The 56,512-nt window shown below is 70.1% G+C and carries 53 protein-coding genes and 1 tRNA gene (1 of these 54 cut by a window edge); 31 read left to right on the top strand and 23 right to left on the bottom strand.

What is annotated here, in order from left to right; genetic code table 11:
* Positions 1-117 precede the first annotated feature (117 nt).
* Together ACWIDW_RS11200 and ACWIDW_RS11205 are read right to left on the bottom strand one after the other, a co-directional pair.
* Positions 118-729 carry a flavodoxin family protein gene (locus ACWIDW_RS11200; RefSeq protein ID WP_454125324.1) on the bottom strand — a complete coding sequence of 204 codons (612 nt, stop codon included), beginning with the start codon at positions 727-729 and terminating at the stop codon, positions 118-120.
* Between the two features lie 63 nt (positions 730-792).
* Complete coding sequence (locus ACWIDW_RS11205; RefSeq protein ID WP_454125326.1) at positions 793-2,424, bottom strand: MFS transporter; 1,632 nt, start codon at positions 2,422-2,424, stop codon at positions 793-795.
* An 81-nt stretch (positions 2,425-2,505) separates the two neighbouring features.
* On the opposite strand from ACWIDW_RS11205, the gene ACWIDW_RS11210 reads away from it, so the two are divergent.
* Complete coding sequence (locus ACWIDW_RS11210) at positions 2,506-3,057, top strand: MarR family winged helix-turn-helix transcriptional regulator (protein ID WP_454125328.1); 552 nt, start codon at positions 2,506-2,508, stop codon at positions 3,055-3,057.
* A gap of 3 nt (positions 3,058-3,060) precedes the next feature.
* On the opposite strand, the gene pgi is transcribed toward ACWIDW_RS11210, so the two are convergent.
* On the bottom strand, positions 3,061-4,743 hold the full coding sequence (pgi, locus tag ACWIDW_RS11215) for a glucose-6-phosphate isomerase (RefSeq protein WP_454125330.1): 1,683 nt from the start codon (positions 4,741-4,743) through the stop codon (positions 3,061-3,063).
* 93 nt (positions 4,744-4,836) lie between these two features.
* Here pgi and ACWIDW_RS11220 point away from each other — a divergent pair, with 93 nt between their 5' ends.
* The 5 genes from ACWIDW_RS11220 to ACWIDW_RS11240 all read left to right on the top strand — a co-directional run bounded on the left by ACWIDW_RS11220 (position 4,837) and on the right by ACWIDW_RS11240 (position 8,967).
* Positions 4,837-5,766: an aldo/keto reductase gene (locus tag ACWIDW_RS11220; protein ID WP_454125332.1), complete on the top strand. Its 930-nt coding sequence runs from the start codon at positions 4,837-4,839 to the stop codon at positions 5,764-5,766.
* Between the two features lie 15 nt (positions 5,767-5,781).
* Positions 5,782-6,606 carry a sulfurtransferase gene (locus ACWIDW_RS11225; protein ID WP_454125334.1) on the top strand — a complete coding sequence of 275 codons (825 nt, stop codon included), beginning with the start codon at positions 5,782-5,784 and terminating at the stop codon, positions 6,604-6,606.
* A 37-nt stretch (positions 6,607-6,643) separates the two neighbouring features.
* Positions 6,644-7,018, top strand: a complete 375-nt coding sequence (locus ACWIDW_RS11230; RefSeq protein ID WP_454125336.1) for a PLD nuclease N-terminal domain-containing protein — start codon at positions 6,644-6,646, stop codon at positions 7,016-7,018.
* Between the two features lie 108 nt (positions 7,019-7,126).
* Positions 7,127-7,732, top strand: coding sequence for a winged helix-turn-helix domain-containing protein (locus ACWIDW_RS11235; protein ID WP_454125338.1), 606 nt, complete (start codon positions 7,127-7,129; stop codon positions 7,730-7,732).
* On the top strand, positions 7,729-8,967 hold the full coding sequence (locus ACWIDW_RS11240) for an MFS transporter (protein ID WP_454125339.1): 1,239 nt from the start codon (positions 7,729-7,731) through the stop codon (positions 8,965-8,967). Before ACWIDW_RS11235 ends, ACWIDW_RS11240 begins: the two co-directional genes overlap by 4 nt.
* Before the next feature lie 13 nt (positions 8,968-8,980).
* Here ACWIDW_RS11240 and ACWIDW_RS11245 read toward each other — a convergent pair whose 3' ends face one another.
* From ACWIDW_RS11245 to hrpA, 7 genes are all read right to left on the bottom strand, one after another.
* Positions 8,981-9,931, bottom strand: a complete 951-nt coding sequence (locus tag ACWIDW_RS11245) for an epimerase (RefSeq protein ID WP_454125340.1) — start codon at positions 9,929-9,931, stop codon at positions 8,981-8,983.
* Positions 9,928-10,548, bottom strand: a complete 621-nt coding sequence (locus ACWIDW_RS11250) for a DUF4166 domain-containing protein (RefSeq protein WP_454125342.1) — start codon at positions 10,546-10,548, stop codon at positions 9,928-9,930. The genes ACWIDW_RS11245 and ACWIDW_RS11250 overlap by 4 nt, the downstream gene beginning before the upstream one ends.
* Before the next feature lie 42 nt (positions 10,549-10,590).
* Complete coding sequence (locus tag ACWIDW_RS11255; protein ID WP_454125343.1) at positions 10,591-11,496, bottom strand: NYN domain-containing protein; 906 nt, start codon at positions 11,494-11,496, stop codon at positions 10,591-10,593.
* Position 11,497: 1 nt separating this feature from the next.
* On the bottom strand, positions 11,498-12,487 hold the full coding sequence (locus ACWIDW_RS11260) for a Gfo/Idh/MocA family protein (protein WP_454125345.1): 990 nt from the start codon (positions 12,485-12,487) through the stop codon (positions 11,498-11,500).
* A 50-nt stretch (positions 12,488-12,537) separates the two neighbouring features.
* Positions 12,538-13,878, bottom strand: coding sequence for an O-acetylhomoserine aminocarboxypropyltransferase/cysteine synthase family protein (locus ACWIDW_RS11265; RefSeq protein ID WP_454125347.1), 1,341 nt, complete (start codon positions 13,876-13,878; stop codon positions 12,538-12,540).
* A gap of 114 nt (positions 13,879-13,992) precedes the next feature.
* Positions 13,993-14,937, bottom strand: a complete 945-nt coding sequence (locus ACWIDW_RS11270) for a quinone oxidoreductase family protein (protein WP_454125349.1) — start codon at positions 14,935-14,937, stop codon at positions 13,993-13,995.
* 23 nt (positions 14,938-14,960) lie between these two features.
* On the bottom strand, positions 14,961-19,109 hold the full coding sequence (gene hrpA, locus ACWIDW_RS11275; RefSeq protein ID WP_454125350.1) for an ATP-dependent RNA helicase HrpA: 4,149 nt from the start codon (positions 19,107-19,109) through the stop codon (positions 14,961-14,963).
* Between the two features lie 61 nt (positions 19,110-19,170).
* Here hrpA and ACWIDW_RS11280 point away from each other — a divergent pair, with 61 nt between their 5' ends.
* From ACWIDW_RS11280 to ACWIDW_RS11300, 5 genes are all read left to right on the top strand, one after another.
* Positions 19,171-20,538 (top strand): heparan-alpha-glucosaminide N-acetyltransferase domain-containing protein, encoded by a 1,368-nt coding sequence (locus ACWIDW_RS11280; RefSeq protein WP_454125351.1) that lies wholly within the window; start codon positions 19,171-19,173, stop codon positions 20,536-20,538.
* 19 nt (positions 20,539-20,557) lie between these two features.
* Positions 20,558-21,394 carry an aldo/keto reductase gene (locus ACWIDW_RS11285; protein ID WP_454125352.1) on the top strand — a complete coding sequence of 279 codons (837 nt, stop codon included), beginning with the start codon at positions 20,558-20,560 and terminating at the stop codon, positions 21,392-21,394.
* Positions 21,395-21,463: 69 nt separating this feature from the next.
* A complete protein-coding gene (locus ACWIDW_RS11290) occupies positions 21,464-23,233 on the top strand; it encodes a thioredoxin domain-containing protein (RefSeq protein WP_454125353.1) in 1,770 nt (589 codons plus the stop codon).
* A gap of 40 nt (positions 23,234-23,273) precedes the next feature.
* Entirely contained in the window at positions 23,274-24,647 is a 1,374-nt protein-coding gene (locus ACWIDW_RS11295) for an amino acid permease (protein WP_454125354.1), read from the top strand.
* Positions 24,648-24,692: 45 nt separating this feature from the next.
* Positions 24,693-25,628, top strand: coding sequence for a DUF808 family protein (locus ACWIDW_RS11300; RefSeq protein ID WP_454125356.1), 936 nt, complete (start codon positions 24,693-24,695; stop codon positions 25,626-25,628).
* 21 nt (positions 25,629-25,649) lie between these two features.
* On the opposite strand, the gene ACWIDW_RS11305 is transcribed toward ACWIDW_RS11300, so the two are convergent.
* A complete protein-coding gene (locus ACWIDW_RS11305; RefSeq protein ID WP_452322966.1) occupies positions 25,650-25,868 on the bottom strand; it encodes a hypothetical protein in 219 nt (72 codons plus the stop codon).
* An 83-nt stretch (positions 25,869-25,951) separates the two neighbouring features.
* The gene (locus ACWIDW_RS11310) at positions 25,952-26,833 is read right to left on the bottom strand and encodes a LysR substrate-binding domain-containing protein (RefSeq protein WP_454125358.1); all 882 of its coding nucleotides are present in this window, start codon (positions 26,831-26,833) and stop codon (positions 25,952-25,954) included.
* Between the two features lie 146 nt (positions 26,834-26,979).
* On the opposite strand from ACWIDW_RS11310, the gene ACWIDW_RS11315 reads away from it, so the two are divergent.
* Complete coding sequence (locus ACWIDW_RS11315) at positions 26,980-27,741, top strand: 5-oxoprolinase subunit PxpA (protein ID WP_454125360.1); 762 nt, start codon at positions 26,980-26,982, stop codon at positions 27,739-27,741.
* Positions 27,742-27,772: 31 nt separating this feature from the next.
* Positions 27,773-29,251 (top strand): amidase, encoded by a 1,479-nt coding sequence (locus tag ACWIDW_RS11320; protein WP_454125362.1) that lies wholly within the window; start codon positions 27,773-27,775, stop codon positions 29,249-29,251.
* 79 nt (positions 29,252-29,330) lie between these two features.
* On the opposite strand, the gene ACWIDW_RS11325 is transcribed toward ACWIDW_RS11320, so the two are convergent.
* Positions 29,331-30,899 carry a dolichyl-phosphate-mannose--protein mannosyltransferase gene (locus tag ACWIDW_RS11325; protein WP_454125363.1) on the bottom strand — a complete coding sequence of 523 codons (1,569 nt, stop codon included), beginning with the start codon at positions 30,897-30,899 and terminating at the stop codon, positions 29,331-29,333.
* A gap of 59 nt (positions 30,900-30,958) precedes the next feature.
* On the opposite strand from ACWIDW_RS11325, the gene rsmI reads away from it, so the two are divergent.
* The 4 genes from rsmI (at position 30,959) to ACWIDW_RS11345 (ending at position 34,982) form a co-directional block, all read left to right on the top strand.
* Complete coding sequence (gene rsmI / locus ACWIDW_RS11330) at positions 30,959-31,780, top strand: 16S rRNA (cytidine(1402)-2'-O)-methyltransferase (RefSeq protein WP_454125365.1); 822 nt, start codon at positions 30,959-30,961, stop codon at positions 31,778-31,780.
* Positions 31,781-31,904: 124 nt separating this feature from the next.
* A complete protein-coding gene (locus ACWIDW_RS11335) occupies positions 31,905-32,285 on the top strand; it encodes a class I SAM-dependent methyltransferase (protein ID WP_454125366.1) in 381 nt (126 codons plus the stop codon).
* 238 nt (positions 32,286-32,523) lie between these two features.
* A complete protein-coding gene (metG, locus tag ACWIDW_RS11340) occupies positions 32,524-34,101 on the top strand; it encodes a methionine--tRNA ligase (RefSeq protein WP_454125367.1) in 1,578 nt (525 codons plus the stop codon).
* A 5-nt stretch (positions 34,102-34,106) separates the two neighbouring features.
* Entirely contained in the window at positions 34,107-34,982 is an 876-nt protein-coding gene (locus ACWIDW_RS11345) for a TatD family hydrolase (protein ID WP_454125368.1), read from the top strand.
* A 38-nt stretch (positions 34,983-35,020) separates the two neighbouring features.
* Here the strand turns inward: ACWIDW_RS11345 and ACWIDW_RS11350 are convergent, their stop codons facing one another.
* Positions 35,021-36,268 carry an MFS transporter gene (locus ACWIDW_RS11350; protein ID WP_454125369.1) on the bottom strand — a complete coding sequence of 416 codons (1,248 nt, stop codon included), beginning with the start codon at positions 36,266-36,268 and terminating at the stop codon, positions 35,021-35,023.
* Between the two features lie 46 nt (positions 36,269-36,314).
* On the opposite strand from ACWIDW_RS11350, the gene rsmA reads away from it, so the two are divergent.
* The 6 genes from rsmA to ACWIDW_RS11380 all read left to right on the top strand — a co-directional run bounded on the left by rsmA (position 36,315) and on the right by ACWIDW_RS11380 (position 43,617).
* Positions 36,315-37,181, top strand: coding sequence for a 16S rRNA (adenine(1518)-N(6)/adenine(1519)-N(6))-dimethyltransferase RsmA (gene rsmA / locus ACWIDW_RS11355; RefSeq protein WP_454125371.1), 867 nt, complete (start codon positions 36,315-36,317; stop codon positions 37,179-37,181).
* Between the two features lie 4 nt (positions 37,182-37,185).
* Positions 37,186-38,250, top strand: coding sequence for an aldo/keto reductase (locus tag ACWIDW_RS11360; RefSeq protein WP_454125373.1), 1,065 nt, complete (start codon positions 37,186-37,188; stop codon positions 38,248-38,250).
* Positions 38,250-39,179, top strand: coding sequence for a 4-(cytidine 5'-diphospho)-2-C-methyl-D-erythritol kinase (locus ACWIDW_RS11365; RefSeq protein ID WP_454125375.1), 930 nt, complete (start codon positions 38,250-38,252; stop codon positions 39,177-39,179). The genes ACWIDW_RS11360 and ACWIDW_RS11365 overlap by 1 nt, the downstream gene beginning before the upstream one ends.
* Before the next feature lie 81 nt (positions 39,180-39,260).
* Positions 39,261-40,652, top strand: a complete 1,392-nt coding sequence (locus ACWIDW_RS11370) for a threonine/serine ThrE exporter family protein (protein ID WP_454125377.1) — start codon at positions 39,261-39,263, stop codon at positions 40,650-40,652.
* Between the two features lie 67 nt (positions 40,653-40,719).
* A complete protein-coding gene (locus tag ACWIDW_RS11375; protein WP_454125379.1) occupies positions 40,720-41,739 on the top strand; it encodes a hypothetical protein in 1,020 nt (339 codons plus the stop codon).
* 60 nt (positions 41,740-41,799) lie between these two features.
* Positions 41,800-43,617 (top strand): ABC-F family ATP-binding cassette domain-containing protein, encoded by a 1,818-nt coding sequence (locus tag ACWIDW_RS11380; RefSeq protein WP_454125381.1) that lies wholly within the window; start codon positions 41,800-41,802, stop codon positions 43,615-43,617.
* Between the two features lie 48 nt (positions 43,618-43,665).
* Here ACWIDW_RS11380 and ACWIDW_RS11385 read toward each other — a convergent pair whose 3' ends face one another.
* From ACWIDW_RS11385 to idi, 7 genes are read right to left on the bottom strand one after another with little or no spacing between them, the layout of a single operon-like run.
* The gene (locus tag ACWIDW_RS11385) at positions 43,666-44,523 is read right to left on the bottom strand and encodes a prenyltransferase (protein WP_454125561.1); all 858 of its coding nucleotides are present in this window, start codon (positions 44,521-44,523) and stop codon (positions 43,666-43,668) included.
* Entirely contained in the window at positions 44,513-44,821 is a 309-nt protein-coding gene (locus ACWIDW_RS11390) for a lycopene cyclase domain-containing protein (RefSeq protein ID WP_454125383.1), read from the bottom strand. Before ACWIDW_RS11390 ends, ACWIDW_RS11385 begins: the two co-directional genes overlap by 11 nt.
* Positions 44,818-45,147 (bottom strand): lycopene cyclase domain-containing protein, encoded by a 330-nt coding sequence (locus ACWIDW_RS11395; protein ID WP_454125385.1) that lies wholly within the window; start codon positions 45,145-45,147, stop codon positions 44,818-44,820. Before ACWIDW_RS11395 ends, ACWIDW_RS11390 begins: the two co-directional genes overlap by 4 nt.
* A complete protein-coding gene (crtI, locus tag ACWIDW_RS11400; RefSeq protein ID WP_454125387.1) occupies positions 45,144-46,709 on the bottom strand; it encodes a phytoene desaturase family protein in 1,566 nt (521 codons plus the stop codon). The genes ACWIDW_RS11395 and crtI overlap by 4 nt, the downstream gene beginning before the upstream one ends.
* Entirely contained in the window at positions 46,706-47,578 is an 873-nt protein-coding gene (locus tag ACWIDW_RS11405) for a phytoene/squalene synthase family protein (protein ID WP_454125389.1), read from the bottom strand. The genes crtI and ACWIDW_RS11405 overlap by 4 nt, the downstream gene beginning before the upstream one ends.
* On the bottom strand, positions 47,575-48,621 hold the full coding sequence (locus ACWIDW_RS11410; protein ID WP_454125391.1) for a polyprenyl synthetase family protein: 1,047 nt from the start codon (positions 48,619-48,621) through the stop codon (positions 47,575-47,577). Before ACWIDW_RS11410 ends, ACWIDW_RS11405 begins: the two co-directional genes overlap by 4 nt.
* Positions 48,618-49,181: an isopentenyl-diphosphate Delta-isomerase gene (gene idi, locus ACWIDW_RS11415; RefSeq protein ID WP_454125393.1), complete on the bottom strand. Its 564-nt coding sequence runs from the start codon at positions 49,179-49,181 to the stop codon at positions 48,618-48,620. Before idi ends, ACWIDW_RS11410 begins: the two co-directional genes overlap by 4 nt.
* Positions 49,182-49,258: 77 nt before the next feature.
* Between idi and ACWIDW_RS11420 the strand changes: the two genes are divergently transcribed.
* The 5 genes from ACWIDW_RS11420 to ACWIDW_RS11440 all read left to right on the top strand — a co-directional run bounded on the left by ACWIDW_RS11420 (position 49,259) and on the right by ACWIDW_RS11440 (position 53,413).
* A complete protein-coding gene (locus ACWIDW_RS11420) occupies positions 49,259-49,810 on the top strand; it encodes a MarR family winged helix-turn-helix transcriptional regulator (RefSeq protein ID WP_454125395.1) in 552 nt (183 codons plus the stop codon).
* Between the two features lie 72 nt (positions 49,811-49,882).
* Positions 49,883-50,776 carry a MetQ/NlpA family ABC transporter substrate-binding protein gene (locus tag ACWIDW_RS11425; protein ID WP_454125397.1) on the top strand — a complete coding sequence of 298 codons (894 nt, stop codon included), beginning with the start codon at positions 49,883-49,885 and terminating at the stop codon, positions 50,774-50,776.
* A 108-nt stretch (positions 50,777-50,884) separates the two neighbouring features.
* Entirely contained in the window at positions 50,885-51,928 is a 1,044-nt protein-coding gene (locus ACWIDW_RS11430; RefSeq protein ID WP_454125399.1) for a methionine ABC transporter ATP-binding protein, read from the top strand.
* Positions 51,928-52,587 (top strand): methionine ABC transporter permease, encoded by a 660-nt coding sequence (locus ACWIDW_RS11435; protein WP_454125401.1) that lies wholly within the window; start codon positions 51,928-51,930, stop codon positions 52,585-52,587. Before ACWIDW_RS11430 ends, ACWIDW_RS11435 begins: the two co-directional genes overlap by 1 nt.
* Before the next feature lie 55 nt (positions 52,588-52,642).
* Positions 52,643-53,413, top strand: coding sequence for a methyltransferase domain-containing protein (locus tag ACWIDW_RS11440; RefSeq protein WP_454125403.1), 771 nt, complete (start codon positions 52,643-52,645; stop codon positions 53,411-53,413).
* Here the strand turns inward: ACWIDW_RS11440 and ACWIDW_RS11445 are convergent.
* Together ACWIDW_RS11445 and ACWIDW_RS11450 are read right to left on the bottom strand one after the other, a co-directional pair.
* Positions 53,370-54,350 carry a pseudouridine synthase gene (locus tag ACWIDW_RS11445; protein ID WP_454125562.1) on the bottom strand — a complete coding sequence of 327 codons (981 nt, stop codon included), beginning with the start codon at positions 54,348-54,350 and terminating at the stop codon, positions 53,370-53,372. The genes ACWIDW_RS11440 and ACWIDW_RS11445 overlap by 44 nt on opposite strands.
* 34 nt (positions 54,351-54,384) lie before the next feature.
* Complete coding sequence (locus ACWIDW_RS11450) at positions 54,385-54,879, bottom strand: MarR family winged helix-turn-helix transcriptional regulator (protein WP_454125405.1); 495 nt, start codon at positions 54,877-54,879, stop codon at positions 54,385-54,387.
* Positions 54,880-54,982: 103 nt separating this feature from the next.
* On the opposite strand from ACWIDW_RS11450, the gene ACWIDW_RS11455 reads away from it, so the two are divergent.
* The 3 genes from ACWIDW_RS11455 to ACWIDW_RS11465 all read left to right on the top strand — a co-directional run.
* Positions 54,983-55,054: transfer RNA gene (locus ACWIDW_RS11455), tRNA-Gln, on the top strand.
* A 1-nt stretch (position 55,055) separates the two neighbouring features.
* Entirely contained in the window at positions 55,056-56,486 is a 1,431-nt protein-coding gene (gene glmU, locus ACWIDW_RS11460; protein WP_454125406.1) for a bifunctional UDP-N-acetylglucosamine diphosphorylase/glucosamine-1-phosphate N-acetyltransferase GlmU, read from the top strand.
* A gap of 5 nt (positions 56,487-56,491) precedes the next feature.
* Positions 56,492-56,512 carry the beginning of a ribose-phosphate diphosphokinase gene (locus tag ACWIDW_RS11465; RefSeq protein WP_454125408.1) on the top strand. It continues 1,014 nt past the right edge of the window, so 21 of the gene's 1,035 nt are visible here — the first part of the coding sequence; it begins with the start codon at positions 56,492-56,494; the stop codon falls past the right edge of the window.

Consider the following 56,512-nt stretch of genomic DNA (forward strand, 5'->3'; position numbering starts at 1 on the left):
CTGTGCCAGAAACGGGGGCCCTAAACCCATTTTTTCTACGCTTTGTTTTAAATGGTCCGACATCTGGCGTGTCGGCCCCCGGAACGTAACGTTCGATATCGCCGACGCAGTCCGGGCTCAGGCCTTCGGGTACGCCGACGCCTTCAGGGCGCGCGCGAGGTGGGCGGCGTTCGCCGCGGCCGTCGTGATCGTCTGCGCGACCTTCTCGGGCGTCTCGGGAAGGTCCTTGTAGTCGGTCGAACCCATGGCCTCGCCGTTCCAGTAGATCGAGCCCTGTGCGGGGATCGTGTACCCGACATCGTCGAGCGACTGGAAGACGATCGCAGCGATGTGGTGCGCTCCGTCTTCGTTGCCGACCACGACCGCGAGAGCGACCTTGTCGAACAGGATCGGCCGGCCCTGGTCATCCGTCTCGCTCAGCTCGGCATCCAGCCGCTCGAGCACCCGCTGCGCGACGCTTGAGTGCTGACCCATCCAGGTCGGCGTGGCGAACACGAGGATGTCGGCCGCGAGCACCCGCTCGCGCAGCGACGGCCACTCGTCGCCGTCGCCCATGTCGGTCTGCACACCGGGGCGGATGTCGTGATCGACGGCGCGGATGCTGTCGCCCGAGACTCCGTGTTCGGCCAGGGCGTCGAGCACCTGTGCGCCGAGCACGTCGGTGCTCGACTCGGCGGGGGAGGGCTTGAGGGTGCAGTTGATGAGAAGAGCGTTGAGCTGTTGGTCCATGAGCGGCACCAAACCACGCATCCGCAGGGGGCGGGAGGGCCTTTCATGCCGTACGGCTATGGGCTACACGTCCCGTGTTCCGGCGAGGTCCGCCTCGGCATCGGAGTCGTCATCGTCGCGCCGCGAGCCGGATCCCAGGCGCAGCGTCGCGATGAGGCCCAGGGCGAGGAAGCCCGCCGCTGCGAACGCCGACGCCCGGGTGCCGTCGCTGAACGCCTCACGAGCGGCCGCACCCACGGCGGCGTCCCGGTCAGCGAGAGCGGGGATCGCGCCGCCGGCACTGACCACCACGGCGTCGACGATCTGTGTCCGGGCTGCGGGCGGGACGGCCGGCATGTCGGCGAGGCGGGCGTCGAGCGCGGCTCCGGTCGCGGTGAACAGCACGGTTCCGAGCACCGCGATGCCGAGCGCCGAGCCGATCTGCCTGGCGGTGCTCTGTGTCCCCGACCCCTGACCACTGAGCCGGACCGGCACATCCTTCAGCACGACTCCGGTCAGCTGCGCAGTGGCAAGGCCCAGCCCGATGCCGTAGAAGAACAGGAACGGCACCACCTGCAGCCACGACGCCGTGGCGCTGATCGCCCAGCCCAGCCCTGCGACGCCGATGATCTCGGCGGCGATACCGGCCCGCACCAGAGTGATCGGCGTGACACGAGAGCCCATCGCTCCCGAGAAGCCGCTCGCCGCGAACGAGCCGCCGGCGAGCGCGAGCAGCACGAAACCGGTCTGCAGGGCGTCGTAGCCCACGACGTTCTGCAGCCACAGCGGCAGCGACAGCACGATGCCGAACTCTCCGAGCGAGACGATGAGCGCCGCGATGTTGCCGTTGCGGAACGACGGGATCGAGAACAGCGACAGCGCCAGCAGCGTCGACTGCCCGCGCCGGGTGCGCCGGATGCCCCACCAGACGAACAGCGCGGTCGAGATCGCGGCGACGGCGAACGACACGGGGACGGGGGAGAGGTCGAACGGCCAGGTCCACTCTCCGATCGTCAGCCGGCGTGCGCCGTCGCTCAGCCACCAGCCGTAGGTGCGACCTTCGATGAGGCCGAACACCAGCCCGGCGCTGGCGAGCACCGACAGCACGGCGCCGAGCACGTCGATGCGGCGGCCGTCGGGAGCATCACGAGATTCCGTGACGGTGGCGAGCACGCCGATCGCGACGACCAGTCCGAGCGGGATGTTGATCCCGAACGCCCACCGCCACGAGAAGTAGGTGGTCAGCCAACCGCCCAGCAGTGGACCGAGGGCGACCATGCCGCCGATCGTCGAACCCCACACCGCGAAGGCGATGCCGCGTTCGCGCCCGCGAAAGCCGGCGTTGATGAGCGACAGCGTCGTCGGCAGCACCATCGCGCCGCCGACACCCTGGATCACCCTCGCACCGATGAGCAGGTCACCCGTGGGTGCCAGCGCGACGAGCACCGAGGCGACCACGAAGACGGCGATGCCCGCCACGAGCATGAGGCGCCGACCGTAGCGGTCGGACAGCGTGCCGAAGACCAGCAGCAGCGCGGCGAAGACGAGGGTGTAGCTCTCCTGCACCCACTGCACCTGCGTCGAGCTGATGCCGAGGTCGCCGACGATCGAGGGGATGGCCACGTTGACGATCGTGGAATCCACGATGATGAGTGACACGGCGACGCTGATGAAGACGAGGCTGAGCCACCGTCTTCTCGTCGGTGAGATGTTCACTGATCAAGAATCGCACGATATAGCTCGCCAGGCAAGTAAAGAGCCTGGCTCGCTTAAAAGCGCGGGGATATGCTGTGCGCTATGACCACGCGTAGAGAAGGCGCTGCCGCCCGCGGCCGCGCCATGATCGATCCGCGCGTGATCGACCCCGGCCAGCAGCTGGTCAGCCTCGACGGCATGGCCGATGCCGAGATCGACCAGGTCGTGCGCGTGCTGGGCGCCCTGCGCGCTTGGCGTGAGACCGAGCAGCGCATCAGCTGGCAGTCACGCATCGAGATGAAGCTCAACGAGACCGACATGGAGGCGCTGCGCTTCCTCGTCGCGTCGCTGGGCAACGGCGTCGTCGTCACCGCCGGCATGCTCGCCGATCACCTCGGCATCTCGACGAGCTCGACGACGAAGATGCTCGACCGCCTCGCCAAGGCCGGGCACATCTCCCGCACCCCGCACCCGACGGATCGCCGCGCGGTGATGGTGAGCATCACGCCCCGCACGCACGAGCAGGTGCGTGACAGCGTCGGCCGGGTGCACGCCGATCGCTTCGCTGCGATCGCCGCGCTGACGCCGCAGGAGCGCGAGGTCGTGGCCCGCTTCCTCGAGCGACTCGCTCGGGGACCCGCCGAGGGCGGCTGAGGCTCAGTACGTCCGGGTGGCCTCGTAGTACGCGAGCAGCGCCTTCGTCGACGGATCCTGCGCGGCGAGGGCATCCGCATCGCCCTCGAGCGCGGGAGCGATCTGCAGGGCGAGCTGCTTGCCCAGCTCGACGCCCCACTGGTCGAAGGAGTTGATGCCCCAGATCACGCCCTGCGTGAAGGTGATGTGCTCGTACAGCGCGATGAGCTGACCGAGCACGGCGGGCGTCAGTGACGGCGCGAAGATCGACGTCGTCGGCCGGTTGCCGGGGAACGTGCGCGCGGCGACGAGGGCGCCGGTCGTGCCCTCGTCCTCGACCTCTTCGGCGGTCTTGCCGAATGCGAGCGCCTTGGTCTGCGCGAGGAAGTTCGCGAGGAACAGCCCGTGCACGTCGCGACCGTCGTCGGTGAGCGGATACGCGGGGTTGACGAAGGCGATGAGGTCGGCGGGGATCAGACGGGTGCCCTGGTGGATCAGCTGGTAGAAGGCGTGCTGGCCGTTGGTGCCCGGCTCGCCCCAGAAGACCTCGCCGGTATCGGTCGTGACGGGCGTGCCGTCCCAGCGCACCGACTTCCCGTTCGACTCCATGGTCAGCTGCTGCAGGTACGCGGGGAAGCGGCTCAGCTGCTGCGCGTACGGCAGCACGGCGTGCGTCTGCGCGTCGAGGAAGTTGGTGTACCAGACGTTGAGCAGTCCCATCAGCACCGGCACGTTCTGTGCGAGCGGGGTGGTGCGCACGTGCTCGTCGACTGCGTGGAAGCCGTCGAGCAGCTCGCGGAACACCGCCGGGCCGAAGACGACCGCGAGCGACAGCCCGATCGCCGAGTCGACCGAGTAGCGACCGCCCACCCAGTCCCAGAAACCGAACGCGTTCTTCGGATCGATGCCGAACGCCTCGACCTTGTCGAGTGCGGTCGAGACCGCGACGAAGTGGTGCGCCACAGCGCCCTTGCGGCTCGCGTCGTCGTCTTCCATCGCGCCGGATGCCGAGAGCCCGGCCCACAGCCAGTCGCGCGCGAGGCGCGCGTTCGTGAGCGTCTCCAGGGTCGTGAACGTCTTCGACGCGACGATGAACAGCGTCGTCTCGGGGTCGAGGTCGGCGGTCTTCTGCGCGATGTCGGTCGGGTCGATGTTCGATACGAAGCGCGCCTCGATTCCCGCATCCGCGTAGGGCTTGAGCGCCTCGTAGACCATCACCGGCCCGAGATCCGACCCGCCGATGCCGATGTTGACCACGTGCGTGACCTTCTTGCCGGTGACGCCGAGCCAGTCGCCCGAGCGCACCCGGTCGGCGAAGGCCGACAGCGATGCCAGCACGCCCTGCACATCGGCATCCACGTCCTGCCCGTCGACGACCAGCTGGGGGGACGCGCCCTCGGGCCGGCGCAGGGCCGTGTGCAGCACGGCGCGGTCCTCGGTGGTGTTGATGTGCTGACCCTCGAGCATCGCGGCGTAGCGCTCGGTGACCCCGGTCTGCTCGGCCAGGCGCACCAGCGCGGCGACGATCTCGTCGGTCACGAGGTTCTTCGACAGGTCGACGTGCAGGTCTGCGAGCGGCAGCGACAGGCGCTCGACCCGCGTCGCGTCGCCGGCGAACCAGCCGCGCAGGTCGGGCGAGAACGAGTCCCGGATGGTCGACAGCTCGGCCCAGGCGGACGTGGAGGTGGGGTCGATCGGTGCGCTCATGCAAGCAACGTTAGCGCCGCGACCGCATCTCGGCGCGGCCGATGACGCCGCTGCCGCAGGCCGGTAGCGTGGTCAGCGACCTCAGGAGGAACGATGAAGACGATTCCGTTCGGAACCCGCACCGCACCCGCCGTGATCGCGGGAATGATGCGCATCACCGACAAGACGGATGCCGAGGTGCGCGAGCTGTACGACACCGCCCGCGGGGCGGGGATCGACTTCTTCGACCACGCCGATATCTACGGCGGCGCGATGCACGTCTGCGAAGACCGCTTCGCGGCCGCTCTGCAGCTCTCGTCGGCCGAGCGCGAGGAGATCGTGCTGCAGACCAAGTGCGGCATCGTGCCGTCGCAGCAGATGTTCGATTTCTCGTACGAGCACATCATCACCCAGGTCGAGGGGTCGCTGAAGGCGCTGCGAACCTCGTACATCGACGTGCTGCTGCTGCACCGCCCGGATGCGCTGGTCGAGCCCGACGAGGTGGCCCGAGCGTTCGACGAGCTGGAAGCAGCCGGGAAGGTGCGCGCGTTCGGCGTCTCGAACCACACGCCCCGCCAGATCGATCTGCTGCGCACCGCGGTGACCCAGCCGCTCGTCGCGAACCAGCTGCAGCTGTCGATCACGCACTCGCCGATCATCGCGCAGGGGATCGCGGCGAACATGACGGGGGAGCAGCAGAGTGTCGTCCTCGACGGCGGCGGCATCGTCGACTACTGCCGGATCAACGGCATCACCGTGCAGGCCTGGTCGCCCTACCAAGCCGGGTTCTTCGACGGCGTCTTCCTCGGCGATCCGCGATACGCCGAGCTAAACGCGGTCATCGACCGGCTCGCAGCGACCTACGACGTCACCCCGACCGCGATCGCCACGGCGTGGATCACCCGCCACCCGGCGCACATGCAGGTCGTGCTCGGCACGACCACCCCGCAGCGGGTCGCGGATGCCGCCGCCGGCACCGATATCGAACTGACCCGCGCCGAGTGGTACGAGCTGTTCCGCGTCGGCGGGCACATCGTCCCCTGACAGGAGGAGCACGCCATGCATCCGCTCATCTCCGCCACCGAGCTGCGCGACCAGCTCGCCGGGACGCACGTGCTCGACGTGCGCTGGTCGCTCAGCCGCTCCGACGGGCACGAGCAGTACCTCGCCGGCCACATCCCCGGTGCGGTGTTCGTCGACGTCGAACGCGACCTGACCCGACACGGCGAACCGCACGAGGGCAGGCACCCGCTGCCCGACGACGCGGCGCTGGCCGCGGCCGCACGCCGGTGGGGACTCCGCCGAGGCGTGCCGGTGGTGGTCTACGACGACGACCGGATGCTGCCGGCGTCACGCGCCTGGTGGGCGCTGCGACGAGCCGGGCTCGACGTGCGCGTGCTCGACGGCGGCTGGCAGGCGTGGCTCGCTGCGGGCGGCGAAGTGCACCCGGGTGAGGTGATCCCGCCGGAGGGCGACGTCGTACTGGATTCGCCCGGCGATGCCGGCACCATCGACACGAGCTCCGCGGCGAGCTGGCCGGATGCCGGGGTGCTGCTCGATGCACGCGCCGCCGAGCGCTACCGGGGCGAGACCGAGCCGATCGATCCGGTCGCGGGTCACATTCCGGGCGCGAAGAGCCTGCCGATCGCGAGCGTGCTCACGGACGACGGCAGGTTCCGATCGGAATCCGAGATCGCCGCCACCTTCGACGCCGTGGGTGCCGAGCCGGGCACGCCGATCGCCGCCTACTGCGGGTCGGGTATCACCGCCGCGCAGCTCGCGCTCGCGGGCGCCATCGCAGGCCGCGAGGTGAGCGTGTATCCCGGCTCGTGGAGCGCGTGGTCGAACACGCCGGGACGGCCGGTAGCCACCGGCGCCGAGTGAGCGCGCCGCGGTCTGACGGGTCGTCTACTCTGAGATCATGCCGTTCCTGTTCACCCTGATCACCATCGCGCTGATGGTGTTCGCGCTCGTCGACATCATCCGTCGCGACGACAGCCAGGTGCGGTTCATGCCGAAGTTCGTCTGGCTGCTGCTCGTCGTGCTGATCCCCTTCCTGGGCAGCGTGCTCTGGTTCGCCCTCGGCCGGGAATACTCCGAAGGCGGCATCCAGCTCGGGCGTCCTGCGCGTCGCGAGACGACGTCCGGATCACCCGTCGCGACCGCACCGCCGCCGGACACGCGCTCGACCGAGCAGCAGATCGCCGATCTCGACCGCGAGATCGAGGAGTGGCGGCTGCGTCAGGAGATCGAGAAGCGCAAGAAGGACCGCGGCGACAGCGTCAGCGAGGACTGACGGGCCGCTTCCCGCGATCCGGATGCCGGTTCGTCTCCTTGTGCACGTGATGCAAAGAAAGTATGCAAAGAACTTGTGCATAAGCGTGGTCGGTGCCAGGCTGGTCGCATGAGCGACGATGACGTGCGCAGTGTCCGCCTCGACGAGCGGCAGATCCGCGTGCTCGCGCATCCGCTGCGCGCACGCATCCCGGGTCTGCTGCGGATGCACGGCCCGGCGACGGCGACCGACCTCGCCCGGATGCTCGACACGAACTCCGGGGCGACGAGCTACCACCTGCGACAGCTCGCGGCCGTCGGACTCGTGACCGACACGGGACAGGGGGCCGGGCGCCGTCGCGAGTGGCGCGCGACGAGCGACTTCCACTCGTGGGCTCCGTCCGACTTCGATGACCGACCGGATGCAGCAGCGGCTGCGGACTGGCTGCAGCGCGCGTACCTGCGCGACTTCGTCGAGCGTGCCGAGCGGTGGGAGGATGCCGCCCCGGCGTGGTCGCCGCAGTGGCGCGATCGGCTCGGGCTCAGTGACACGGTCATCGAGGTGACGCCTGAGCAGGCGAGTGCGATGCATGCCGAACTGGCCGAGGTGTTCGAACGCTATCGCTCGATCGGCGCCGGTGACCCCGAAGCCCGCCGTCTGCATGTCGCCGTGCACGCCGCGCCCCTCGAGCTCTCGAGGCGCCGAGATCGGAGTGCGGAGCGGAGGCGGGGATGAGCGCCCTGACGCGCCGGCAGGCCGAGCGGCGGTTCGTGCTCCTCACCGCTCTGCGCTGGCTGCCCGCCGGCGTCACCTTCGGGATGATCGTGCTGCTGCCGCTCGAGAGGGGACTCAGCCTCGCCGAGATCGGCGTGCTGATGTCGTTGCAGGGCTTCGTCGTGCTCGGTCTCGAGCTGCCCACCGGCGGCCTCGCCGACGCCATCGGTCGGCGCCCGCTGCTGCTCGCCGGAGCGACCCTCGCGGTCGCGTCGACCGGGGTGTTCCTGCTGGCCGAGTCGTTCGCCGTGTTCGCCGTCGCGCTCGTGCTGCAGGGTGTGTTCCGCGCGCTGGACTCCGGCCCCCTCGAGGCGTGGTTCGTCGACGCGGCGCTCGCCGACGATCCGCACGCTGAACTCGACGCGCCGCTCGGCCGTGCGGCCGCAGTGCTGGGCACGACCATCGCTGTGGGCGCGGCCCTCGGCGGTGCGCTCGTCGCCTGGCATCCGGTGCCGGGGCAGTCGGCACTCGTGCTGCCGTACATCGTCTCGACGGTCGTCTACGCACTCTTCGGGGTGCTCGTCGCGGTTCTCGTGCGCGAACCGCACCGCGAGCGGGCGTCGCTCGCGTTCGCGCTGCGCGAGACGCCGCTCGCCATGCGCGGCGGCCTGCGGCTGCTGCGCCGCTCGGGGGTGCTGCGTGGTCTCGTGCTCGTCGAGGTGTTCTGGAGCATGGCGATGATCGGGTTCGAGTCACTCGCGCCCGTGCGGCTGACCGAGCAGCTGGGCTCCGAGAGCGCGGCCGCTGCGGTCTTCGGACCCGCGTCGGCGGTCGCCTGGGGACTGTTCGCGATCGGCTCGTCATCGGTCGTGGTCGTGCGCCGCCGGCTGGGACCAGCGGGCGCCGCCATGGTGATGCGCATCGTCAACGGTGCTGTCGTGATGCTGATGGGTGTCGCCGCGGGACCTGTGGGCCTGCTCATCGGCTACGGGTTCGCCTACCTCACGCACGGTGCGGCGGGACCCCTGCACAGCGCCCTGCTGCACAGGCAGAGCGGGTCCGACACGCGCGCCATGGTGCTCTCGATCAACTCGATGATCGCCGGGGGAGCGTACAGCCTGGGCCTGCTCGTGCTCATGCCGCTCGCCCAGGCGACGAGCACTGTCGTCGCCGTCGTCGCCGCGGGCGCGTTCAGCATGCTCGGCGCGCTCGGCTACCTGCCCGCGCTGCGGCAGCAGCGCCGCTCCGCGGGCTGAGCCCGCAGGACCGTCAGGCGGCGAGCGACGCGCGCAGCGCCTCGTCGAGATCGGGATGCCGGAACCGGTACCCCGCGGCGACCAGCTTCTCGGGCAGCACCCACCGGCTCTTCAGGATCAGCTCGGTCTCAGTCCGGATGCCCAGGGCGCCCAGCTCGAGCATCCATCGCGGGATCGGCGGACCGATGCGCGCACCGACGGCCCGGCGCACCGCGGCCATGAACGTGCGGTTGTCGACCGGATTCGGAGTGCAGGCGTTGACCGCCCCGTCGAGCTCCGGATGCCTCTCGACGAAGTCGATGATCCCGAGCACGTCGTCGATGTGGATCCAGCTGAACCGCTGCCTGCCGCCGCGTGCGCCCGGCAGGTGGGCGGTGCCCGCCGCCCGGCGCGCAGCGCTCACCGGCCACCACCCGTCGAGCTGCGTGCCACCGAGCCCGATGCGCGCCAGCGTCTGCAGCGGCCCGAGCACTCCGCCGTCCCCGAGCACGATGGCGGTGCGCAGCGCCACGCGGCGCGTGGCGGGCAGGGCATCCGCCATCAGCTCGCGCTCCCACGCCGCCGCGACCTCGACCGAGAATCCGGTGCCGAGCTCGCCGGTCGTCTCGGTCATCGCACGGTCCTCGGCGTGCCGGTAGATCGTCGCGGTCGACGAGTTCACCCACAGCGCCGGCGGTGCGCTCGCTCTCCTGATCGCCGTGCTCAGCGCTGCCGTGGTCTCGAGCCGCGAGCGGACGATCTCGGCTCGGTTGGCGGGGGTGTACCGACAGCTCACGCTCTTGCCCGCCAGCCCCACGACCAGCGCGGCACCGTCGACCGCGGCGTCGATGCCCGACTGGTCACCCCAGCTCAGATCGGCGCCCGAGCGGGAGATCGTGACGACCTCGCGACCCTCGGCGCGGTACCTGCGCCGCAGGTGCCTTCCGATGAAACCCGTCGAGCCGCCGATCACGACCCGCGTCATGCCTGCTCCTGCTCGACGCGGAAGGTGAACGTGCCGGCGTACTCGTAGAGCCGCCCGATCAGGGGAGCGTCGACGGTGAGCTCGATGCGCTGCACGCCCGCCTGCTTCTCGGCGCTCTCGCGCAGACGCACCACCGGTGCGATGATCCGCGGGATGCGCACCCGGATGCCTGCGAGACGCACGCCGATCGCCGTGCTGCGCAGCGTGAGGGCGTGCTCGTCGACTCCGACGTCGAAGGCCACGGCGAGGGCCGTCGGCTCGCCGATCTGGTCGACCACCCGGCCCCCGGGGCGCGCCGACACGGCGTCCTTCATGACCCAGTCGCCGTGGGGAAGGTGCAGGGTGCGCACACTGACCGCGCGAGAGGCGATCGTGCGGTTGCGGATGGTGAACGGAACGTCTTCGTGCCACCCCGGCAGCACGGCGCCGCTGGCCTGGAACCTCCGCAGAATCGGCCACAGCCAGCGCCGGGGTGTGCCAACGCGCTCGAACACGCCCTCTCCGATGCCGATGCTGCCGCGCGGCACCGCCGAGAAGTACGCCTTCAGCGCCGGATGCAGCCCCGGCCGCTGCTCGCCCAGAGCCCGGAGATACGGCGACTGGGGGACGTGATCCATGCTTCGAGCGTAGTCGGTGCGCGCCTGCGCACCCGGTGCCGGTCAGCCCTCCTGCAGGCGCACCAGACGCTCGTGCCCGCTCTCCTCGAGCGCGGCGACGTCGTCTCGCGAGCGCAGGAAGTCGTTGAACGACCGGTACCCGAGCGCCTTCTCGCTGAACGACGGATCCATCCTGCGCATCTGCGTCTTCACCGCAGACGCGTGCAGCCACTCGTCGGCGTCAGCCTTGTCGTGTCCGAGTCGCAGGGCCCGCACGAGCAGCGCGGTCGCCTCGGACTGGTCGTCCTGCTTGGGGGCGGAGGTTCGCGCGCGGCGGCTTCTCGCGGTGTTCTTCGGCTCGGGCTTGTCCTTCGCGGACGCGGCGGCTGGGGCGTCTACCGTGGGGCGGACCACGCCGGGCAGCGAATCGTACGACTCGAACTCGTCGCATGCGGCGGCGAGCGATTTCGCGGTGGACCCGGCGACTCCCACCCCGATCACGTACCGGCCGAGCCGCTTGCAGCGCTGCGCGAGGGGCACGTAGTCGCTGTCGCCCGCGACGATGACGACGTGCGTGAGGTCGGGCAGCCGGAACATGTCCTCGACGGCATCGACGGCGAGCCGGATGTCGGCGCCGTTCTTCGCGTACGCCGCCGCGGGGAACAGCTGCACGAGGTCGACCGCGCGGGCGACGAGCTGCGACCGGTACTCGGCGTTCACCGGGGACGACCAGTCGGCGTACGCGCGGGTGAGCACGAGCGTGCCGAACGACGAGGCGTAGTCGATGATCGCCCCCACCTCGATCGTCGCCTGCTTGAGCCGCTCGGCGACCTCGGCGTCGTTCGGGTCGTCGGTGATCCGCTGGCGATCCTTGCCGTACGCGTTGCGCCCGTGCACCCGGTCGTACCAGGAGATGACGATGTTGTCGAAGTCGAGGTAGACGGCCACGCGGCCCGTTGTCTCTGCCATGTCAGCTCTCGCTCGGGTAGACGACGCCGATCTGGCGTCGGATCTCATCCAGGGTGCCCATGATCTCGACCGATTCCGCGATCGGGAGGGCAAGCAACTCGCCGGCGATGTCACCTGCGGCGACGGCTCCTTCCGCGGCGAACGCCTGGTACTGCATGCCACGGCCCTCGACCTCGGAATCGTACTCCTCGAGCACGGTTCCGTCGGCGGCGATCACGCGGAAGGACGTCGGGGTGTACCAGATGCGGTCGATCTCGATCCGGGCGTCGGTGCCGAGCACGACGGCGGTGTTCGGGCCCACCGTGCGCGAGGAGGAGAGCGAGGTCGAGATCGCCCCGCCCGCGTGGGTCATGATGGTGGCGACCTCGGCATCCGCCCCCGTCTCGAGCAGACGCGCGGTCGCCGAGATCTCATCGGGAGCGCCCAGCACATCCCAGATGAACGAGATCGGGTAGATCCCGAGATCGAGCAGCGCACCGCCGCCGAGCGACAGGGCGTTGATGCGGTGCTCGGGGTCGGTCGGCAGGCTCTGAATGTGATCGGCCGACACCGAGCGGATCTCGCCGAGGGTCCCCTCGGCGATGATCTCGCGCAGCCGCACCATGTGCGGCAGATACCTGGTCCACATCGCCTCCATGGCGAGCAGGCCCTTCTCGGCGGCGAGCGATCGCAGGTCCTCCGCCTCGGCTCGATTGAGCGTGAACGCTTTCTCGACGAGCACGTGCTTGCCGTTCTGCAGCGCGAGGCGCGCATCTTCGTGATGCATCGGATGCGGGGTCGCGACGTAGATGATGTCGACCTCGGGATCTTCGGCGAGGTCGATGTACGACCCGTGCGCACGTGGGATGTCGAAGCGCGCAGCGAACTCGTCGGCGGACTCCTGCGAGCGCGAACCCACCGCGACGACGTCGAGGCCCGCAGTGCGCAGGTCGGATGCGAAGGCGGTCGCGATGCCGCCGGTGGCGAGGATGCCCCATCGAAGTCCGGTCATGGCATCAGCGTATCGGGGCGACCGACATCGACCACCAGGGGACGCTCAGCTCAGCGGGCACCGACCAGGGCATCCTCGAGCAGCGGCGCGAGCGCGCGGTCGAGGTCGGCGATGAGATCGGCCGGGTCTTCGAGCCCCGCCGAGACCCGCACGGTGTTCAGTGAGATCCCGGCCGCGGCACGCTGCTCGGCGGTCAGGTGAGAGTGCGTCATCGAGGCGGGATGCGCGACCATGCTGCGGGCGTCGCCGATGTTGGCGACGAGGCGGAGCACCCGCAGCCCGTCGACGAGCGAGGCGACCCGGTCGAACGCCCCGTCGTCCTCTGCGCCGACGATGTCGAACGAGAACACCGAGGGGGCGCCTTTGGGCAGGTAGCGCGCGGCGGCGGCGCGCCACGGGTTGTCGTCGAGCGACGGGTGGTGCACGCGGGCGACGGCCGGATGCCCGGTCAGATGCTCGGCGATCAGACGTGCCGTCGCCGACTGCCGCGACACCCGCAGGTCGAGCGTCTCGATGCCCTGCAGGATCTGCCACGCGTTGAACGGAGACAGGGACGGGCCGAGGTCGTGCACGTACTTGGACTTCACCAGCGCGGCGAAGGCATGACCTGCACCGAACCGCTCCCACAGCACGAGATCGCCGAAGCGTGTGTACGGCGCGGTGAACTGCGGCCACCGTGCCGGCTCGGCACCGAAGTCGAAGCTGCCCTGATCGACGACCACACCGCCCAGCGAGCTGCCGTGACCGGAGAGGAACTTCGTGGCCGAGTGCACGACGAAGTCCGCGCCGTGCTCGCCCGGCCGCACGAGGTGCGGGGTGCCGACGGTGTTGTCGATGACGAGCGGCACTCCCGCGGCGTGGGCGACGTCGGCGACCGCGCGGATGTCGAGCACCTGCGCGATCGGGTTCGCCACCGATTCGGCGAACAGCAGCCGCGTGCGCGGGGTGACGGCATCCCGCCAGGCATCGAGATCGTCCTGATCGACGAAGGTGACCGAGATGCCGAAGTCGTCGAGCGTCTCCTGCAGCAGGTCGATGGTGCCGCCGTAGAGCTGGTCGGCGGCGACGACGTGACCGCCGCGGTGCACGAGCGCGAGGATCGTCACCGCGACGGCGGCCTGCCCGGAGGCGACGGCCACCGCGCTCACCCCGCCCTCGAGCAGCGCGACGCGCTCTTCGAGGATCTGCTGGGTGGGGTTGGCGTTGCGCCCGTAGATGATGCCCGGGCGCCGCAGCGCGAACAGGTCGGCGGCCTCGGCGAGCGACGCGAACTCGTACGCCGCGGTCTGGTGGATCGGCGGCACGGCGCTGATCACGCCGGTGGACCGGTAACCGGCCTGCACCTGGGCGGTCGCGAAGCCCGGGGGCGTCGCGGTACACGGGGAAGTCATGTGCTCATGATGCTCTGATGCACGGCGCGGACGCCCGTCGTATGTCGAACTGTTGCGGCACGCGTCGGCACGCGTCGGCACGCGTCGGCACGCGTCTCGCGGCTACGGCCCCGGTCAGGGGACGAGGATGATCTTGCCGTTCGCCGCGTGCCGCTCGATCAGCTCATGCGCCCTCGCCGCATCGGCGAGGGGGAGCTCGGGCCCGAGCTCGACCTGGAAATCGCCCGCCTCGATGAGGTTGATCGTCAGCGGGATGGCCTCCTGTCGCCACCCCTGCTCCTCCTCGGTGAGCGGGACGGGACTGCCGCCCGAGAAGGCGCGGATGCCGAAATCGGCGGCATCCGGACCGCGGACGATCGTCGCGATGCGCTCGCGGTCCTCGACCAGCGCGAGGGAGGTCTGGATCGCCTCGTCGGTGCCGGCGCAGTCGAGCGCGACCGTGACACCCTCGGGAGCGAGATCGCGCACCCGCTCGGTGAGCCCGTCGCCGTACGCGACCGGCTCCGCGCCGAGAGAGCGCAGCTGATCGAAGCGCTCGGGGCTGGCCGTCGCGATGACCCGTGCGCCCCACAGCACGGCGAACTGCACGGCGGCCTGGCCGACCGCGCCCGACCCCGCGTGCACGAGCAGGGTGTCGCCCTTCTGGACCCCGAGCGAGCGCAGGCACTGGTACGCGGTTCCGACCGGGATGCCGAGGCTCGCGCCCTCGGCCATCGTGACGCCGTCGGAGAGGCGGAACAGCTTCGACACGGGCACGGCGAGAGCGCTCGCATAGGTTCCCGGCACGTTGACGATGACGACACGGTCGCCGATCTCGAAACCGGTGACGCCCTCACCGAGGCTCGCCACGACGCCCGCGCCGTCCAAGCCCACGCGGCGAGGCTCGGTGATGGGCGCCGATGGGCGTGCGCCGCGGCGCAGCTTGGCATCCAGCGGGTTCACCCCGGCTGCCTCGATGCGCACCACGACTTCGCCGGGCCCGGCGACCGGATCCGGGATCTCGGTCAGCCGCAGGACGTCAGGGGTGCCGATCTCGGTGTAGACGATTGCGTGAGCCATGCGGCCCACGCTACCTGGACTCGTCAGGAGATGCTCGAGCCGGCGAGAGCCTTCATGATGCGCTGGGGCGAGACCGGCTGCGCGGTGCCCAGGCGCTGCGCGAAGACGCTGATCCGGTACTCCTCGAGCAGCCAGCGCACCTCGACGAGGTGTGTCGGGGCGTCGGGGGCGAGCGGGATGGCGCCGCCCGCGTCGTCGAACGCCTTCGCGACGCGCTCGTACTCGGTCATGCGCGTGCGATCCCTGCCCGGCTCGTTCGCGAGGGTCTTCAACCGCTCGAGCATCCCGTCGAGGTAGCGGGGGAGGTGCGCGAGCCGCTCGACGCCGGTGGCGGAGATGAAGCCGGGGTGGATCAGCGCGCTGAGCTGCGAGCGTATGTCGTTCAGCGGCCCGAGCAGTGCGAGCGAGTTCTGCGACTTGATGCCGCGTTCGACGTCGCGGCTCTTCGTCAGGATCTTGGCCACCAACGAGACGCACGCGAACAGACGGTCGACGAGCTGCGCGTTCACCTCGTCGCGCACGCGCCGGAACTCCGCCTCGGTGCGGAACACCCCGCCCGGCACGCGCTCATCGATGAGGCCGCGCACGACCGCCGTGCGGGCATCTTCGATGAGGTTCGCGACATTCGGGTACGGCGAGGCCGCGAGCGCGAGCTTCTCGGGCGCCGTCAGGTGGTTCTGCACGTACGACGCGGGGGAGGGCACGTTCAGCAGTACGAGGCGCAGCACGCCGTCGCGGGTCGCCGCGGCCGCGGCATCCGCCGTCGCCTCGACCCGGATCGAGACTGACTTGCCGCGGTCGACGATCGCCGGATACCCGCGCACGGTGCCGCCGGCGACCTTCGTGTCGAGCAGCTCGGGCAGGTCGCCGAAGGTCCAGTCGGTGAGGTCGTCGCGTTCGATCGGGCCCTTCGGCAGGCCCTTCGACAGGCTCAGGGACCCAGTTGTGGGGCCCTTCGACGGGCCCTTCGACGGGCCCTTCGACGGGCCCTTCGACAGGCTCAGGGGCCCAGTTGTGGAGCCCTTCGACAGGCTCAGGGTCACGCTCTGTCGCGACCGGTCGGACAGCCGCTGCTGCAGGGCGGTGAGGTGACGGTCGGATCCGACGACGCGGCCCCTCTCATCGACGGCCCTGAAGTTCATCAGCAGGTGCCCGGGCACGCGGGCATCGTCGAAGTCTGCGGCGGAGACCGGCTGATTGGCGAGCGGCTGGATGAGCCTCGCCAACGCCTCCTTGAGCGATCGCTCCGGCACCCCGGAGTGATGCTCAGGCCCATCGCCGCTCACCTGCTCGCCGAACTTCTCGGCCCAGTCGGCAGCGGGCACGACGTGCCGGCGGATCGCCTTCGGCAGGGCGCGCAGCAGTGCCGTGATCAGCTCGGCACGCAGCCCGGGCACCTGCCAGTCGAAACCCGTGTCGCGGATCTGCTGCAGCAGGGCGAGCGGCATGACGACGCTCACGCCGTCGTCGTCGGCGCCGGGCTCGAAGCGGTACGCGAGCCCGAGCACCTGGTCGTCCTGCTGCCAGCGGCTGGGGAACTCGCTCTGATCGCCCTTCGACAGGCTCAGGGACCCATCGTCGTCGTCGATCAGGTCGCTCTCGCGCATGACGAGCAGCTTCGGCGAGGTCTGCAGCGCGTCGCGCCACCACTTCTCGAACGAGCGCACGTCGAACACCTCGCGGGGGATGCGCTCGTCGTAGAACGCGAACACGGCCTCGTCGCCGGCGAGGATGTCGCGACGGCGCTCGCGCTCCTCGAGCTTCTCGATCCGGCGACGCAGCTCGGCGTTGGCGCGCCAGAACGCGCTGACCCGCTTGTCGGAGCGGTGCGGGTCCCACTCGCCCTCGACCAGCGCGTGTCGAAGGAAGAGCTCGCGTGCCCCGGCCCGGTCGATGCGCGCGAACTGCACGCGTCGTTTCGGGATGATCTCGACGCCGAACAGGGTCACCTTCTCGTAGGCGACGGCGGCACCGGCATCCTTCGACCAGTGCGGCTCGGTGACCTGTCGCTTGGCGAGGTCGCCGGCGAGCGCCTCGGCCCACGCCGGGTCGATCGCGGCGACCGTGCGGGCGAAGGTGCGCGAGGTCTCGACGATCTCGGCGGCCATCACCGCCTGCGGGGATTTCTTGCGCAGACCCGATCCGGGGAAGATCGAGAACCGGATGCCGCGCGCGCCGCGGTACTCGGCGATGCGGCGTCCCTTCTCACCGGCCGCCTTGGATCCCTTCGACGGGCTCGGGGAGCCAGGGGGTTTCGTGCGCTCGTCGAGGATGCCGATCTGCGAGAGCAGGCCGGACAGGATCGCCCGGTGCACGGCATCCGGATCCGACGCGACCTGGGTCCCTGCGGCCTGCCCTGCGGCCTGTCCTGAGCCTGTCGAAGGGCCTGTCGAAGGGTTCTTCGGCGTCTTCACGAGGGTGCGCAGCTGCCGGTGCACGTCGAACCACTCCCGCACGCGCACATAGTTGAGGTGCTCGCTGCGGCACATCCGCCGGAAGGCGCTGGAGCCGAGCTCCTTCTGCTGCTCGCGCAGGTGGTTCCACAGGTTCAGCAGGGTGAGGAAGTCGCTGGTCGGGTCGACGAAACGCGCATGCATCCGGTCGGCCTCGTCGCGCACCGACTGCGGCGCGTCGGCGCTGGGCCGCTCGCGCACATCCTGGATCGACAGCCCGGCGACGATCGCCATGACATCGGCCAGCACACCCGCTGTGCCGGACGCCGCGGCGACCAGCATCCGGGCGAACCGCGGATCCATCGGCATCCGCGAGATCTCCCGTCCGATCCTCGTCAGGCGCGGCTGCTCGCCCCGGACGACGTTCACGGCACCGATCTCGGCCAGCAGGTCAAGGGCGGCCTTCACTCCGCGGGAATCCGGCGGAGTCAGGAACGGGAACTCGGTGATGTCGCCGAAGCCCAGCGACAGCATCTGCAGCACCACCGACGCGAGCGAGGTGCGCAGGATCTCGGGCTCGGTGAACTCGGGGCGCCGGTCGAAGTCCTCTTCGCTGTAGAGGCGGATCGCGATGCCGTCGCTGGTGCGGCCGGCGCGTCCGGAGCGCTGGTTGGCGGATGCCTGCGACACGGCCTCGATGGGCAGCCGCTGCACCTTCGAACGGGCGCTGTAGCGCGAGATGCGCGCGGTGCCGGTGTCGATCACGTACTTGATGCCGGGGACGGTGAGGCTCGTCTCGGCGACGTTCGTGGCGAGCACCACCCGTCGGCGCACCCCGGCGACCTTCGACGGTTCGAAGACGCGGTGCTGCTCGGCGGCCGACAGCCGGCCGTACAGCGGCAGCACCTCGACGGGGGCGGTCGTCGAGCGGTACGCGCCCCGCACGGCATCCGCCGCGTCGCGGATCTCGGCCTCGCCCGGAAGGAACACCAGAACGTCACCGGGCGCCTCGCGTTCGAGCTCGCGCAGGGCGGCGACGATCGCGGTCACCTCGTCGTCGGGCTCCGCACCGGCGCGGTCGGACCCGCGGAGATTCCTCGGCGAACCGCCCCGCGTGGGCCGTTCGGCGCCCGATTCCTCTGCAGTGGCGCTCTCGTCGACGAGCGGCCGGTAGCGGACCTCGACGGGATAGGTGCGTCCCGAGACCTCGACGATGGGCGCCGGGTCGCCCTCGGCATCCGGATTCTCAGCCGGAGACGCGAAGTGCGCGGCGAAGCTCTCGGGGTCGATGGTCGCCGACGTGATGATGACCTTCAGATCGGGGCGCTCGGGAAGGATCCGCCGCAGGTAGCCGAGCAGGAAGTCGACGTTGAGCGAGCGCTCGTGCGCCTCGTCGATGATGATCGTGTCGTAGCGGCGCAGCAGTCGATCGCGGTGTATCTCGTTCAGCAGGATGCCGTCGGTCATCAGTGCGATGCGCGTGGCATCCGACACCTGGTCGGTGAAGCGCACCTTGTAGCCGACCAGGCCGCCGAGCTCGACCCGAAGCTCCTCGGCCACGCGCTCGGCGATGGTGCGCGCGGCCAGTCGACGCGGCTGCGTGTGCGCGATGCGCTCGCGACCGAGCTCGAGGCAGATCTTCGGCAGCTGGGTGGTCTTGCCCGATCCGGTGGCGCCCGCGACGATCACCACCTGGTGGTCGCGGATCGCCGCGGCGATCTCATCGCGCGCGGCGCTGACCGGCAGCTCGGGCGGGTAGGAGATCACGGGCGAAGACATAGCCCTCCATCGTATCGCCGCGGGTGCACGCGCGTCGCGCGCGCGTGCATAGACTCAGCGGGTGACGACGATCCAGGGCGACATCGCCCCGCCGCGCCCGGTCTCGACGCTGCGCGCCTGGTGCACCGGCTTCGGGCGACCTCCGCGTCTGATGGGGCTCGACGTCGCGCGTGCGGTGGCTGTGCTGGGCATGATGGCTGCTCATCTGCTCACCACGCCCGAGCTGTCGCTGCTGGATCCGTCGACGTGGGGTGATCTCGTGCACGGCCGCTCGGCGATCCTCTTCGCCGTGCTGGCGGGCATATCGGTCGCGCTGATGACCGGACGCACCCGTCTGCCCGACGTGTCGGAGCTGCCCGCGATCAGACTCGCCCTCGTCGTCCGCGGCGCGGTGATCTTCGCCATCGGACTCGTGCTCGAACTGCTCGGCACGCCCATCGCGGTCATCCTCACCTTCTACGGAGCGCTCTACATCATCGCCGCCGCGTTCGTGCGCTGGCGCGTCTCGCGCCTGCTCGTGGCAGCCGTCGTGCTCGCGATCGCGGGGCCGCCCCTGCTCGCTCTGCTGCAGGCCCTGACCTTCCACTCCGACGGTCCCGGCGCGGCGCTCGTGCTGTTCGGCACCTATCCGCTGATCGTCTGGCTAGCGCTGCTGCTGGTGGGGATGGCGATCGGGCGCACACGACTCGACCGCACCGCTGATCGCCTGCGGCTGCTCGCGATCGGGGTGCTGCTCGCGGTCGTGGGATACGGCGTCGGCGCCCTGGGTGCTGTCGCCGGTACGGCCGCCGGATCGACATATCCGGATTCGGCGTCGTCGCTGAGCGACGACTCGGTGTGGCTCAGCGCGAGCGGGAGCGACACCGGCCCCGAGCCGCTGCTGGGCGTCGCCCCTGACGAGATCGACTTCACGGGCACGGTCTGCGACGAAGACGGCGACGCCTACATCAGCTGCTATCCGCTCGATGCCGGCCTGCAGAACGCTGAGCCGGACGCCCAGGTCGACACCTCCGGGTGGGAGTCGTACTTCGCCGAACTCGCCGATCAGGATCCGCTGGGCAGCGCGCTGCTCGCGCTGATCGCCGTAGAACCGCACTCCGGGGGCACGGCTGAGATCATCGGATCGGGCGGATTCGCTGTCGCGGTGATCGCCCTGTGCCTTCTGCTCAGCACACCGCTGCGCTGGGTGCTGCTGCCGGTCGCCGCGCTCGGGTCGATGCCGCTCTCGGCATACAGCGCGCACGTGCTCTCGTACGCGCTGATCGCCGGACCGGGCGTCTTCCTCGACTCGTTCGACGTGTGGCTGTGGTCGGCGGTGGTGCTGCTCGTCGCGTCGACCCTGTGGTCGATCCTGCGCGGGCGAGGACCCCTCGAGTCGCTGCTGTCGCGTTTGTCGGCCGCAGCCTCCGTCCCGCCCTCGTCGCGCTGAGCGCCCCTACGCTGGAGGGATGACGATCCCCACTCTCGAACTGAACGACGGAAACACGATCCCTCAGCTCGGCTACGGTGTCTTCCTCGTGCCCGCCGACGACGCGGAGCGTGCGGTCACCGAGGCGCTCGAGGCCGGGTACCGACACATCGACACGGCGGCGATCTACCGCAACGAGGAGGGCGTCGGCGCGGCCGTCGCGAAGAGCGGCATCCCGCGCGACGAGCTCTTCATCACGACGAAGCTGTGGAACGACCGCCACGACGGCGATGAGCCCGACCGGGCGATCGACGAGAGCCTCGAGAAGCTCGGCCTCGACGCCGTCGACCTGTACCTCGTGCACTGGCCCACGCCCGCGAACGACAACTACGTGCACGCGTGGGAGAAGATGATCGGCATCCGCGAGCGCGGCCTCGCCCGTTCGATCGGCGTCTCGAATCATCTCGTGCCGCACCTCGACCGCATCGTCGCCGAGACGGGCGTGACGCCCGCCGTCAACCAGATCGAGCTGCACCCGGCCTACCAGCAGCGCGAGATCACCGACTGGGCCGCCGCGCACGGCGTGCGCATCGAGTCGTGGGGACCGCTGGGTCAGGGCAAGTACGACCTGTTCGGAACACCCGCCGTCGCCGACGCCGCGTCGGCGACCGGCCGCACCCCGGCTCAGGTGGTGCTGCGCTGGCACCTGCAGAAGGGCTTCATCGTGTTCCCGAAGTCGGTGCGTCCCGAGCGCATGCGCGAGAACCTCGACGTGTTCGGCTTCGAGCTCGACGATGCGCAGATGGCCGCGATCGACTCTCTCGACCCGCTCGACGGCTCGGGTCGCGTGGGCACCCACCCGAACGACCTGAACTGACCCACCGCCGAGACCCCCTGCCCGACCGACCACCGGCCGCGGCAGGGGGTCTCGGCGTACCGTGGGGGCATGACCAACCGGCTCGCCGACACCCTCAGCCCCTACCTGCGAGCGCACGCCGACAACCCCGTCGACTGGCATCCGTGGGGCGAGGAGGCGTTCACCGAGGCGCGCCGCCGCGACGTGCCGCTGCTCATCTCCATCGGCTACTCGACCTGCCACTGGTGCCACGTCATGGCACGGGAGTCGTTCGCCGACGAGGCGACCGCGGCGCAGATCAACGCGCACTTCGTGCCGGTCAAGATCGACCGCGAAGAGCATCCCGAGGTCGATGCCGCCTTCATGGCCGCAGCCTCGGCGTTCACCCGCAGCCTGGGGTGGCCGCTGACCGTGTTCGCCACGCCCGCGGGGCGCACCTTCTACGCGGGCACGTACTTCCCACCCGAGGCGCGCGGGGGCATCCCGTCGTTCCGCGACGTGCTCACCGCGGTGCGCGAGGCGTGGACCGACCGGCGAACCGAGGTGATCCAGTCGGGGGACGCCGTCGCCGACGCGCTGCGTGAGGCGGCTGCCGCCGACGCCGGAGGGATGCCCGATGCCGGCGCGATCGCCGCAGCCTCCGCCGCGATCCTGCAGCGGGAGGATCACCGGCACGGGGGCTTCGGCGGGGCGCCGAAGTTCCCGATGGCGACGACGTTGCGCTTCCTGCAGCATCCGATCGCAGGCGGCGCGGATGCTGCCCGCCGCGCACTCGACGCCATGGCGGCGTCGCAGCTGCGCGATGCCGTCGACGGCGGCTTCTTCCGCTACGCGACCCAGGCCGACTGGACGGTGCCGCATTACGAGCGGATGCTCATCGACAACGCGCAGCTGATGGACGTCGCGCTCGCCGCGGGGCGCGACGACGTCGTCCGCGGCATCGCTGGGTTCCTGCTCGGCGTGCTGCGCCGCGAGGGCGGGGCGTTCGGCGCGGCCCAGGACTCCGAGTCGTGGATCGACGGGCGGCGCAACGAGGGCGGCTACTACCGCGCGGACGCCGAGGCGCGGGCATCCCTCGAGCCACCCGCGGTCGACGGCAAGGTGCTCACCGGCTGGAACGGTCTCGCGATCGGGGCGCTCGCCAGGGCCGGGGCGCGGCTGGGTGAGCGGGCGTGGGTGGATGCGGCGGCCGCGGCGGCCGAGCATGTGCTGCACGTCAACCGGGGTGCGACCGGCGAGCTGGTGCGGTCGTCTCTCGACGGGACACCCGCGAGCGCCGTCGCGACTGCCGCCGACATCGGTCTGCTCGCCGACGGACTGCTCGCGCTGGCACTCGCCACCGGAGAGTTGGAATGGGCGACGCGAGCGCTGGCCGTGCTCGCTCAGCCGCTCGCCGACGACCCGGTGATGGCCGCACGCGGTCTCACGGCCGTGGGCGACGACAATGACGGCGACCTGCCATCGGGGCCGGCTGCCCGGGCATCCGCGCACCTCACCGCCTGGCTGCTGGGCGCGGGTGAGGAGCACCGCGAGCAGGCGGTCGCGCTGTGCGCACCGCTCGTCGAGCGGGCGCTGCAGCATCCGCTCGCGTACGGCGCCCTGCTGCGTCTGGCCGCCGTACTCGCCGGACCGTCGCGACAGGTCGTCGTGGTCGCCGACAGCGGCGGGGCGCTCACGGACGCCGCCCGCAGAGCCGACGCCGACGTCGTCGCCGTCGTCACGCCGTCCCAGGCTCGCGCCCTCGCGGATGCCGGCTTCTCGCTCTTCGCGGGCAAGGACGCAGCCGAGGGCGTGGCGTACGACTGCCGAGACTTCGTGTGCCGGCTGCCGACGAGGGACCCGTCCGCGCTGTCCGTATGATGGCACGGGCCGTACCCGGCCTGGACGAGGAGGTCTCACGATGACCGAGGTGCCGCTGACGACGACGACCACGAAAGGTCTGCAGCACGGGCTCACCCGTCGGCAGATCTCGATGATGGGGCTCGGCGGCGCGATCGGGGCGGGTCTGTTCGTCGGCTCGGGTCAGGCGATCGGCATCGCCGGCCCCGCCGTGCTCGTGTCGTACCTCATCGCCGGCACGGTCGTCATCCTCGTCATGGCGATGCTCGCCGAGATGGTCGCCGCGCGGCCCAGTTCGGGTGCGTTCAGCTCGTTCGCGCAGCGTGCGATGGGTCGCAGCGCCGGAAGCGCGGTCGGCTGGCTGTACTGGATCCAGCTCGTCGTGGTGATCGCCGCCGAGGCCACCGGCGCCGCCGGGATCATCGAGGGGTGGGTGCCCGGCATCCCCGCCTGGCTGTGGGTGCTGATCTTCGTCGCCGCGCTGACCGCCGTGAACCTCTTCGGCGTGCGCAACTACGGACGCTTCGAGTTCTGGTTCGCCGCGATCAAGGTGTTCGCCATCATCGCGTTCCTCGTGGTCGGGACCTGCGCGATCCTCGGATTCATCCCCGGAGTGCCGGCGACCGGCCTCGGCAACCTCGTCGCGCACGACGGGTTCGCCCCGTACGGCATCCCCGGCATCGCCGCGGCTCTGCTGATCGTCGTGTTCGCGTTCGGAGGCACCGAGGTCGTCGCGATCGCCGCCGCCGAGTCGGACGATCCGGCCCGCAACATCGCGCGCATCGTGCGCGAGGTCATGGTGCGCATCCTCGTGTTCTACCTCGGCTCGATCTTCGTGATCGTCGCCGTGCTGCCGTGGAACTCGCCGGACGTCCTCGACGGACCGTTCTCGGCCGTGCTCGCGACGCTGCGCGTGCCCGGCCTCGATCTGGTTATGTCGCTCATCGTCGTGATGGCGCTGCTGTCGGCGATGAACGCCAACATCTACGGCGCATCCCGCATGGCGTACTCGCTCGGCGAGCGCGGGCTCGCCCCGCTGGCATCCACCCGCACGAGCGACAAGGGCGTTCCCTACGTCGCCGTGCTCGCGTCGGTCGCGTTCGGCTTCGTGACGGTCGTGCTCAACTGGGCGTTCCCCGAGACGGTGCTCGGACTGCTGCTGAACATCGTGGGCTCGACCGTGCTCGTGATCTGGACGGCGACGGTGATCTCGCAGATCATCCTGCGCCGACGCGCCGAGCGCGACGGCGACGAGCTGCCGATGCGCATGTGGGGGTTCCCCTGGCTGTCGTGGGTGACCCTCGCGCTGCTCGCGGTGATCATCGCCCTGGCGATGATCGATCCGACGGCGCGCACCCAGCTGCTGCTCACGCTGGCGCTCACCGCGGCCCTGCTCGGCCTCGCCCGTCTGACGCGCGATAGGCGAGCACAGTAGTCTTGCAGGCCGGAGCGCGCACCTCGCGCGCGAGGGAGGACGCCCATGTCGGTTGGTCTGCTGGCGGTCGTCGACGACATCCTGAGTGCGGCGATGAAGGCATCCGCGAAGGCTGCGGGCGTCGTGATCGACGACGCGGCCGTCACCCCGCAGTATGTGCAGGGGCTCACGCCCGCGCGTGAGCTGCCCGTGGTGGGCAAGATCGCGCTCGGCTCGATCGCCAACAAGTTCCTCATCATCATCCCCATCGCGCTGCTGCTGACCGCGTTCGCGCCGTGGGTGCTGCCGTACCTGCTGGTGATCGGCGGCACCTACCTGTGCTTCGAGGGGGCCGAGAAGGTGCTCGAGTGGTTCGGCTTCGGCCACGGCCACGGCGATGAGGGCACGCGCGACGAGAAGCGGCTGGTGTGGGGCGCGATCCGCACCGACCTGATCCTGTCGACCGAGATCATGCTCATCTCGCTGGCGAGCCTCGACCCGAACCTCGGCACCTGGCAGACGCTGGGCGTGCTCGCGGTCATCGCGCTCGCCATGACCGCTCTGGTGTACGGCGCGGTGGCGCTGCTGGTCAAGCTCGACGACGTCGGGCTGAAGATGGCCAAGAACCCGGTGCGCAGGGTGCGCCACACGGGCACCCGCATCGTGCGGTCGATGCCGCACGTGTTCCGTGCGATCAGCGTGGTCGGCACCGTGGCGATGCTGTGGGTGGGTGGTCACCTCGTCGTCGTCAACCTGGGTGAGGTGGGCCTGCACGCACCGGCCGACCTGCTGCACGGGGTCGACGAGCTGCTCGCCTCGTTCGGCGGTTTCGTCGTCTGGCTGGGCAACACGGCCATGTCGGCCGTCGCGGGCATGCTGATCGGTCTGGTCGTCGTGGGGGTCGTTCTGCTCGTCGGGCGGATGCTGGGCACGCGCCCGACCTTCGACGAAGCGCGGCGCGGTCACCCTGACGCGCACGCGACACGGCAGCTCGTCGACTGATCGTTCGGGACCGCCGGGCGCTCAGCCCGCGTTGCGAGGATGCCGCCGAGCGGCCCGCTCGTTACCGCGGCGATAGTCTCCCGTGAGGCGGGCCATCAGCAGCTGCGGATCCTCGGTGCCGATCCGGCCGAGGAAGTCGTGCGCCTTCGCACCGCGCAGGGTCGCCGCCCGGATGCCGTGATGCAGGATCACGACCTCGTCACCTCGGACGACGTGCTCGAATCCGTGCGGTGCAGGCATGCCGATCAGTCTGCCGGAAAGTGGGCTCGCCCTCGGGTTGGCGACCCGAAGCCAGACGACTTGTGACGTGCGGTCTAGACCTGTCATCCAGCCGTTGCGAAGTACTGACGCACGGCCGCCATCGGCGCCGTCATGGGCTGTGCTCGCGCCCACGCGATCCCGACCTGCATGTCGGGCAGCGGATCGGCCAGCGTGACCGATCTGATCCGATGGCCCTCGAGCGACCACGGACGATAGACCATATCCGACAGGATGGTGACCGCGGACCCGCTGCCCACCAGGCTGCGGATGGCTTCGAGAGACGAGGTCGCGAGAAAGACCTCGCGGCCCAGCTCCGGCCAGTACGACCGGGTGGTCAGGTCGGCTTCGTCGACCGTGAGCAGGGCATACGGGTAGGGGCGCAGATCGGACAGGCGAAGATCGCTGCGGTCGGCGAGCGGGTGCGTCGGAGCGACCCAGAGGCGCCGCGCCGATCGGGCGAGGGGTTCAGCGTCGAGGTCGTCGCTGCGGAGGTTGGACGTGAGCATCAGGCCGAGTTCCAGACGGCCCTCGAGCAGCCCCGCTTCGATCGCCGCGCGGTCCCGCTCGTACCACTCGAAGTTGACGCGAGGGAAGCGAGCCGTGATCTTCTGGATGTGCTGAGGCAGGAAGTAGCCCATCACGGTGTAGCTGGCACCGATGCGTACGGTGCCGCTCAGCTCGGCATCGCTCTCGATGTAGGTCTCGGCCTCGCTGACGAGCTCGAGGATCTGGCGTGCGCGGGGAAGCAGAGAGCGTCCGGCGTCGGTCAATTCGACGCCACGCACGCTCCGCGCGAACACCGCGTGCCCCAGACGGCTTTCGATCTCCTGCACAGCAGTGGTGATCGTGCTCTGCGCCACATACAGCTCACGCGCCGCCGCGCTGACCGCTCCCGCCTCCGCGACCGCGACGAAATACCGAAGTTGACGCAGTGTGAAACCCATCGCCGTCCTCTCCTCTTGCGGAGAGAGTATCGGTTATCTCGATGGAGAGGCATTCGATACCGGTTCTTTTCGTGTAGACGTCCGCTCCTTAGAGTCAGGAGAGGCGCCACCGACCGGTGGCGCGGACAGCTGGAGTGAGGCGGCGCATGAAGCGGACTGTCGATGTCAACAGCGACATGGGTGAGGGGTTCGGGGCGTGGGCGTTCGAGGGCGACGTGGATGCCCGTCTCATGCCGCTGGTGTCCTCGATCAATCTCGCCGCCGGCTTCCACGCGGGTGACCCGAACACGATCGACCGGGTGACCCTGCTCGCGCAAGAGCACGACGTGGGAATCGGGGTGCACCCGGGTTTTCGAGATCTCGTCGGCTTCGGCCGTCGCCACATCGACGCTTCAGCTGACGAGCTGGTGTGCGACGTGCTCTATCAGCTGGGCGCCGTTCGCGCTCTGGTCGAGCGACGAGGCGCACGCCTGCAGCACATCAAGCTGCACGGAGCTCTCTACATGCACGCGGCTCGCGACGAGGCGTTCGCGCGCGCGCTCGTCGAAGGGCTCGACGAGGCAGACGCCGACCTGCCCATCTTGACCATGGCAGGCAGCGTGCTCGACCGGGTCGCGTCTGATCATGAGCATCCGGTGATCCGCGAGCTGTACGCAGACCGCCTCTACGGCGATGACGGACAGATCGTCTTCACAAGAGATGTCGGATCGCTGCGGCCCGAAGCCGTCGTCGCAAAGATCGAGCAGGCGTGCGCGGAGGGTACGGTACAGACCACTTCCGGCGCCAGCGTGCCGATCGTCTTCGACTCGATCTGCATACACAGCGACACCCCCGGCGCCGTCGCGCTGACCACTGCCGTGCGCGCCGCACTCGACCGCGCCGGCGTCGATGTGCGCACCTTCGCTTAATCGAACACGAGAGAACATGAAAGGGCCGATGATGTCCGAATCCCCATCCCTTGAAGAGATCACGATCCGAGAGCTTCTCGACGCCTACCAGACGCGAGCAACCACCGTCCGGGCGGTCGTGGAGGAGTACCTGCGGCGTATCGAGATGCTGGACCGCTCCGGTCCGAGACTCAACTCGATCGTGGCTGTCAGTGATAGCGCGCTGGCGCGCGCTGACGAGCTCGACCGCCAGCTGGCGGAATCGGGCTCCCTGGCCGGGCCCCTGCACGGCGTGGTCGTCGCGGTGAAGGACAACATCGACACCGTCGACATGGACACCACCTGCGGCAGCGAGGCGCTCGAGGGCCACCGTCCCGAGAAGGACGCGGTCGCCGTCACCCGGCTCAGGGACGCAGGCGCCGTCATCATCGCGAAGACGACGTTGCCGGATTTCGCGTCCTCGTGGTTCTCCTACTCCTCGGTCAGCGGAGAGACGCTCAACCCGCACCGGCTCAGCCATGACCCGGGTGGCTCGAGCTCGGGCTCTGCCGCGGCCGTCGCGGCGAACCTCGCCACCGTCGCGTTGGGCACGGACTGCGGCGGATCGGTTCGCCTTCCCGCTTCGTTCTGCAATCTCGTCGGGGTTCGTTCGACCCCCGGTGTGGTGCCCCGTACCGGCACGGGCTTCCTCGTCGAGTTCCAGGACACCGTCGGCCCGCTGGCGCGCACTGTGGAAGACGCCGTGGCGGTCTTCGACGTCATCGCCGGTTACGACGAAGGCGATGCCTTCTCGGTGTCGGCCACGATGGCTCGACCTGCTCACGGCTACCAGAACTCGCTCGGTGACCGCAGCATCGCCGGCACGCGAATCGGGCTGGTGATCAACGCGCTCGGCGACGACAGCGACGCACGATGCCGAGAGGTCAACGCGCTGGCCCGACAGTCCGCAGCGGACATGCGCGCGGCAGGTGCCGAAGTCGTCGAGGTCGAGATCCCCGACCTCGACACGCATCTGGCGGACACCAGCCAGTACGTCGCGTGCTCACGACACGACATCGACCTCTACCTCACCCAGCGGCCGACGCTGAGCCACCTCCGTGTCGCCGACATCGTGGAGAGCGGCAGGTATCACCCCGAACTCGATCTGCTGGAGGCCGTGAGCGCAGGTCCGGAAGACCCCGAATCCGACCCCGACTACACGGGAAGGTACGTCGCACGCGACAAGTTCACCCGCACCATCCTGAACGTCATGGATCGCCACGATCTCGACGCGCTGACCTACCCGACCACTCGCGTCCCCGCTCCGTCGAATGATGAGCGTCAGGAGTGGACTGTGCTGACCTTCCCCACCAACACCCTCATCGCCTCACAGGCTCTGCTGCCCTCGGTCACCGTTCCTGCGGGCTTCACTGCGGATGAGGTCCCCGTCGGCATCGAACTGGTCGGCCGTCCCCATCGTGAGGCGGATCTGTTCCGCTGGGCCGCGGGATACGAGCGCGCGTCGCAGCATCGGCGAGCGCCTGAACTGTAACGAGTAGGGCACCGGCCTCGCCGGTGTTCTTCGTCGCCTGCGCGGTGAAGAACACCGGCCGGGCGACGGCGCGTTCGGGTCAGATCCAGCCCGGGAGCCAGTTGTGGCTGAGCCAGAACGGGTAGGGCACGCTCATGCCGGTCCATACCGGGTAGAAGAACGCCGAGACGAGAGCCACCGCGACGAGGTACACGGCGACGGTGCGCTGACCGGCCCTCCGCCGGTGCAGGGGAGCGGAGCGGCGGCCGGCGAGCTCACGCAGCGCGACCGTGAGCGCGAGGACCAGGACCGGCATCATGACGATCGTGTAGAACTGGAAGATCGTGCGGCTCGGCACGAGCAGCCACGGCACGTAGGTCGCCAGGAGCCCGACCAGCGCGATCGTATGCATCGGGCCGACCGGCCGGCGCTCGATGAGCCCTCGCACGAAGCGATACAGCAGGTACAGTGCGGCCGCCACCCCGCCGTACCAGATCAGCGGATTCGGCACCGACGAGATCACGGCGATGCAGTGATCCGTGCCGCAGCCGGTGGGATCCGAGCCCACCCAGATCGCGGTGGGCCGCAGCAGCAGCGGCCACTGCCACGCGGGACTCGCGTAGGCGTGCGGGCTGGACAGCCCGATGTGGAACCCGTACATCGACTCGTGGTACTTCCACAGCGCGACCAGGGGATTGGCATCCGCCCCGCGGTCGTAGCCGCCGGACGTGACCAGCCAGCCCGCCCACGACACGAGATACGCGATCATCGCCGGGCCCACCATCAGCACGAACGAGACCGGCCCCTGCCGCAGCGCGGCATCGCTCGGCCACAGCGGGATCCCCGCGCGGCGGCGTGCGAGCGCGTCGGTGAACACCGTGTACAGGCCGAAGACTGCCAGGGCGTACAGTCCCGACCACTTCACCGCCGACGCCGCACCGAGCGTCGCCCCGGCGGCGATCAGCCAGGGCCGTGACCACAGGACGGGCCCGACCAGCCGCACCGGAGCGTCGTCGCCGGCGAAGCGGCGCGCCGCGACGATCCGGGCGTCGAGCAGCGGCAGCGAGCGATCCCGGTCGAGCAGCACGAACAGGAATCCGAGCAGGATGAAGAAGGTGAGGGCGCCGTCGAGCAGGGCGATCCGGCTCATCACGATGCCCAGGCCGTCGACCGCGAGCAGGCCGCCGGCGATCGTCGCGAACACCCGCGAGCGGGTCAGGTGCAGCGCGATGAGATAGAGCACGAGCACCGTCAGAGACCCGAGGATCGCGGTCGTCAGCCGCCAGCCCGTGCTGGAGCCCGGCCCCATCAGCGCCATGCCGAGCGCGATGATCCACTTCCCGAGCGGCGGATGCACGACGTACGACCCCGTCGTCTGCATCGCCGAGTCATCGCCGCGCGCCAGCTGCTGATCCGCGCCGTCGCCCCACGTGGCCTCGTAGCCGAGGTTCCACAGCGACCAGGCGTCCTTGACGTAGTACGTCTCGTCGAACATGATCTCGTGGGGATGCCCGAGGTTGATCAGCCTGAGCGCAGCGGCGAGCAGCATGACGACGAGCGGAGCGAGCCAGCCCAGCGCTCGCGCGCGCGTGGGATCTGCGAGTGCCCACGCAGCGAATCGCTCCCATCGCGTCGCGGAACGCGGCGTCGGGGGCGCGGGCAGGGTCACCTGCTCAGCCTAGGCAATCGGCATCGGAACGGCTGACGCCGCCCGCCTAAGCTGGTCGGGTGATCATCCTCGCCGCGACTCCGATCGGCAATCTCGGTGACGCATCGCGCCGCCTGATCGAGGTGCTCGAGAACGCCGAGATCGTCGCCGCCGAAGACACCCGCACCACCCAGCGGCTGCTGCAGGCGCTGAAGATCGAGAACCGTCCGCGTCTGATCGCTCTGCACGACCACAACGAGAAGCACAAGGCGGCCGAGCTCGCCGAGCTGGCCGAACAGCACGACATCGTGGTCGTCAGCGACGCCGGCATGCCCGCCGTGAGCGACCCCGGCTACGGTCTGGTCGCCGCCGCCGTCGACCGCGGCGTGACCGTCACGGCCATCCCCGGTCCGAGCGCCGTGCTCATGGCTCTCGCGATCTCGGGCCTGCCCACCGACCGGTTCACCTTCGAGGGCTTCCTGCCGCGCAAGCCGGGGGAGCGGCGTTCGGCGCTGACGGGGCTTGCCGCTGAGCCGCGGACGATGGTGTTCTTCGAGTCGCCGTCCCGGCTCGCGTCGTCGCTCGCCGACATGGGTGCGGCCTTCGGCGCCGAGCGGCGGATCGCGGTGTGCCGCGAGCTCACCAAGCTCTACGAGGAGGTGCGCCGCGGCACCGCCGTAGACCTCACTGCATGGGCCGAGCAGGGTGTGAAGGGCGAGATCGTCGTGGTCGTCGAAGGAGCAGCCGCGGTCTCCGTCTCCGCTGACGACGCGCTCGCACAGGTGCAGGCGCTCGTGGCATCCGGAACCCGCCTGAAGGACGCGTGCGCCGAGGTCGCCGCGGCGACCGGCCTCAGCTCCCGCGACCTGTACCAGGCCGCGCTCGCCGCGAAGCGGGCCTGATGCCCGCCGCCCTCTCGGTGCTGCCCCTCGTCGAGAGCACGGCATCTCGGCGAGTGAACGGCTCGTTCACGCGAACGACCCGTCCGTCCCCCGACGTCCCGTGCTCTCGACGGAGGGCGGTCGCATGACCGAGGCGATCGGTGCGGCATATGACGCGCGGGCGGCGGAATACGTCGCGCTGATCGGCGACATCGCGCAGACGGATGCCCGAGACCGGGCGCACATCGCCACGTGGCGCGACGAGACGCCGGGGCTGCTGCTGGATGCCGGATGCGAGCCGGGCCTGTGGACGCGCTTTCTGCATGATGGCGATCGCGACGTGCTCGGCATCGACCTCTCCGAGCAATTCATCGCGCACGCCTGCCGCGCGCATCCGCGCCTCGAGTTCAGGCAGGGCTCGTTCGCTGCACTTCCGCTGCCGGACGCCTCGCTCGGCGGCATCCAGCGCACCCCCGGCGAGGTCAGCTCGCGTCCACACGCCTCGCTCACCGCCGTCCGCGTCTGAGACCAGCCCGCAGGTCCCGTACACGACCCCACCGCCGAGGACATCACCGCTGACATCGCGTTTCACCTGAGTGGGCGGGAGGACGTTCCCGGAGTGAGCATCGGGGAGGGACCCGCGAAGCGGGAGGGGCACCCGTTCTGCGAGCGAAGGGAACGTCCTCCCGCCCGCCGCCCAGCACAAGAACGAGAACCAGGTCACGAATCAGAACGGCGCACCGTTCCCGCCTAGAATCGGGAGCATGCCCGCAGGCGAGTCCTTCTACATCACCACGCCCATCTACTACCCGTCCGACGTGCCGCACATCGGACACGGGTACACGACGGTGGCCGTCGACACGCTGTCGCGCTGGCACCGCCAGGCGGGTGACGACACCTGGATGCTCACCGGCACCGACGAGCACGGCCAGAAGATGCTGCGCGCCGCCGCGGCGAACGACGTCACCCCGCAGGAGTGGGTCGACAAGCTGGTCGGCGAGAGCTGGTTCCCGCTGCTGACCACCCTCGACGTCGCGAACGACGACTTCATCCGCACCACGCAGGAGCGGCACGAGAAGAACGTGCAGGTGTTCTTCCAGAAGCTGTACGACGCGGGCTACATCTACGCCGGCGAGTACGAGGCGCTGTACTGCGTGGGCTGTGAGGAGTTCAAGCCCGAGTCCGAGATCGTCGACGGTACCGGCCCCTTCGAAGGACTCAAGGTCTGCGCGATCCACTCCAAGCCGCTCGAGCTGCTGCAGGAGAAGAACTACTTCTTCAAGCTCAGCGAGTTCCAGGACCGCCTGCTCGAGCTGTACAAGACAGAGCCCGACTTCGTGCGCCCCGACTCGGCACGCAACGAGGTCATCTCGTTCGTCAGCCAGGGGCTCAAGGACCTGTCGATCTCGCGGTCGACGTTCGACTGGGGCATCCCGCTGCCGTGGGACGAGTCGCACGTCATCTACGTGTGGGTCGACGCGCTGCTGAACTACGTCACGGCGGTCGGCTACGGCGAGGACGACGCGACCTTCGCCCGCCGCTGGCCCGGCTACCACGTCGTCGGCAAGGACATCCTGCGCTTCCACGCCGTGATCTGGCCCGCGCTGCTGATGGCCGCCGGGCTCGACGTGCCCAAGGGCGTCTTCGCGCACGGCTGGCTGCTGGTCGGCGGCGAGAAGATGTCGAAGTCGAAGCTCACCGGCATCGCCCCCACCGAGATCACCGACGTGTTCGGCTCGGACGCCTACCGCTACTACTTCCTCTCCGCGATCGCGTTCGGCCAGGACGGCTCGTTCTCGTGGGAGGACCTCTCGGCCCGCTATCAGGCCGAGCTCGCCAACGGCTTCGGCAACCTGGCCTCGCGCACGGTCGCGATGATCCAGAAGTACTTCGACGGCGTCGTGCCGGCGCCGGCGGAGTACACCGAGCGCGACCTGGTGGTGCAGAAGAAGGTGGCGGATGCCGCTGCCGCGGCGGATGCGGCGATCGAGCACTTCCGCATCGATGAGGCCATCGACGCGATCTGGACGATCGTCGACGACCTGAACCTCTACATCACCGAGAACGAGCCGTGGGCGCTCGCTCGCGATGACGAGCAGCGCGAGCGCCTCGGCACCGTCCTGTACACCTGCGCCGAGGGCCTGCGCGCGCTCGCCGTGCTGCTGTCGCCGGTGATGCCGCAGTCGACGGCGAAGCTGTGGGATGCCCTGGGCGTGGAGGGCTCGCTCGGCGCGCTCACCGCGCAGCCCATCCGTGAGGCCGGCGTATGGGGCGCGCTGCAGGCCGGCACCACCGTGTCGACCCTCGCACCGCTGTTCCCGCGCGTGGAGCAGACCGCCTAGTCGCCATGGCTGACACCTACGTGCGCGAGCGCTCGGCAGAGGGCCGCAGGGACCTGCGGTACCCGGCGGCTCCCGAGCCGCTGACGGTGCCGGTGTACGACAACCACGCGCACCTGGAGATCACCGACGGCGTCGAGCCGCTGAGCCTGACGCAACAGCTCGATCGCGCTGCGGCGGTCGGCGTCGCCGGGGTCGTGCAGGCGTCCGGCGACATCGAGTCGTCGCGCTGGGCGGTGGATGCCGCGGCATCCGACCCCCGCGTGCTCGCCGCCGTCGCCATCCACCCGAACGACGCGCCCGTCTACGCCGCCGACGGGCGCCTCGACGAGGCGATCGCGGTGATCGACGAGCTCGCGGCGCACCCGCGCACGCGAGCCATCGGCGAGACCGGGCTCGACTACTTCCGCACCGGGCCCGACGGGCACGCCGCCCAGCACGAGTCGTTCGACGCGCACATCGCGTTGGCCAAGAAGCATGGCATCGCCATGCAGATCCACGATCGCGACGCGCACGACGACGTCCTCGAGACGCTGACCCGCGTCGGCGCCCCCGAAAAGACGGTGTTCCACTGCTTCTCTGGCGACGAGGCGATGGCGCGCATCGCTGCGGATGCCGGGTACTGGCTGTCGTTCGCCGGCAACCTCACGTTCAAGAACGCGCAGAACCTGCGCGACGCGCTCGCCGTCACGCCGCTGGACCGCATCCTCGTCGAGACCGATGCGCCGTTCCTCACCCCGGTGCCGCTGCGCGGACGCCCCAACGCGCCCTACCTCGTGCCGATCACGGTGCGGTTCATGGCCGCCGAGCTCGGCCTCGAGGTCGACGAGCTGTGCGCGCAGCTCGCGGCGAACACGCTCGCGGTGTACGGCGCGTTCGCCTGACGCCGTTCGCCTGACGCCGTTCGCCTGACGCTGCTGGCCTACGCCGCCTCCACCTCGCCGAGCGCGGGCTTCGCGGCGGCGATGTTCGAGATCTGCCGCCACATCAGCGCGAGCGTCAGCGCGGATCCGGCGAACGCGAACCACCACGGCGCCGTCAGCCCCCACGCCTGCGCGATGAGCCCACCGAGCGCCTGACCGAGCACCATGCCGCCGAAGACGCCGACCATGTTGACCGACGCCACCCGGCCCTGCAGCTCGTGCGGCACGAGACGCTGGCGCACCGTCGTCGAGATCGTGCCCCACACGAACGCATACGCGCCGAAGCCGAACATGATCACCAGCGCGACGACGCCGTTCGTCGTGAGCGCGAAGGCGAGGTGCATGACCACCTCGAGCGTCAGGCACACCTTCATGATCGTGGCGAACGAGACGTGCCGCTCCAGCCATCCGAAGCTCAGCGTGCCCAGCAGGCCGCCGACCGCCGATGCGGTTGTCAGCGCGCCGAAACCGACCGGGCCCATCCCGAGGTGCTCGGTCGCATACAGCACGAGGATGCCCCAAGGCGCAGCCCAGGTGACGTTGAACGCGAGGATGATCACGATCAGCGTGCGCACCGGCTTGTTGCGCCACGCCCAGCGCAGCCCCTGACCGATGTCGTGGCGCACCCTCGTGGGTTCCGCCCGCGGCGGCACGGGCTGGCGGGCGATCCGCGACACGAGGATCAGCCCGAGAGTGACGGCGAGCACTTGGGCGAGGAACGGCCAGAACGACCCGACGGCGAACAGGAACGCCCCCAGCGGCGGGCCGGCGAGCTGGTTCGCGATGAGGAAGCCGGCCTGCAGCCGTGCGTTGCCGACGCCGAGATCGGCGGGCTTCACCATCATCGGCAGCAGCGTGCTCGTGCTCGTGTCGGCGAACACCTCGGCCGTGCCGTACAGGAACGACACGACCAGCACGATCGCGATGTTCGCGGTGCCGGTCACGAGCAGCACCACGAGAGCGGTGACGATGACCGCCCGGATGCCGTGCGCGAGCATCACGAGCATCCGCCGCTCGACGCGGTCCGCGATTGCTCCCGCGTGCAGCCCGAACAGCAGCCACGGCAGGAACTGCAGCATGGCGCCCGAGGCGACGAGCATGGGCGATGACGTCATTGAGGCGATCAGCAGCGGAGAGGCGGCGAGGGCGATGCCGTCGCCGATGTTGCTCGTCCACGCGGCCGACATCAGCCACCGGAAATCGCGGCCGAGCCGGCGCGGGGCGATCAGCTCTCCGAGTGCGGTCACCCGCCTGATCTTAGGGTCAGCCACCGACATACGTGAGAATGGACCCATGACCGTCTCCCTGCTCGGCGCCACCGAGATCCGCCGACTCGCCGCCGAGCTCGACGTCACCCCCACGAAGAAGCTCGGGCAGAACTTCGTCGTCGACGCCAACACCGTCCGCAAGATCGTGCACGCGGCGGGCGTGCAGCCGGGGGAGCGGGTCGTCGAGATCGGGCCCGGGCTGGGGTCGCTGACCCTCGCGATCCTCGAGGCGGGCGCTGCGGTCACCGCGGTCGAGATCGACCACCGCCTCGCCGAGCGGCTGCCGCAGACCGCGCGCGAGCGGGGCGTGGCGGACGGCGCGCTGACGGTGGTGGATGCCGATGCCATGCGCGTCACCGAGCTGCACGGCGAGCCCACGGTGCTCGTCGCCAACCTGCCGTACAACGTCTCGGTGCCGGTGCTGCTGCACTTCCTCGAGACGTTCGGGTATCTGACGCGCGGTGTCGTGATGGTGCAGGCGGAGGTCGCCGAGCGGCTCGCCGCGAAGCCGGGGTCGAAGATCTACGGCGCACCGAGTGTGAAGGCCGCCTGGTACGGGCCGTGGCGGCTGTGCGGCACCGTGTCGCGGCAGGTGTTCTGGCCGGTGCCGAACGTCGACAGCCTGCTCGTCGGCTTCGAGCGCGACAAGACCCCGCGCGGTGCGGACGACGAGCGTCGGCGCACCTTCCAGATCGTCGACGCCGCGTTCAACCAGCGCCGGAAGATGCTGCGTCAGGCCCTGTCGGGGCTCTACGGCGGCTCGGCCGCGGCATCCGCCGTCCTGGAGGCCGCCGGTGTCGCGCCCACCGCACGCGGCGAAGACCTCACCGTCGACGACTACCACCGCATCGCGCGGGTGCAGCCCGAAGCGACACCGGTGCCGATAGCCTGACACCGTGACCGAGAAGCGCTTCACCCCGGACGTCCCAGAGATCCACCGGCCGTATGTCGCGGCCGCCGAGCGCTATCAGCGCTTCGCCTACCGTCAGGTCGGCACGAGCGGCCTCTACCTGCCGCCGATCTCGCTCGGGCTGTGGTGGAACTTCGGCGACAACATCCCCCTCGACAACCAGCGGGCACTCCTGCGCCACGCGTTCGACAGCGGGATCACGCACTTCGACCTGGCGAACAACTACGGACCCCCGTACGGCTCGGCCGAGAAGAACTTCGGCCGCATCATGACCGAGGATCTCGCCCCGTACCGCGACGAGCTGATCGTCTCGTCGAAGGCGGGCTGGGACATGTGGCCGGGCCCGTACGGCGATCTGGGCAGCCGCAAGTACATCCTCGCCAGCGCCGAGCGATCGCTCGCCAGCATGCGCCTCGACTACGTCGACATCTTCTACTCGCACCGCGTCGACCCGGTCACCCCGGTGGAGGAGACGATCGGCGCGCTCGACACGCTGGTGCGCCACGGCAAGGCCCTCTACGTCGGCATCTCGTCGTACAGCGCCGAGCGCACCGAGGCCGCGCTCGCCGTGGCGCGCGACCTCGGCACCCCGCTGGTGATCCACCAGCCGTCGTACTCGATGCTCAACCGCTGGGTCGAAGACGGCCTGACCGACACCCTGCGAGCGGCCGGCATGGGCGCGATCGCCTTCACACCGCTGGCTCAGGGACTGCTCACCGGCAAGTACCTCGGCGACGGCACGGCCGACCGCGCCCAGAAGCGCGGCTCGCTGCCCGACCGGCCCGTCTCCGACGAGGGACTCGCCGTGCTGCGCGGACTCAACGACATCGCCGCCGATCGCGGGCAGACGCTCGCGCAGATGGCGCTGCAGTGGACCCTGCGCGACCCCGTCGTCGTCTCGGCGCTGATCGGCGCCTCCCGGCCCGAGCAGATCGACGAGAACATCGCGGCGGTCGACGGGCCGGCGTTCACCGACGACGAGCTCACGGCGATCGACGCGCTCGCGCACGGCATCGACGTGAACCTCTGGTCCGTGTCGTCGGAGCTGTGATGGCGCCCAGACCGGATGCCGTGCACGTCAGGGCTCCCGGCAAGATCAACGTCTACCTGGGCGTCGGTCCGCGCCACGACGACGGCTATCACTCCCTGGCCACCGTCTTCCAGGCCGTGTCGCTGTACGAGGACGTCTACGCGTCTCCCTCCGACGGGTTCAGTCTCGAGGTGGAGGGGGAGGTCGACGTCTCGGGCGTGCCCCTCGACGACCGCAATCTGGCGATGCGGGCCGCCAAGCTGCTCGCGCAGACGGCGGGGGTGGATGCCGGGGTGCACCTGCGCATCCGCAAGGGCGTTCCCGTGGCCGGCGGGATGGGCGGTGGCTCCGCCGACGCGGCCGCCGCGCTCGTCGCGTGCGACGTGTTGTGGGGCACCGAGGTGGGCGCGCACCGCCTGCACGACCTGGCGGCGCGTCTCGGCGCCGATGTGCCGTTCGCGCTGCACGGGGGCACCGCGGTCGGCGCGGGGCGCGGCGACGAGCTGACACCCGCGCTCGCCCGCGGACGCTTCGACTGGGTGCTCGTGCTGAGCGCGCAGGGCCTGTCGACCCCGGAGGTGTACGGCCGGCTCGACCTGCTGCGCGCCCAGGAGGGAGCCGTGGCCGACGACCCGCCGATGTCGCTCGACGTGCCGTTTCCCGTGCTGCAGGCACTGCGGGCAGGGGATGCCCACGACCTGGCCGCGGCCATGATGAACGACCTCGAGGCGGCCGCGGTGATCGACCGTCCCGATCTCGGCGCGACGCTGATCGACGGCATCCGCTTCGGCGCCCTCGGCGGCCTCGTCTCCGGCTCCGGACCGACGATCGCGCTGCTGTGCGAGAGCCCCGAGCACGCCCGCTCGGTGCAGGATCAGCTGCGCAGCTCCGGCCGTCGGGCACTGCACGTGCACGGGCCGGTGCCCGGCACCCGCGTCGTCGTCTCCTGAGGTGCCTGGGTCGCCCACGGGATATTCCCCGTGCGGCCCGTCCGTGTGCGCCGAGCACGCCGCCTCTGTGAGGATGGAGCGATGGCTGCACAGAAGAACTGGCGTGTGCGTCTGGTCGACGCGATCCGCGTCGACGCCGCATCCCGCCCCGAGACCCAGGCGATCCTCTCCGTCGACGAGATGTACGCCCGGCGCGTGATCGAGCTCGCGATGCGCATCGCCGAAGCCCTCATCGCCGTGGGCGCGTCCGCGAACGAGGTGGTGCTCTCGGCAACGCGTGTGTCTGCGGCGCTCGGTATCCGCCCCGTGCACGTCGACATCACCTTCAACTCCATCGCCGTGTCGTATCAGGGCGGCGAGTCCGACCCGCCCTTCACGGCGATCCGCGTGGTGCGCGCACCCGTTCCCGACCACGCGAAGCTGCAGCAGCTGCAGGCCCTCGTGTCCGACATCGAGGCGGGGCTGGCCTTGCCGGAGGCGCGGGTGCGGTTCCACGCCATCCGGCGCCTGCCGTTCCGCTATCGGCCGACCGTGATCGTGCTCGCGCAGGGGCTGCTTGCCGTCGGCGTCTGCCTGCTCTACGGCGCCTCGTGGATCACGACGCTCATCGCGTTCCTCGCCGCGTGCGGTGCGGCGCTGACCCAGCGCTGGATGGCGCGGATGCACGTGCCCTTCTTCTTCTCGCAGGCGGCGGGCGCGCTCGTGGTCACGGCGTTCGCCGCCGCTGCGAACACGCTGCGCAGTCAGGGCGTGGCGCCCTTCGACCAGGTCGGCATCGCCGTGATCGTGGCGGCCGGGATCGTGCTCATGCTCGCCGGGATGTCTGTGGTGGCAGCCGCGCAGGACGCGATCGACGGCTTCGCGCTCACCGCGGGCGGCCGCATCCTCGATCTGGCGCTGCTCACCCTCGGCGTCGTCGTCGGCATCGTGGGCGGCGTGTCGCTCGCGCAGCGACTGGGGATCGGCTTCACGCTCTCGACCGACCCGCCGTCGCTCGGCCCCGGTTCGATGCAGGTGGTGGGAGTCGTGCTGATCGCGGTCACCGTCGCGGTGTGGAACGGCGCGACGTCGCGCACCATCCTCGTCTCGGCCGTGCTCGGCGCGATCGCGTGGGGCGGGTTCAGCGCCGGCACGGCCGGAGGGTTCGGCGTGCCGATCGCCAGCGCGGCGGGCGCGCTGATCGCGAGTTTCGTGGGCACGCTCATCGCCCACCGCCTGCACGTCCCGTCGATCGCGGTGACGACCGCCGCGATCGTCCCGATGGTGCCCGGGTCGGTCGTGTACCGCGGTCTGCTGGGGATCGTCGAGGCGCAGGACGACCCGATCCTGCTCATCATCGCATTCGCCGACCTGATGCAGGCGGGCGCGGTGGGCCTGGCGCTGGCATCCGGCGCATCCCTCGGTCTCGTCCTCGGCGCACCGGTGCGTGACACGCTGCAGAGCGTCGTGCGTCGTCGCGGCCGCATCCGCTGAGCCGCGGTCGCCGTCGCGGCGCGGATATGCTGAGTGCCGCAGACTCTGCGGCGCCGAGGAGGGATCAGTGAGCGAGGTGACCGCGTCCGACGACGCCCCTGACTCCTTCGACCGCATCGCTGCCGACCTCCTCGCGCTCAAAGAGGCCACACCGATCTCGTACGCCGAGATCGGACGGCGGATCGGCGAGCAGCGGATAGACCGCGGGGTCGCCGACGCGGCCGCCTTCCCGCCGCGCAGCACCGTCTACGACGCGTTCCGCGCCGGTCGAACCCGCATGGATCCCGTGCTGCTGCACGACATCGTCACCGCCCTCGGCGCGGGGGACGACGAGGCGCGGCGGTGGGTGGAGCGTGCCCGACGGCTGCGGCGCACCACCGAGCGGGCACCTCGGGCGCGTGTGGTGCTCACCCCGCCGTCGATCACCGTTCCCGTTCCGACGGGGATGCGTCGTGTCGCGAGCGCGAGCAGTCCGCGGTGGGGGAGCGCGTGGCTTCTCATGCTGTGCTGCACCGGACTGAATCTGCTCGGGATCATCGTCGTGCAGGCGCTTCATCTGCCGATCTACCTCGACATGGTCGGGACAGCGGCCGCCTCGATCATCCTCGGCCCGTGGCACGGCGCGTTCGTCGCGACGGCGGGCAACCTCCTCGGCTTCACCGTCGGCGCTCCCGGAGCAGCCCCCTACGCGCTGGTGAGTGTCACCGGCGCCCTCGTCTGGGGATACGGCGTCAGGCGGTTGCGGATGGGTGACGACATCGGACGGTACTTCGTCCTGAATCTGCTGGCCGCGACGGCGTGCTCCGTGGTCGGCTCGTCTCTCAACGTGATCCTGTTCGGCGGCCTCAGCGGGCACGGCTCCGATTCGGTCACGGCATCGATCGTGACTCTGGGGCTGCCGCTGCTCGCCGCTGCGCTCTCGGCCAACATCCTCACATCCGTCATCGACAAGGTGCTGACCGGCTTCATCGCCCTCACGCTCTTCGTCTGGCTGCACCGCACGGCGAGCTGCCCTGCCGCGCACATGCCGCTCGTCGATCGTCTGAGCGCACCGGCGGTGCCGCCGCAGCCGCCTGCGCCGATCTAGACGGCGATCTCGCGCCGACGATGGGCGAACGCGGAGCAGGCACCGCCTAGCCTTGAGGTGATGGCACATCTACTGGGGGCCGAGGCCCTGCACCTGGAGTATCCGACCAAGGTCGTCTTCGATTCGGTCACGATCGGAGTCGACGAGGGCGACCGCATCGGCATCGTCGGCCGCAACGGCGACGGCAAGTCGAGCCTGCTCGCGATGCTCGCGGGGCGGCGGGAGCCGGATGCCGGACGGGTGACCGTGCGCGGCGGCACGAGCATCGGCGTGCTCGACCAGGCCGACACCCTCGATGACGACCTCACCGTCGGCCGTGCCGTGGTGGGAGACACACCCGAGCACGAGTGGGCGGGGGATGCGAAGGTGCGCGACGTCATCGCCGGTCTCGTCGCCGATCTCGGCTTGGACGCACCGGTCACATCGCTCAGCGGCGGGCAGCGCCGCCGGGTGTCGCTGGCCCGGCTGCTCGTCGGCGACTGGGACATCATCGCGCTCGACGAGCCCACCAACCACCTCGACGTCGAAGCCGTCACCTGGCTCGCGGCGCACCTCAAGGGCCGCTGGCCGAAGAACGCCGGCGCGCTGCTGGTCGTCACGCACGACCGCTGGTTCCTCGATGAGATCTGCACCGCGACGTGGGAGGTGCACGATCGCATCGTCGAGCCGTTCGAGGGCGGGTACGCCGCCTACATCCTGCAGCGCGTCGAGCGCGACCGCATGGCCGCCTCGTCGGAGGCGAAACGGCAGAACCTCGCCCGCAAGGAGCTCGCCTGGCTGCGCCGCGGAGCGCCCGCCCGCACGAGCAAGCCGAAGTTCCGCATCGACGCCGCGAACGCCCTGATCGCCGACGTGCCGCCGATCCGCGACACCGTCTCGCTGCAGTCGCTGGCGGTCTCGCGCCTGGGCAAGGACGTGGTGGACCTGCTGGATGCCGGGGTGAGCTACGGCGAGAAGACCGTGCTGAAAGACGTCGAGTGGCGCATCGCGCCCGGCGAGCGCACCGGCATCCTCGGGGTGAACGGCGCCGGCAAGTCCACCCTGCTCGGGCTGGTCGCCGGCACCGTCGACCCCACCAGCGGGCGGGTGAAGCGCGGCAAGACCGTGCAGGTGCGCACCCTCACCCAGCAGGTCGATGAGCTCGAGCAGCACTGGAACGACCCGGTGCGCACCGTCATCGACGGCCTGCGCACCTCGTACACGTTCGGCCCTTCGACAGGCTCCGGCCCCCAGTCGCGGACGGCAGAGCTCACCCCGGGGCAGCTTCTCGAGCGGCTCGGCTTCACCTCGGCGCAGCTGTCGACCCCGGTGAAAGACCTCTCCGGCGGTCAGCAGCGCCGACTGCAGCTGCTGCTCGTGCTGCTCGACCAGCCGAACGTGCTCATCCTCGATGAGCCCACCAACGACATGGACACCGACATGCTCGCCGCCATCGAGGACCTCCTCGACTCGTGGCCGGGCACCCTGCTGGTCGTCAGTCACGACCGGTACTTCCTCGAGCGGGTCACCGACCAGCAGTACGCCGTGCTGCGGGGGCATCTGCGGCACCTCCCGGGCGGTGTCGACGAGTACCTGCGGCTGCGCGATCTCGAGAGGCGGGACCGGGTCGAGTCGCCGGCCGGCGCTCAGCCGGCACCGGCGAAGGCATCCGGTCTGGACGGCGCCGCGCGGCGCGCGGCGGAGAAGGAACTCGCGGCTCTCGAGCGGCGCATGCAGAAGCTGAACGATCAGATCGACCGGGCCAAGCACGACCTCGCCGACCACGACCAGTCGGACTACACCGGCCTCGGCGAGCGGATGCAGCAGATCCAGTCTCAGCAGGACGAGGTCGATGAGCTCGAGCTGCGCTGGTTCGAGCTCACCGAAGAGCTCGGCTGAACCGAAGAGTTCGGCTGTGCGGCATCCGGAACGATCTTCTGGCTGCGGTCACCTGCCGAGCGCGTACACGATGAGCAGCATCGTGACGACGAAGCCGCACGCGTAGTTGATCCACAGGAAGTGCCGCCAGCCGCGATTCGCCGCACCCGAGTCGGCATCCGACACCGAGCGGTAGGGCGCTGCCGCCCACAGGTACGGCAGGGCGAGCACGGCTGCCAGCGCGCCGGGGAATCCAGCGAAAAGCATGAGCACTCCGGCTGCCGACCAGCAGGCGAGCGCGAGACGCACCGTGCGCGCCGCACCCAGCGCGGTGGCGATCGACGAGATGCCGCCCTCACGGTCGGGCACCACGTCCTGCACGGCGCCGAACGCGTGGCTCGCGACCCCCCACAGGAAGAACGCGCTCAGCAGAGCGACGAGCCCGGGCGTGACGGTACCGCCGGCGAGGGCGAAACCGTACACCGCAGGGCTCACGAAGTGGATGCTCGAGGTCACCGAGTCCAGCACCGGCACCTCTTTGAAGCGGAACGGCGGCGCCGAGTATGCGACGACCGCGAACAGGCTGATCGCCAGGATCAACCATGACAGCGGCGAGCCGAGCACGATCAGCGCGACGACGAACGGCGCACTCAGCGCGATCGACGTCACGAGCACGGTGCGGTGCCGCTGCGGCGACAGCAGCGCCCCCTCGACACCGCCCTTGCGCGGATTCGCGAGGTCGGAGGCGTAGTCGAACACGTCGTTGATGCCGTACATAGCCAGGTTGTAGGGCACGAGGAAGAACAGGGTGCCGATCACCCAGCGGGCGTCGACGGCGCCCGCCACGAGCAGATACGCGGCCGCGAACGGGTAGGCGGTGTTGATCCAGCTGAGCGGCCGCGATGCGGCCAGCAGATCACCGATCATCGGCACGCTCCCTCCTCAGCCGCGACCACAGCGCCGGCAGCAGGATGACCGCCGCGAGCGGGTAGGCGAAGTCTTCGAGCGGGGCTTCGCCGATCCGGATGCCCGAGATGTGCGCGCTCGAGTAGTCGAACAGGCCCACGGCGATCATCACGTTGTCGAACACGGCGGTGAGCAGCACGAGCGCGGCCGCCGCCACCACCAGCGAGGTCGCAGACGGCATCCGGTCGCGGCGTCGGACGACGAGCGCGACGACGACGGCCGCGAGGAGGAACCCTGCGCACAGCAGCACGTAGCTCATGCCCTCGCCTTCCGTCGTGCGGCGAGCACCTTCTCGGCGCCGCACACGAGCACCATGGTCAGCTCGCACAGGAACAGCAAGAAGATCGGCTCCTCGATCGGCAGCTCGGGGGCGAGCAGGATGCCGGTGGCGAACGCGCCGTCATCGCGGAAGAAGATGCCCAGGCCGATCCCGGCGAGATCCCAGAGCAGGAAGAACGCGGTGCCCAGCAGCAGCACGATCACCGCTCGTGCCGGATCACGGCCGAGGAACAGCCGGTGACGCACATCCAGCAGCACCATGCCCGCGAGCGACACGAGCAGCGCGATCAGGTAGGCGGCGCTCACAGCGTCGCCGCCAGTGGCTCCGGAAGCGGGCCCGCCGAGACGTCACCGCGCAGACGCTTGACGACCAGCTCTGCGCTGATCAGGCACATCGGCAGCCCGATGCCCGGGATGGTCGTGGCGCCGGCGTACAGCAGGCCGTCGACCTTCGACGACATGTTCGCCCCGCGCAGGAACGCGCTCTGCCGCAGGGTGTGCGCGGGGCCGAGGGCACCGCCGCGCCACGCGCCGAAGTCGCGTTCGAAGTCGGCTGGACCGATCGTGCGGCGCACGACGATGCGCTCGCGCAGGTCGGGCACACCGCACCACGCCGCGATCTGCTCGATCGCCGCGTCAGCCGCGCGTTCGACCCGGTCATCTCCGGTGCCGTCGACGCCTCCGGCGCCGATCGACGTGTCGGCCGGGACCGGGATGAGCACGAACAGGTTCTCGTGCCCTTCGGGGGCGACGTCGTCGGTCGCACTGGGCCGGCAGACGTACAGCGACGCCGGATCGGGGATCCGCCTGCCCTCACCACGACGCCCTCTGCCGTAGATCGCGTCGAACCCCTCCTCCCACTGCTTCGTGAACAGCAGCGTGTGGTGCGCGAGCTGTGGCAGCTCGCCGCGCACGCCGAGCAGGGCGAGCACGGCGCCGGGTCCCGGGTCGCGCCCGTCCCACCAGGCATCCGATCTCGTGCGGTGCTCGGGATCCAGCAGCTGCTGCTCGGTGACGTGCAGATCGGCCGTCGACACCACCACATCTGCGGGCAGCTGCTCGCGCGTGCCGTCGGCGAGTTCGACCTCGACCCCCGTCGCGGCGCCGCCGTCGACCGTGATGCGCGTGGCGCGGCATCCGGTGCGGATGTCGACCCCCTCCGCTCTCGCCACGCGGGCGATGGCCGCGATCACGGCGGTGAACCCGCCGCGCGGGTACAGCACGCCCTGCCCGATGTCGAGATGACTCATCAGGTGGTACATGCCCGGGGCCTTTGCGGGCGAGGTGCCGAGGAACACGGCCGGGTACCCGAGAATCTGCTGCACACGCGGCTCGCGGCTGTGCCGGCGGATGCGCCGGTCGAGCGGCTCGGCGAGCAGGCGCGTGAGCGTCGGCAGCCCGCGCAGGGTGCGCGGCGTGAGCAGCGGGCGCAGCGACTCGTAGGTGCTGTACAGGAACATCGACGTGGCGAGATCGTAGGTGTCAGCGGCCGATGCGAGGTAGCGGTCGAGCTGCTGCTCGGCATCCGGATCCAGGGCGACGAGCGCGTCCCTGGCATCGTCGGCCGGCAGGTCGAACGGCTCCGCGTCGTCTTCGAAGTAGACCCGGTAGGCCGGGTCGAGTCGCACGAGGTCGAGCTGCTCGGCAGACGACGTGCCGAGCAGGCGGAAGAAGTGATCGAACACCTCGGGCATCAGGTACCAAGAGGGGCCGGTGTCGAAGCGGAAGCCGCCCGACTCCCAGCTGCCGGCTCGGCCGCCCAGCTCGTCTCGCGCCTCGACGAGGGTGACGGATGCGCCGTCCCGGGCGAGCAGAGCGGCGGTGGCGAGGCCGGAGATGCCCCCGCCGATGACGACGACGCGCGTCATGCGGTCTTCCTTCCTGCGGCGGCGTTCGCCAGGATGCGCAGCTTGTGCCCGAGCGGCACCGAGACGCGGGTGGATCGCAGCTCGACGGCCGGCGTCGCGCGCAGCTGCTCGTTGAGTCGGCCGAAGAGCGCCGCGGCGGCCGTCGTCGCCCGGCGGGAGCCGCGCGGCAGCCGCGCGATCGCCTCGCGGGCGACGGCGAGGTCCTCGGCGATCTCGTCGACCACCGCCTCCTTCTCGTGGTCGGTGAAGGTCTGCGGGTCGAGGCCTGGGATGTACGAGCGGCCCAGCCGCCCGGCGTCATCCGCCAGATCGCGCAGGAAGTTCACCTTCTGGAACGCCGCGCCCAGGCGACGTGCGCCCTCTTCGAGCTGATCGTCGAGCGTGAATCCCGGATGCTCGAGCGCGAACACCCGCAGGCACATCGAGCCCACCACCTCGGCGGAGCCGTGGATGTAGCGGCGGTACTGCTCGAGATCGAAGCGCGGGTGCGCGGTGGCATCCATCCGCATCGACCCGAAGAACGGCTGCACGAGCTCGGCGCCGATGCCGGTGCGCCGCGCCGTGGCGGCGAAGGCGTGCACGACGAGGTTCGCGCTGAACCCGCAGTCGATCGCGTGCAGGGTGTCCTGCTCGAGCGCGTCGAGGATGGCCAGCACCTCGGTCTGCTGCAGCCCCGCCTCCGACGCCGGGCCGTCGACGATCTCGTCGGCGACGCGCACGAGGGCGTACACATCGGCGATCCCGCCGCGCACCTCGCGCGGCAGCAGCCGGCTCGCGTAGCCGAACGACGTCGAGTATCCGCTGATCACGTGCGCCGAAGCCGCATGCGCCGTGCGGGTGTACAAGTCGAGCGCGGGTTCGGCCCTCACGACTGCCGCTCCGCGCAGCGTTCGGCGATCTGCGCGAGTTCGGTGCGCAGCCCGGTGGGCAGGGGAGCGATGGCGATCGCGTGCAGCACGTCGTGCAGCACCCCGTCGATGACCCGCTGCATCCGCTCGACCGCCCCGCAGTGCACCAGCGCGGCGCGCAGCCGGTCGGCGTCGGACGTCTCGAGCGGGGCGCGCCCGAACAGGGGACGCACGGCTTCCCACTCCGGGGTGCCCTCGGCGAACGCGACGAGCAGCGTGCGCTTGCCCTCACGCAGGTCGCCGATGACGCTCTTGCCGGTGCTGCTCTCGGCGCCGAACACCCCCAGGGCGTCGTCGCGCAGCTGGTACAGCAGCCCCAGTCGCGATCCGATCCACTCCAGCGCCTCCACGACCTGGTCGGTGGCGCCGGCGAGCAGCGCCCCCACCCGCAGCGGTGCGGCGAACGAGTACGCGGCGGTCTTCTGCTCGATCATCCGCAGGATGTCCTCCTGCTCGGCGTGCATGACACCCTTCGCGTACCCCACGTCGGCGTGCTCTCCCGCGGCGGTGAGGATCAGCGCGTCATCGATCACGCGGTGCAGGGTCGCGGCGACCGGATGCCCGACCTCGGCGACCAGCACGTGCGTGCCGCTGATCAGCAGGTCGCCGGCGAGCAGAGCCGACGCCTCACCCCACGCCGTGGCGGTGTGCGGAGCGTGCCCGTCGTCGAGCGCGGCGGCGGCGAACCGGCCGGCGAGGTTCGGCTTGCCGCGGCGCACCAGATCGCGGTCGAGCACGTCGTCGTGCAGGAGAAGGGCGGTGTGCAGCACCTCGAAGGCCGCCGCCGCGCACAGCGCCGAGTGCTCCTCGACACCGCCCAGGCTCTCGTGCGCGAGCAGCAGCAGCCGGGGCCGCAGACGCTTCCCGCCCTGCGTGGCGTCAGCCGCCCTGCGCCACAGATCGCCGTAGCGGCCGCCCATCGCATCCGCTCGTTCGATCCGGTCGGCGAAGAACCGATCGATGATCTCGTCCAGGCGCGGGTCGACCGCTGTCTCCAGCCTCATGCGACCCTCCGCCATGCGGTGGCGTGTATGGATCCGGCGGGCGCCGAGAGCTGCTGCGCCTGCAGCACGAGCCAGGGGCTGAACGCCCACGGTGCCGCGGTGAGCGCGGCGGCGAGATCCTCCGGGCTCACCCAGCGGGCATCCATCGCCTCGTCCGGGTTGAGCGTCGGCTCGCCCACCGCGCGGGCGGTGTAGACGGGGCAGATCTCGTTCTCGACCACTCCCGAGGCATCCACGGCCCGGTATCGGAAGTCGGGCAGCTCGAGCTGCAGATCCGCGATCTCGAGACCGAGCTCGTCCTGTGCTCGGCGGTGCACGGCATCCGGAATCGCCTCGAACGGCGCGGGGTGACCGCAGAACGCATTCGTCCAGGTGCCGGGCCAGGCGCGCTTGGTCAGCGCCCGCCGGGTCAGCAGCAGCCGGCCCTCGTCGTCGCGCACGTGGCACGAGAAGGCGAGGTGCAGGGGGGTCTCGTCGTGGTGCACTTCGTCCTTCGGGGCGACACCGCTCGGGTTTCCGTCGTCGTCGAGAAGGATCACGCGCTCGGGGGAGTGGGTCACTTCGGCCTCCTGTGTATTCGCTAGACAGGCTAGCTTTCAACTCGGGATATATCCACATCTGACGTAAAATCAACCGCATGCCCAAGATCATCCCGTCCGGTGCGCCGGGCCCGGTCATGCACGACCCGCGCCTGAACGATCCGGAACAGGAGCTCGTGCGCACCGGCGACCTCACGCCGGGCGAGCTGGAGAGCGTGCTCGAGGTGCTCGAGGCCATGCGCCGCTGGCGCGAGGCCGAACGCGAGCACAGCGAGGCATCGCAGCGGTACATGCGCCTGAGCGAGAGCGACATGAGGGCGCTGCGCCTGCTCATCGCCGCGGGAAACCAGAGGCTCCCGATGACCCCCAGCGCGATGGCCGGCCAGCTCGGCATCTCCACCGCCTCGACGACCAAGCTGCTCGACCGCCTCGAGCGCGGCGGTCACGTCGTGCGGCGCGCCCACCCGGACGACCGGCGCAGCCTGGTCATCGAGGTGACCGACGAGACCCGCCACGCCGCGCGCGCGACGGTCGGTCGCGAGCACGCCCGCCGCTTCGACGTCATCGCCGAGCTCAGCCGCGAGCAGCGCCGCACCGTCGCCGACTTCTTCGACGCGATGGCGGCCACCGCCCAGCGTGACGCCGTGTGACGAGCCGATTCTGAGGTGGCGCACGATCCCGCATACGTTTTCGGAGTCCCCCACGAGAGGAAGAACCCGAGAATGTCCCGCCGTTTCACCACCCTCACCGCTGCAGCCGCAGCGGTCGCCCTCGTCACCGGTCTCACCGGCTGCGCATCCGCCGGCGCCGGATCCGACGGCGCCGCAGACGTCGTCAAGATCGGCGTGGTCGGCAAGAGCGACCCGCAGTGGGCCGCTTTCGAGAAGGCGGCGAAGGCCGCGGGAATCGAGATCGACCTGGTCGACTTCGGGTCGTACGAGCTGCCCAACCCGGCACTGACCGAGGGCGAGATCGACCTCAACCAGTTCCAGCACGTGATCTACCTCGCCCAGTACAACGAGGCGGCCGGTGAGGATCTGGTGGCCATCGGCTCGACGCAGACCTATCCGCTCGGCCTGTACTCGTCGAAGTACGACGACGTGAAGGACATCGCCGAGGGCGAGACGGTCGCCGTCCCCGACGACGCGTCGAACCAGGCGCGTGGACTGCTCGTGCTGCAGTCGGCCGGCCTCATCGAGCTCAAGGACGGCGGCTCTCCGTTCTCCGATCTCTCCGACGTCGACGAGGCGAAGTCCAAGGTCAAGGTGACCGCTCTCGAGGCTGCGCTGACCCCCGAGGCACTGCCCGACGTCGCGGCGGCCATCATCAACAACGACTTCGTCGAAGGGGCGGGTCTGAAGTTCGACGACGCGCTGTTCACCGACGACGCGTCAGACCCGGCCGCGGCTCCCTACGTGAACATCTTCGCCTCGCGCGCAGACGACGCCGACAACGAGACCTACCTGAAGCTCATCGAGATCTTCCAGACCGACGCGGCCGTGCAGAAGGGCCTCGCCGAGTCGTCCGGCGGAACCGGCGTGACGGTGCAGCTCTCGCAGGAGGACCTGGCGAAGACGCTGAAGACCGTGCAGAAGGACGTCGCCGGCAACAGCTGATCCGCACGGATCTGAGAGAATCGGGCGGCGCGGTGTGCGTCGCCCGATTCTCCGTGTCCGGGTGGCCGACGCCCGACACCCCCACCCACCCGAAACCGGAGTGAACCCATGCCCATCGTCTCGCTCGAGAACGTGTCGAAGCGATACCCGTCCCCTCAGCGCGCAGGGGAGCAGGTCACCGCGGTCGACGACGTCACCCTCCACATCGAGAAGGGGGACGTCTACGGCATCATCGGCTACTCGGGAGCCGGCAAGTCCACCCTCGTGCGTCTCATCAACGCCCTGGAGCCCGCCTCCGAGGGGCGGATCACCGTCGACGACGTCGAGGTCACCGCGCTCTCGGAGCGCGAGCTGCGAGCCGTGCGCACCGGCATCGGCATGATCTTCCAGCAGTTCAACCTGTTCTCGGCGAAGACCGTGCGGGCCAACATCGCGTACCCGCTCAAGCTCGCCGGCTGGTCGAAAACCGACATCGACGCGCGCGTCACCGAGCTGCTGTCGTTCGTCGGTCTCAGCGACAAGGCGCGCTCGTACCCCGAGCAGCTCTCCGGCGGTCAGAAGCAGCGCGTCGGGATCGCCCGTGCGCTCGCGACCCGCCCCGCGATCCTGCTCGCCGACGAGGCCACCAGCGCGCTCGACCCGGAGACCACGCATGAGGTGCTCGCCCTGCTCAAGCGGGTCAACGAGGAGCAGGGGGTCACCATCGTGGTGATCACGCACGAGATGGACGTGATCCAGACGATCGCGACGAAGGTCGCCGTGATGGATCGCGGTCGCGTGATCGAGCAGGGCGACGTGTTCGAGGTCTTCTCGGCTCCCCGGCATCCGGCCTCGCAGCGCTTCGTGGGGACGGTGGTCAAGGGCGTCCCCTCTCCGGCCGAGCGGGCCGTGCTGCGCGAGCGGCACAGCGGGCGCCTCGTGACGTTCTCGTTCCGCGACGGCGGGCCGTCCCAGGCGCAGCTCTTCGTCGACCTGGCCGAGGCCGGGCTGGAGTTCGAGCTCGTGTTCGGCGGCATCAACGACATCCGCGGTCGGGCGTTCGGCCATCTGACCCTCGCCATCCGCGGCGACGAGACGCGCATCGACGAGGCACTCGCCCGCATCGGCCGCCAGGTCGAGGTGACCGACATCGAGCGGGAGGAGGAGCGCTGATGGATCGTCTCGTCGAACTCGCCCCGGAGTTCTGGCAGGCAGCTGTCGAGACTCTGTACATGGTGTCGCTGACCCTGCTCTTCGGCGGGATCCTCGGTGGCCTGATCGGCATGGGTCTGTACCTCACCAGGCCGGGCGGCATGCTGCAGAACCGCACGGTGTCGTTCGTGCTGAATTTGTTCATCAACTTCTTCCGGCCGATCCCGTTCGTGATCCTCATCACCGTGCTGATCCCGTTCTCGCGCTTCGTCGTGGGCAGCGGCATCGGCACCAACGCGGCGATCGTCGCGCTCGTGGTCGCGTCGATGTTCGCCATCGGGCGCATCGTCGAGCAGCACCTGGTCGGCGTCTCGCCCGGGGTCATCGAGGCCGCGCGCGCGATGGGAGCAGGTCCGTGGCGCACCCTGTTCACCGTGGTCATCCCGGAGGCGCTGGGCCCGCTCGTGCTGGGCTACACGTTCGTCATCGTGGCGCTCATCGACATGACGGCGATGGCCGGGTACATCGGCGCCGGCGGTCTCGGCAATTTCGCCCTCACCTACGGGCGTCGCCAGTTCGAGCCGGTCGTGATGTGGGCCGCCGTGCTGCTGATCGTCGTGTTCGTGCACTTCGCGCAGACGCTGGGCACCTGGCTCGCGCGCCGGATCATGCGCCGATAGCCCTTTCGCGACGACGAACCGCGTGCCATCCTCGCAGCAGGTGGAAAGGCATGTCATGGGTACCGAGATGTTCCACGCTGCAGACGGCTACGACCTTCTCATCGGTCGCTACCTGCCCTCGCTGGCGCCGGCTTTCGCGGAATTCGCCGGGGTGAGAGCGGGCAGCGCGCTCGACGTCGGATGCGGACCGGGCGGGCTGACGATCGAGCTGGCCCGCCGGGTCGGAGCCGCGAACGTGTCTGCGATCGATCCCTCGCCTCCGTTCGTCGCCGCCTGCCGCGAGCGGGTGGCGGGAGCCGAGGTCGTCGAGGGTGTGGCGGAGGAGCTGCCCTACCCCGACGGCGGCTTCGACGCCGCGCTGTCGTCGCTCGCGGTCGGGTTCATGTCCGACCCGCAGCAGGGGGTGCGGGAGATGGCCCGGGTCACCCGCGCCGACGGCGTGGTGGCGCTGTGCTTCTGGGATCAGCTCCGCATGCAGGGCATCGCGCACTTCTGGAACGCCGCGCACCGGGTGCTCGGGGTGGCTGCGGTGGACGAACGGCTGGTCGGACGGCGGGAAGGCGAGCTGGCAGCGCTGCTCGACGGCGCCGGACTCGTCGGCATCCGCGCGACCGAGATCGTCGCGACAGCCCGCTACGCCGACGCCGACGATCTGTGGGCCGGGTACACCGCGAAGATCGGGCCGATCGGACAGTACGTGCAGACGCTGGCACCCGACCAGCTGGACGCCGTGCGTGCCGCCGTCCGTGACGACCTGGACGACCCGGATCGTCCGTTCACCCTCACTGCGGTCGCGTGGGCGGCGAGGGGCGCGGTTCCCGCCTGACGCCGGCCGGGGCATCCTGCAGGGTCCGTCGGGTGACGAACTCGCGGGGCGCCCCGCTGAGCGGATCGTCGAAGCGCAGCTCGCGGGCGAGCAGCTGCAGCGGCCGGGTGAAGTCGTCGGGCGCCTCGGGCAGCAGCACGGGGTAGAAGCCGTCGTTCAGGATGCCCGCGCCGAGCGAGGCCAGATGCACGCGCAGCTGGTGCATGCGTCCGGAGTGCGGGCGCAGCAGGGTGTGCACGACCCGCTCGTCGAAGCCGAGCAGCTCGACGCGCGTCTCGGAGTTCGGCTCGCGCGCGTCGTCGACCCGCACGCACACGTTCGCGCGCAGCTTCTCGATGTGGTTGCGGTACACGATCGGGAAGGGCCGTCCGGCCAGAGCGGGGGATGCCGGATCCCATCCCGCCGGGCGGGCGGACACCGCCTCGTACACCTTCTCGACCTGCCGCCGCTCGAACAGCAGCTGGTAGGCGCCGCGGGTCTCGGGGCGGACGGAGAACATCAGCAGACCGGCGGTCGCCCGATCGAGGCGGTGGATCGGGGTGAGCTCCGGGATGCCGAGCAGGTTGCGCAGCCGCACCAGGGCGGAGTTCTGCAGGTACTTGCCGCCCGGGGTCGTCGGCAGGAAGTGCGGCTTGTCGGCCACGACCAGATCGCGGTCCTGATGCAGCACGTCGATCTCGAACGGGATCTCGCGCTCGACCGGCGGCTCGCGGTAGTACCAGACGAACTCGTGCGCGCCCAGCGGAGTCTCGCGACTGAGCGACGAGCCGTCGCGGGCGACGATCTCACCGCGATCGAAGCGCGACAGCAGCCGCTCAGGCTCGAGGTGGAAGAAGCGCTCGGCCATGTACGCGCCGATCGTCGGCCACGGCCCGGTCAGCGGCAGATGCAGCCGCGTGGCGCCGACGCCGTCGCGCACGGGAAGGGGGGAGAGCATGGCCATCAGCGGCCTCGGCCCAGACCCGGGATGCTCACGAGTCGAAACTCAGGCTGAGCTTGCGCAGCAGCCCCGCGAGCCGCTCGCGGTCGGTGCGCGGGAGCGCGCGCAGCAGCACGGCCTCGGCGTCGACGAGGCGGGTGATCGCGGCATCCACCCGCACCCGTCCCTCGTCGGTCAGGGTGACCAGCACGCTGCGCCCGTCCTGCGGATCCGACTCGCGACGCACGAACCGACGCCCCACCAGACGGTCGATGCGGTTGGTCATCGTGCCGCTCGAGACCAGGGTCTGCTGCAGCAGCTGCTTGGGCGAGAGCTGGAACGGCGCGCCGGCGCGGCGCAGCGCCGACAGCACATCCCACTCCCACGGCTCGATGTCGCTGCGGCGGAACACATCGCGCCGTGCCCGGTCGAGATGACGCGAGAGGCGATCCATGCGCGAGAGCACCTCGAGAGGCGAGAAGTCCAGGTCGGGGCGCTGGGTGTTCCAGGCGCCGACGATCCTGTCGACCTCATCCGCCTCGTTCATAGGCTCATTATCGCCTGCCCGCGGCCACCCTCCGGACGGGAGGGCGGGGTCGGCCGTGGCAGAATTGACCCGCGGTCGCCGCTCGCGAGGCGGAGGGCCGCGGTCCGCCGTGGTGTAACGGCAGCACGACAGCCTTTGGAGCTGTGAGGTTCAGGTTCGAATCCTGGCGGCGGAGCATGACGCAGAACAATCTCGCCATCATCGTGCTCGCCGCGGGCCAGGGCACCCGCATGAAGTCCCGTCGACCGAAGGTGCTGCACGAGATCGCCGGGCGACCGCTGGTCGGTCACGTGCTGACGACCGCTCGTTCGCTGGGCGCGTCGCACATCGAGGTCGTGGTGCGGCACGAGCGCGAGCAGGTCGTCACCGCTCTCGCCGGCGACTACCCCGACGCGGTCTTCGTCGACCAGGACGACGTGCCGGGCACCGGCCGTGCCGTGCAGGTGGCGGTCGACGCCCTGCCCGCCGATTTCGACGGCGACGTGCTCGTGCTCTCGGGCGACTGCCCGCTCGCCGACGCGGACACCCTCGCGTCCTTCCTCGACGAGCACCGCGCGTCGGGCGCTCCGGCGACGCTGATGACCGCTGTCGTCGACGATCCGACCGGCTACGGGCGGGTGATCCGCGATGCCGACGGAGGCGTCGACCGCATCGTCGAGCAGAAGGATGCCAGTGACGATGAGGCATCGGTCCGCGAGATCAACGCCGGGATGTACGCGTTCCGCTCCGAGACGCTGCGCCGCTACCTGCCCGAGATCGGGCTCGACAACGCGCAGGGCGAGATGTACCTGACCGACGTGCCCGGGCTGCTGCGCCGCGACGGCGACCGCGTGGCGGCATCGGTCGTCTCCGATGTCACCGTGACATACGGCGTCAACGACCGCGCGCAGCTCGCGCTCGTCGGGCGCCTGCTCAACCAGCGCATCGTGCGTCGCTGGCAGCGCGAGGGCGTCACCATCGTCGACCCCGACACCACGTGGATCGACGACGACGCCAAGCTGTCGCCCGATGTGACGATCCTGCCGAACACCCAGATCCTGGGCGCCACGGTCATCGCGGAAGGCGCCACCGTCGGGCCCGACACCACGCTGGTGGACTGCGAGGTCGGCGAGGATGCGGTGGTCAAGCGCACCGACGCGAACCTCTCGGTGATCGGTGCGAAGGCCACCGTCGGCCCGTTCTCGTTCCTCCGTCCCGGCACCGTGCTGGGCGCCGGCGGCAAGATCGGCGCGTACGTCGAGACGAAGAACGCCGAGATCGGCGAGAACAGCAAGGTGCCGCACCTGTCGTACATCGGCGATGCCACCATCGGCCGCGGCGTGAACCTCGGCGCCAGCACGATCACCGCGAACTACGACGATGTGAACAAGCACCGCACGGTGGTCGGCGACGAGGTGCATACCGGCTCGCACACCGTGCTCGTCGCGCCCGTTAGGCTGGGAGCCGGTGCGAAGACCGGTGCCGGCGCTGTCGTCCGCAAGGATGTGCCCGCCGGTGCCCTGGCCATGAGCGTCGCCCCCCAGCGCAACATCGACGGGTGGGTCGAGAAGAACAGAGCAGGCACGGGCGCAGCAGATGCGGCGGCCCGCGAACGATCGGCGGAATAAGTCGCATGGGCAACAAGAAGAAGAAG

The organism is Microbacterium sp. NPDC055312 (genome assembly GCF_053645675.1).

Coding starts and splice junctions, on each gene's coding strand:
- ACWIDW_RS11365 (WP_454125375.1), top strand. CDS start 38,250: ATGGCGCCCAGACCGGATGCCGTGCACGTCAGGGCTCCCGGCAAGATC.
- ACWIDW_RS11285 (WP_454125352.1), top strand. CDS start 20,558: ATGACGATCCCCACTCTCGAACTGAACGACGGAAACACGATCCCTCAG.
- ACWIDW_RS11260 (WP_454125345.1), bottom strand. CDS start 12,487: ATGACCGGACTTCGATGGGGCATCCTCGCCACCGGCGGCATCGCGACC.
- metG (WP_454125367.1), top strand. CDS start 32,524: ATGCCCGCAGGCGAGTCCTTCTACATCACCACGCCCATCTACTACCCG.
- ACWIDW_RS11335 (WP_454125366.1), top strand. CDS start 31,905: ATGACCGAGGCGATCGGTGCGGCATATGACGCGCGGGCGGCGGAATAC.
- ACWIDW_RS11290 (WP_454125353.1), top strand. CDS start 21,464: ATGACCAACCGGCTCGCCGACACCCTCAGCCCCTACCTGCGAGCGCAC.
- ACWIDW_RS11345 (WP_454125368.1), top strand. CDS start 34,107: ATGGCTGACACCTACGTGCGCGAGCGCTCGGCAGAGGGCCGCAGGGAC.
- ACWIDW_RS11230 (WP_454125336.1), top strand. CDS start 6,644: ATGCCGTTCCTGTTCACCCTGATCACCATCGCGCTGATGGTGTTCGCG.
- ACWIDW_RS11245 (WP_454125340.1), bottom strand. CDS start 9,931: ATGACGCGGGTCGTGATCGGCGGCTCGACGGGTTTCATCGGAAGGCAC.
- hrpA (WP_454125350.1), bottom strand. CDS start 19,109: ATGTCTTCGCCCGTGATCTCCTACCCGCCCGAGCTGCCGGTCAGCGCC.
- crtI (WP_454125387.1), bottom strand. CDS start 46,709: ATGACGCGCGTCGTCGTCATCGGCGGGGGCATCTCCGGCCTCGCCACC.
- ACWIDW_RS11255 (WP_454125343.1), bottom strand. CDS start 11,496: ATGGCAGAGACAACGGGCCGCGTGGCCGTCTACCTCGACTTCGACAAC.
- ACWIDW_RS11430 (WP_454125399.1), top strand. CDS start 50,885: ATGCCCATCGTCTCGCTCGAGAACGTGTCGAAGCGATACCCGTCCCCT.
- ACWIDW_RS11440 (WP_454125403.1), top strand. CDS start 52,643: ATGGGTACCGAGATGTTCCACGCTGCAGACGGCTACGACCTTCTCATC.
- ACWIDW_RS11250 (WP_454125342.1), bottom strand. CDS start 10,548: ATGGATCACGTCCCCCAGTCGCCGTATCTCCGGGCTCTGGGCGAGCAG.
- ACWIDW_RS11320 (WP_454125362.1), top strand. CDS start 27,773: ATGTCCGAATCCCCATCCCTTGAAGAGATCACGATCCGAGAGCTTCTC.
- ACWIDW_RS11220 (WP_454125332.1), top strand. CDS start 4,837: ATGAAGACGATTCCGTTCGGAACCCGCACCGCACCCGCCGTGATCGCG.
- rsmA (WP_454125371.1), top strand. CDS start 36,315: ATGACCGTCTCCCTGCTCGGCGCCACCGAGATCCGCCGACTCGCCGCC.
- ACWIDW_RS11450 (WP_454125405.1), bottom strand. CDS start 54,879: ATGAACGAGGCGGATGAGGTCGACAGGATCGTCGGCGCCTGGAACACC.
- ACWIDW_RS11300 (WP_454125356.1), top strand. CDS start 24,693: ATGTCGGTTGGTCTGCTGGCGGTCGTCGACGACATCCTGAGTGCGGCG.
- ACWIDW_RS11225 (WP_454125334.1), top strand. CDS start 5,782: ATGCATCCGCTCATCTCCGCCACCGAGCTGCGCGACCAGCTCGCCGGG.
- ACWIDW_RS11295 (WP_454125354.1), top strand. CDS start 23,274: ATGACCGAGGTGCCGCTGACGACGACGACCACGAAAGGTCTGCAGCAC.
- ACWIDW_RS11240 (WP_454125339.1), top strand. CDS start 7,729: ATGAGCGCCCTGACGCGCCGGCAGGCCGAGCGGCGGTTCGTGCTCCTC.
- ACWIDW_RS11270 (WP_454125349.1), bottom strand. CDS start 14,937: ATGGCTCACGCAATCGTCTACACCGAGATCGGCACCCCTGACGTCCTG.
- ACWIDW_RS11310 (WP_454125358.1), bottom strand. CDS start 26,833: ATGGGTTTCACACTGCGTCAACTTCGGTATTTCGTCGCGGTCGCGGAG.
- glmU (WP_454125406.1), top strand. CDS start 55,056: ATGACGCAGAACAATCTCGCCATCATCGTGCTCGCCGCGGGCCAGGGC.
- ACWIDW_RS11235 (WP_454125338.1), top strand. CDS start 7,127: ATGAGCGACGATGACGTGCGCAGTGTCCGCCTCGACGAGCGGCAGATC.
- ACWIDW_RS11315 (WP_454125360.1), top strand. CDS start 26,980: ATGAAGCGGACTGTCGATGTCAACAGCGACATGGGTGAGGGGTTCGGG.
- ACWIDW_RS11445 (WP_454125562.1), bottom strand. CDS start 54,350: ATGCTCTCCCCCCTTCCCGTGCGCGACGGCGTCGGCGCCACGCGGCTG.
- ACWIDW_RS11390 (WP_454125383.1), bottom strand. CDS start 44,821: ATGAGCTACGTGCTGCTGTGCGCAGGGTTCCTCCTCGCGGCCGTCGTC.
- ACWIDW_RS11370 (WP_454125377.1), top strand. CDS start 39,261: ATGGCTGCACAGAAGAACTGGCGTGTGCGTCTGGTCGACGCGATCCGC.
- ACWIDW_RS11425 (WP_454125397.1), top strand. CDS start 49,883: ATGTCCCGCCGTTTCACCACCCTCACCGCTGCAGCCGCAGCGGTCGCC.
- pgi (WP_454125330.1), bottom strand. CDS start 4,743: ATGAGCGCACCGATCGACCCCACCTCCACGTCCGCCTGGGCCGAGCTG.
- ACWIDW_RS11435 (WP_454125401.1), top strand. CDS start 51,928: ATGGATCGTCTCGTCGAACTCGCCCCGGAGTTCTGGCAGGCAGCTGTC.
- ACWIDW_RS11385 (WP_454125561.1), bottom strand. CDS start 44,523: ATGATCGGTGATCTGCTGGCCGCATCGCGGCCGCTCAGCTGGATCAAC.
- ACWIDW_RS11265 (WP_454125347.1), bottom strand. CDS start 13,878: ATGACTTCCCCGTGTACCGCGACGCCCCCGGGCTTCGCGACCGCCCAG.
- ACWIDW_RS11305 (WP_452322966.1), bottom strand. CDS start 25,868: ATGCCTGCACCGCACGGATTCGAGCACGTCGTCCGAGGTGACGAGGTC.
- ACWIDW_RS11210 (WP_454125328.1), top strand. CDS start 2,506: ATGACCACGCGTAGAGAAGGCGCTGCCGCCCGCGGCCGCGCCATGATC.
- ACWIDW_RS11410 (WP_454125391.1), bottom strand. CDS start 48,621: ATGAGGCTGGAGACAGCGGTCGACCCGCGCCTGGACGAGATCATCGAT.
- ACWIDW_RS11200 (WP_454125324.1), bottom strand. CDS start 729: ATGGACCAACAGCTCAACGCTCTTCTCATCAACTGCACCCTCAAGCCC.
- ACWIDW_RS11380 (WP_454125381.1), top strand. CDS start 41,800: ATGGCACATCTACTGGGGGCCGAGGCCCTGCACCTGGAGTATCCGACC.
- ACWIDW_RS11420 (WP_454125395.1), top strand. CDS start 49,259: ATGCCCAAGATCATCCCGTCCGGTGCGCCGGGCCCGGTCATGCACGAC.